Origin of the sequence: Streptomyces sp. NPDC051310, from assembly GCF_044455245.1 — a bacterium.
Classification (GTDB): domain Bacteria; phylum Actinomycetota; class Actinomycetes; order Streptomycetales; family Streptomycetaceae; genus Streptomyces.
Genome location: NZ_JBITEO010000005.1, coordinates 112243 through 167279 on the forward strand (window position 1 = coordinate 112243; position 55037 = coordinate 167279).

Annotated in this window: 56 protein-coding genes (2 of these 56 only partly in view); 25 read left to right on the top strand and 31 right to left on the bottom strand. The window is 74.1% G+C overall.

The window, feature by feature from the left end; all coding sequences use genetic code 11:
* The 3 genes from ACIA79_RS09565 to ACIA79_RS09575 form a co-directional block, all read left to right on the top strand.
* On the top strand, positions 1–1060 hold the 3' end of the coding sequence (locus ACIA79_RS09565) for a lysylphosphatidylglycerol synthase domain-containing protein (RefSeq protein WP_399427592.1). 1613 nt of this gene lie to the left of the window's left edge; 1060 of the gene's 2673 nt are visible here — the last part of the coding sequence; the start codon falls outside the window, past its left edge; the stop codon is at positions 1058–1060.
* A gap of 90 nt (positions 1061–1150) precedes the next feature.
* Entirely contained in the window at positions 1151–2734 is a 1584-nt protein-coding gene (locus ACIA79_RS09570) for an alpha/beta hydrolase (protein WP_399427593.1), read from the top strand.
* A gap of 146 nt (positions 2735–2880) precedes the next feature.
* On the top strand, positions 2881–4446 hold the full coding sequence (locus tag ACIA79_RS09575; protein WP_399427594.1) for an alpha/beta hydrolase: 1566 nt from the start codon (positions 2881–2883) through the stop codon (positions 4444–4446).
* Positions 4447–4654: 208 nt separating this feature from the next.
* Here ACIA79_RS09575 and moeZ read toward each other — a convergent pair whose 3' ends face one another.
* The 7 genes from moeZ to ACIA79_RS09610 all read right to left on the bottom strand — a co-directional run bounded on the left by moeZ (position 4655) and on the right by ACIA79_RS09610 (position 13263).
* Positions 4655–5833 carry an adenylyltransferase/sulfurtransferase MoeZ gene (gene moeZ / locus ACIA79_RS09580; RefSeq protein ID WP_399427595.1) on the bottom strand — a complete coding sequence of 393 codons (1179 nt, stop codon included), beginning with the start codon at positions 5831–5833 and terminating at the stop codon, positions 4655–4657.
* A 71-nt stretch (positions 5834–5904) separates the two neighbouring features.
* Positions 5905–6681: a spherulation-specific family 4 protein gene (locus ACIA79_RS09585; protein ID WP_399427596.1), complete on the bottom strand. Its 777-nt coding sequence runs from the start codon at positions 6679–6681 to the stop codon at positions 5905–5907.
* Positions 6669–7694, bottom strand: coding sequence for an NAD-dependent epimerase/dehydratase family protein (locus ACIA79_RS09590; RefSeq protein ID WP_399427597.1), 1026 nt, complete (start codon positions 7692–7694; stop codon positions 6669–6671). Before ACIA79_RS09590 ends, ACIA79_RS09585 begins: the two co-directional genes overlap by 13 nt.
* 164 nt (positions 7695–7858) lie before the next feature.
* Positions 7859–9061: a hypothetical protein gene (locus ACIA79_RS09595; protein ID WP_399427598.1), complete on the bottom strand. Its 1203-nt coding sequence runs from the start codon at positions 9059–9061 to the stop codon at positions 7859–7861.
* The gene (locus ACIA79_RS09600; protein WP_399427599.1) at positions 9054–10727 is read right to left on the bottom strand and encodes a DUF3492 domain-containing protein; all 1674 of its coding nucleotides are present in this window, start codon (positions 10725–10727) and stop codon (positions 9054–9056) included. Before ACIA79_RS09600 ends, ACIA79_RS09595 begins: the two co-directional genes overlap by 8 nt.
* Positions 10728–10951: 224 nt before the next feature.
* A complete protein-coding gene (locus tag ACIA79_RS09605) occupies positions 10952–12259 on the bottom strand; it encodes a DUF3152 domain-containing protein (RefSeq protein WP_399427600.1) in 1308 nt (435 codons plus the stop codon).
* Positions 12260–12267: 8 nt separating this feature from the next.
* Positions 12268–13263: an alpha/beta fold hydrolase gene (locus ACIA79_RS09610; RefSeq protein WP_399427601.1), complete on the bottom strand. Its 996-nt coding sequence runs from the start codon at positions 13261–13263 to the stop codon at positions 12268–12270.
* A 140-nt stretch (positions 13264–13403) separates the two neighbouring features.
* Here ACIA79_RS09610 and ACIA79_RS09615 point away from each other — a divergent pair, with 140 nt between their 5' ends.
* The 4 genes from ACIA79_RS09615 (at position 13404) to ACIA79_RS09630 (ending at position 15479) form a co-directional block, all read left to right on the top strand.
* Positions 13404–13634 carry a hypothetical protein gene (locus tag ACIA79_RS09615; RefSeq protein ID WP_399427602.1) on the top strand — a complete coding sequence of 77 codons (231 nt, stop codon included), beginning with the start codon at positions 13404–13406 and terminating at the stop codon, positions 13632–13634.
* A 227-nt stretch (positions 13635–13861) separates the two neighbouring features.
* Positions 13862–14524, top strand: a complete 663-nt coding sequence (locus ACIA79_RS09620) for a TetR/AcrR family transcriptional regulator (protein ID WP_031078532.1) — start codon at positions 13862–13864, stop codon at positions 14522–14524.
* A 291-nt stretch (positions 14525–14815) separates the two neighbouring features.
* A complete protein-coding gene (locus tag ACIA79_RS09625; RefSeq protein ID WP_399427603.1) occupies positions 14816–15043 on the top strand; it encodes a DUF3107 domain-containing protein in 228 nt (75 codons plus the stop codon).
* 166 nt (positions 15044–15209) lie between these two features.
* Positions 15210–15479, top strand: coding sequence for a hypothetical protein (locus ACIA79_RS09630; protein WP_399427604.1), 270 nt, complete (start codon positions 15210–15212; stop codon positions 15477–15479).
* Between the two features lie 29 nt (positions 15480–15508).
* Here the strand turns inward: ACIA79_RS09630 and ACIA79_RS09635 are convergent, their stop codons facing one another.
* Entirely contained in the window at positions 15509–16243 is a 735-nt protein-coding gene (locus ACIA79_RS09635; protein ID WP_399427605.1) for a ferritin-like fold-containing protein, read from the bottom strand.
* A 504-nt stretch (positions 16244–16747) separates the two neighbouring features.
* Between ACIA79_RS09635 and ACIA79_RS09640 the strand changes: the two genes are divergently transcribed.
* Both ACIA79_RS09640 and ACIA79_RS09645 read left to right on the top strand, forming a co-directional pair.
* Complete coding sequence (locus ACIA79_RS09640) at positions 16748–18826, top strand: DEAD/DEAH box helicase (RefSeq protein ID WP_399427606.1); 2079 nt, start codon at positions 16748–16750, stop codon at positions 18824–18826.
* Between the two features lie 135 nt (positions 18827–18961).
* A complete protein-coding gene (locus ACIA79_RS09645) occupies positions 18962–19864 on the top strand; it encodes an alpha/beta fold hydrolase (protein ID WP_399427607.1) in 903 nt (300 codons plus the stop codon).
* Here the strand turns inward: ACIA79_RS09645 and ACIA79_RS09650 are convergent.
* The gene (locus tag ACIA79_RS09650) at positions 19849–20775 is read right to left on the bottom strand and encodes an NYN domain-containing protein (protein WP_399427608.1); all 927 of its coding nucleotides are present in this window, start codon (positions 20773–20775) and stop codon (positions 19849–19851) included. The two genes, ACIA79_RS09645 and ACIA79_RS09650, sit on opposite strands and share 16 nt — an antisense overlap.
* Positions 20776–20907: 132 nt before the next feature.
* On the opposite strand from ACIA79_RS09650, the gene ACIA79_RS09655 reads away from it, so the two are divergent.
* Positions 20908–21060, top strand: coding sequence for a hypothetical protein (locus tag ACIA79_RS09655; RefSeq protein ID WP_199819824.1), 153 nt, complete (start codon positions 20908–20910; stop codon positions 21058–21060).
* Between the two features lie 105 nt (positions 21061–21165).
* Here the strand turns inward: ACIA79_RS09655 and ACIA79_RS09660 are convergent, their stop codons facing one another.
* The 3 genes from ACIA79_RS09660 to ACIA79_RS09670 all read right to left on the bottom strand — a co-directional run bounded on the left by ACIA79_RS09660 (position 21166) and on the right by ACIA79_RS09670 (position 23497).
* The gene (locus ACIA79_RS09660) at positions 21166–21771 is read right to left on the bottom strand and encodes a MarC family protein (RefSeq protein WP_399427609.1); all 606 of its coding nucleotides are present in this window, start codon (positions 21769–21771) and stop codon (positions 21166–21168) included.
* Positions 21772–21874: 103 nt separating this feature from the next.
* Positions 21875–22744 (bottom strand): PHP domain-containing protein, encoded by an 870-nt coding sequence (locus ACIA79_RS09665; protein WP_399427611.1) that lies wholly within the window; start codon positions 22742–22744, stop codon positions 21875–21877.
* A gap of 114 nt (positions 22745–22858) precedes the next feature.
* A complete protein-coding gene (locus tag ACIA79_RS09670; RefSeq protein WP_399427613.1) occupies positions 22859–23497 on the bottom strand; it encodes a DUF6758 family protein in 639 nt (212 codons plus the stop codon).
* 162 nt (positions 23498–23659) lie between these two features.
* Between ACIA79_RS09670 and ACIA79_RS09675 the strand changes: the two genes are divergently transcribed.
* On the top strand, positions 23660–24877 hold the full coding sequence (locus ACIA79_RS09675; protein WP_399427614.1) for an MFS transporter: 1218 nt from the start codon (positions 23660–23662) through the stop codon (positions 24875–24877).
* Positions 24878–24923: 46 nt separating this feature from the next.
* On the opposite strand, the gene ACIA79_RS09680 is transcribed toward ACIA79_RS09675, so the two are convergent.
* Positions 24924–25508, bottom strand: coding sequence for a suppressor of fused domain protein (locus ACIA79_RS09680; RefSeq protein ID WP_399427615.1), 585 nt, complete (start codon positions 25506–25508; stop codon positions 24924–24926).
* Positions 25509–25986: 478 nt separating this feature from the next.
* Between ACIA79_RS09680 and ACIA79_RS09685 the strand changes: the two genes are divergently transcribed.
* A complete protein-coding gene (locus tag ACIA79_RS09685; protein ID WP_031078515.1) occupies positions 25987–27114 on the top strand; it encodes a magnesium and cobalt transport protein CorA in 1128 nt (375 codons plus the stop codon).
* Between the two features lie 24 nt (positions 27115–27138).
* On the top strand, positions 27139–27648 hold the full coding sequence (locus tag ACIA79_RS09690; RefSeq protein ID WP_399427616.1) for a hypothetical protein: 510 nt from the start codon (positions 27139–27141) through the stop codon (positions 27646–27648).
* A gap of 30 nt (positions 27649–27678) precedes the next feature.
* Here the strand turns inward: ACIA79_RS09690 and ACIA79_RS09695 are convergent, their stop codons facing one another.
* Positions 27679–28455 (bottom strand): hypothetical protein, encoded by a 777-nt coding sequence (locus ACIA79_RS09695; RefSeq protein ID WP_399427617.1) that lies wholly within the window; start codon positions 28453–28455, stop codon positions 27679–27681.
* Positions 28456–28631: 176 nt separating this feature from the next.
* Between ACIA79_RS09695 and ACIA79_RS09700 the strand changes: the two genes are divergently transcribed.
* Genes ACIA79_RS09700 through ACIA79_RS09710 form a run of 3 tightly spaced genes read left to right on the top strand, consistent with a single transcriptional unit; the run spans position 28632 to position 31611 of the window.
* Positions 28632–29924 (top strand): magnesium transporter MgtE N-terminal domain-containing protein, encoded by a 1293-nt coding sequence (locus ACIA79_RS09700; RefSeq protein ID WP_399427618.1) that lies wholly within the window; start codon positions 28632–28634, stop codon positions 29922–29924.
* Entirely contained in the window at positions 29902–30435 is a 534-nt protein-coding gene (locus ACIA79_RS09705; RefSeq protein ID WP_399427619.1) for a DUF1003 domain-containing protein, read from the top strand. Before ACIA79_RS09700 ends, ACIA79_RS09705 begins: the two co-directional genes overlap by 23 nt.
* Positions 30436–30477: 42 nt before the next feature.
* Positions 30478–31611, top strand: coding sequence for an Mrp/NBP35 family ATP-binding protein (locus tag ACIA79_RS09710; RefSeq protein WP_399427620.1), 1134 nt, complete (start codon positions 30478–30480; stop codon positions 31609–31611).
* A gap of 90 nt (positions 31612–31701) precedes the next feature.
* Here the strand turns inward: ACIA79_RS09710 and ACIA79_RS09715 are convergent, their stop codons facing one another.
* From ACIA79_RS09715 to sigE, 5 genes are all read right to left on the bottom strand, one after another.
* Positions 31702–32373 (bottom strand): hypothetical protein, encoded by a 672-nt coding sequence (locus ACIA79_RS09715; RefSeq protein ID WP_399427621.1) that lies wholly within the window; start codon positions 32371–32373, stop codon positions 31702–31704.
* A gap of 79 nt (positions 32374–32452) precedes the next feature.
* Entirely contained in the window at positions 32453–32887 is a 435-nt protein-coding gene (locus ACIA79_RS09720) for a sec-independent translocase (protein WP_399427622.1), read from the bottom strand.
* A 105-nt stretch (positions 32888–32992) separates the two neighbouring features.
* Complete coding sequence (locus ACIA79_RS09725) at positions 32993–34582, bottom strand: trypsin-like peptidase domain-containing protein (protein ID WP_399427623.1); 1590 nt, start codon at positions 34580–34582, stop codon at positions 32993–32995.
* 96 nt (positions 34583–34678) lie between these two features.
* The gene (locus tag ACIA79_RS09730; RefSeq protein WP_399427624.1) at positions 34679–35488 is read right to left on the bottom strand and encodes an anti-sigma factor family protein; all 810 of its coding nucleotides are present in this window, start codon (positions 35486–35488) and stop codon (positions 34679–34681) included.
* Positions 35485–36282, bottom strand: coding sequence for an RNA polymerase sigma factor SigE (gene sigE / locus ACIA79_RS09735; protein WP_399427625.1), 798 nt, complete (start codon positions 36280–36282; stop codon positions 35485–35487). The genes ACIA79_RS09730 and sigE overlap by 4 nt, the downstream gene beginning before the upstream one ends.
* Before the next feature lie 135 nt (positions 36283–36417).
* Between sigE and ACIA79_RS09740 the strand changes: the two genes are divergently transcribed.
* The gene (locus tag ACIA79_RS09740; RefSeq protein ID WP_399427627.1) at positions 36418–37083 is read left to right on the top strand and encodes an O-methyltransferase; all 666 of its coding nucleotides are present in this window, start codon (positions 36418–36420) and stop codon (positions 37081–37083) included.
* 121 nt (positions 37084–37204) lie between these two features.
* Here the strand turns inward: ACIA79_RS09740 and ACIA79_RS09745 are convergent, their stop codons facing one another.
* Positions 37205–37372 carry a DUF3117 domain-containing protein gene (locus ACIA79_RS09745; protein ID WP_003966491.1) on the bottom strand — a complete coding sequence of 56 codons (168 nt, stop codon included), beginning with the start codon at positions 37370–37372 and terminating at the stop codon, positions 37205–37207.
* Positions 37373–37695: 323 nt separating this feature from the next.
* On the opposite strand from ACIA79_RS09745, the gene ACIA79_RS09750 reads away from it, so the two are divergent.
* On the top strand, positions 37696–38484 hold the full coding sequence (locus ACIA79_RS09750; protein ID WP_399427628.1) for an enoyl-CoA hydratase/isomerase family protein: 789 nt from the start codon (positions 37696–37698) through the stop codon (positions 38482–38484).
* Positions 38485–38512: 28 nt separating this feature from the next.
* Here ACIA79_RS09750 and ACIA79_RS09755 read toward each other — a convergent pair whose 3' ends face one another.
* Positions 38513–39103, bottom strand: a complete 591-nt coding sequence (locus ACIA79_RS09755; protein ID WP_399427629.1) for a DNA-3-methyladenine glycosylase I — start codon at positions 39101–39103, stop codon at positions 38513–38515.
* On the bottom strand, positions 39100–39480 hold the full coding sequence (locus tag ACIA79_RS09760) for a hypothetical protein (protein ID WP_399427630.1): 381 nt from the start codon (positions 39478–39480) through the stop codon (positions 39100–39102). Before ACIA79_RS09760 ends, ACIA79_RS09755 begins: the two co-directional genes overlap by 4 nt.
* Before the next feature lie 103 nt (positions 39481–39583).
* Between ACIA79_RS09760 and folP the strand changes: the two genes are divergently transcribed.
* Entirely contained in the window at positions 39584–40444 is an 861-nt protein-coding gene (gene folP, locus ACIA79_RS09765; protein ID WP_399427631.1) for a dihydropteroate synthase, read from the top strand.
* 122 nt (positions 40445–40566) lie between these two features.
* On the opposite strand, the gene ACIA79_RS09770 is transcribed toward folP, so the two are convergent.
* A complete protein-coding gene (locus ACIA79_RS09770; RefSeq protein WP_399427632.1) occupies positions 40567–41340 on the bottom strand; it encodes a TIGR00730 family Rossman fold protein in 774 nt (257 codons plus the stop codon).
* A gap of 77 nt (positions 41341–41417) precedes the next feature.
* The gene (gene dapE / locus ACIA79_RS09775; RefSeq protein WP_399427633.1) at positions 41418–42533 is read right to left on the bottom strand and encodes a succinyl-diaminopimelate desuccinylase; all 1116 of its coding nucleotides are present in this window, start codon (positions 42531–42533) and stop codon (positions 41418–41420) included.
* A 31-nt stretch (positions 42534–42564) separates the two neighbouring features.
* Between dapE and ACIA79_RS09780 the strand changes: the two genes are divergently transcribed.
* Positions 42565–43497, top strand: a complete 933-nt coding sequence (locus ACIA79_RS09780; RefSeq protein WP_399427834.1) for a hypothetical protein — start codon at positions 42565–42567, stop codon at positions 43495–43497.
* A 325-nt stretch (positions 43498–43822) separates the two neighbouring features.
* A complete protein-coding gene (locus tag ACIA79_RS09785; protein ID WP_399427634.1) occupies positions 43823–44263 on the top strand; it encodes an ATP-binding protein in 441 nt (146 codons plus the stop codon).
* A gap of 82 nt (positions 44264–44345) precedes the next feature.
* Here ACIA79_RS09785 and ACIA79_RS09790 read toward each other — a convergent pair whose 3' ends face one another.
* On the bottom strand, positions 44346–45440 hold the full coding sequence (locus tag ACIA79_RS09790; RefSeq protein WP_399427635.1) for a bifunctional succinyldiaminopimelate transaminase/glutamate-prephenate aminotransferase: 1095 nt from the start codon (positions 45438–45440) through the stop codon (positions 44346–44348).
* A 97-nt stretch (positions 45441–45537) separates the two neighbouring features.
* Positions 45538–45858, bottom strand: coding sequence for a ferredoxin (fdxA, locus tag ACIA79_RS09795; RefSeq protein WP_031078476.1), 321 nt, complete (start codon positions 45856–45858; stop codon positions 45538–45540).
* Between the two features lie 115 nt (positions 45859–45973).
* Between fdxA and ACIA79_RS09800 the strand changes: the two genes are divergently transcribed.
* Positions 45974–47032, top strand: coding sequence for a GNAT family N-acetyltransferase (locus tag ACIA79_RS09800; RefSeq protein ID WP_399427636.1), 1059 nt, complete (start codon positions 45974–45976; stop codon positions 47030–47032).
* Between the two features lie 5 nt (positions 47033–47037).
* On the top strand, positions 47038–47877 hold the full coding sequence (locus ACIA79_RS09805) for a tetratricopeptide repeat protein (protein ID WP_399427835.1): 840 nt from the start codon (positions 47038–47040) through the stop codon (positions 47875–47877).
* Between the two features lie 30 nt (positions 47878–47907).
* Here the strand turns inward: ACIA79_RS09805 and ACIA79_RS09810 are convergent, their stop codons facing one another.
* Both ACIA79_RS09810 and ACIA79_RS09815 read right to left on the bottom strand, forming a co-directional pair.
* Complete coding sequence (locus ACIA79_RS09810) at positions 47908–48651, bottom strand: PepSY domain-containing protein (protein WP_399427637.1); 744 nt, start codon at positions 48649–48651, stop codon at positions 47908–47910.
* A 60-nt stretch (positions 48652–48711) separates the two neighbouring features.
* Entirely contained in the window at positions 48712–49734 is a 1023-nt protein-coding gene (locus ACIA79_RS09815) for a LysR family transcriptional regulator (RefSeq protein ID WP_399427638.1), read from the bottom strand.
* A 63-nt stretch (positions 49735–49797) separates the two neighbouring features.
* On the opposite strand from ACIA79_RS09815, the gene ACIA79_RS09820 reads away from it, so the two are divergent.
* Entirely contained in the window at positions 49798–50748 is a 951-nt protein-coding gene (locus tag ACIA79_RS09820) for a serine hydrolase (protein WP_399427639.1), read from the top strand.
* Between the two features lie 84 nt (positions 50749–50832).
* Entirely contained in the window at positions 50833–51807 is a 975-nt protein-coding gene (locus tag ACIA79_RS09825; protein WP_399427640.1) for an MBL fold metallo-hydrolase, read from the top strand.
* Between the two features lie 155 nt (positions 51808–51962).
* On the opposite strand, the gene ACIA79_RS09830 is transcribed toward ACIA79_RS09825, so the two are convergent.
* The 3 genes from ACIA79_RS09830 to mshB all read right to left on the bottom strand — a co-directional run.
* Positions 51963–53936 (bottom strand): hypothetical protein, encoded by a 1974-nt coding sequence (locus tag ACIA79_RS09830; protein WP_399427641.1) that lies wholly within the window; start codon positions 53934–53936, stop codon positions 51963–51965.
* 164 nt (positions 53937–54100) lie between these two features.
* Positions 54101–54469 (bottom strand): DUF6113 family protein, encoded by a 369-nt coding sequence (locus tag ACIA79_RS09835; protein WP_399427642.1) that lies wholly within the window; start codon positions 54467–54469, stop codon positions 54101–54103.
* On the bottom strand, positions 54466–55037 hold the 3' portion of the coding sequence (gene mshB / locus ACIA79_RS09840) for an N-acetyl-1-D-myo-inositol-2-amino-2-deoxy-alpha-D-glucopyranoside deacetylase (protein WP_399427643.1). The gene runs 313 nt beyond the window's last position; the window shows 572 of its 885 coding nt (coding positions 314–885); its start codon lies off the right edge, out of view — the gene reads right to left on this strand; its stop codon occupies positions 54466–54468. Before mshB ends, ACIA79_RS09835 begins: the two co-directional genes overlap by 4 nt.

Sequence of the window (55037 nt, forward strand, 5' to 3'; positions counted from 1 at the left end):
GAAGCAGGCCGAGAAGCGGGCGCTGGACGAGGCCCTGGACGAGGCCCGCGAGGAGGACCTGCTGGCCCAGATCCGGCGGCAGGTGCTGCTGATCCGTCCGCAGGCGCCGGTGGAGCCGGTGCGGCTGGAGCGGATCCGGCCGCGCACCCTCATCAGCCTCATCGCCGGCGCGATCGCCGCGTACTTCCTGCTGTCGCAGATCGCCAGTACCCCGCTGTCGACGATCGCCCACGCGAGCTGGGGCTGGGTGGCCGTGGCCCTCCTGTTCTCCGCGCTGAGCTACGTGGCGGCGACGATGAGCCTGCTGGGCTTCGTACCGGAGCGCGTGTCGTTCGTGCGCACGGTGCTGGCGCAGGTGGCCGGCTCGTTCGTGAAGATCGTCGCGCCGGCGGCGGTGGGCGGTGTGGCGCTGAACACCCGCTTCCTCCAGCGCTCCGGCGTACGGCCCGGGCTGGCCGTGGCGAGCGTCGGGGCCTCGCAGCTCTTCGGCCTGGGCGCGCACATCCTGCTGCTCCTCGCCTTCGGCTATCTGACGGGCACGGAGAAGACGCAGGACTTCACCCCGTCGAGGACCGTCATCGCGGGCCTGCTGACGGTCGCCGTGCTGGTGCTGGTCGTCACGGCGATCCCGGCCCTGCGCAAGTTCGTCTCGACCCGGCTGCGCTCACTCTTCGCGGGTGTGGTGCCGCGCATGCTGGACGTGCTGCAGCGGCCGATGAAGCTGCTCACCGGCATCGGCGGGATGCTGCTGCTCACCGCGACCTTCGTGCTCTGCCTGGACGCCTCGATCCGGGCGTTCGACCAGGGGAACCAGCAGCTGAGCTACGCGAGCCTCGCCGTGGTGTTCCTGGCGGGCAACGCGCTCGGGTCGGCGGCGCCGACGCCGGGCGGTGTCGGCGCGGTGGAGGGCGCGCTCACGTTCGGTCTCGTGGGTGTGGGCGGGCTGCCGCTGGAGGTGGCGACGCCCGCGGTGCTGCTGTACCGGCTGCTGACGCTGTGGCTGCCGGTGCTGCCCGGGTGGCTCTCGTTCAACTTCCTCACCCGCAAGGGCGCCCTGTAGGCCCCGTTGCGGGTGGCCCGGCTCCCGGCCGGGCCACCCGCATGGACCGCCTCGCGGGCGGCGGGCGCGCGGCGGGCGCAGCATGGGTACATGCCGACGCCCAGCCGCACCCACCGGCGTACCGCAGTCCTCGCCGCGGCGGCGAGCGCGGCGACCGCCGTCGCCGTCCTGTTCGCCGCCGGCTGTTCCGGCGGCACGCGGGACGGCGACGAGGGCGGCCGGGACCGCGACCTCGCCGCCCAGGCGCTGGAGTGGTCCGAGTGCCGGGCACCCTCCGTCGGGGAGGGCAGCGGAACGGCCCCTTCCCCGCTGCCGGGCGGCGCCGTGTGGGAGTGCGCCTTCATGGACGTGCCCCGGGACTACGCGCAGCCGGACGGGGAGACCATCGAGCTGGCCCTGATCCGGGCCAAGGCGGCCGACCCGGCCCGCCGCATCGGCTCCCTGATCTTCAACTTCGGCGGCCCGGGAGGCTCCGGCATCACGGCCCTGCCGTCCTTCGCCAAGGACTACGAGCAGCTCCGCAGCCGCTACGACCTGGTGAGCTTCGATCCGCGCGGGGTCGGCCGCAGCGAGGGGGTGGAGTGCGAGGACGACCGGCAGCTCGACGCGTTCTTCGCGCTGGACTCCACGCCGGACGACGCCCGCGAGGAGCGGATCTGGGTCGACGCGCTGAAGCAGTACGCGGCCGCCTGCCAGGACCGGTCGGGCGCGATGCTCCCCCATGTGGGCACCGTCGAGGCGGCCCGGGACATGGACCTGATGCGGGCGGTCCTGGGCGACGACAAGCTCCACTACTTCGGCATCTCGTACGGCACGGAACTGGGCGGTGTCTACGCCCACCTGTTCCCGGAGCGGGTGGGCCACGCGGTCTTCGACGCCGTGGTCGACCCCACCGGGACCCCCGAGCAGGGCTCGCTCGCCCAGGCCCGCGGCTTCCAGCTGGCGCTGCGGAACTTCGCCGCGGACTGCGTGAAGCGCGGCGACGCGTGCAAGCTGCCGGGCAGCACCGTCCAGGAGATCGAGCAGTTCGTGATCGGGCTGCTGGCCGAGCTCGACAAACGGCCGATCACCGGCCTCGGCGACCGCAAGCTCACCCAGTCGCAGGCCACCAACGGCATCGCGCAGGCCCTGTACTCCAAGGAGTACTGGCCGTACCTGGAGCAGGGTCTGGACGAGGCGGACGGCGGCCAGGGCGGGCTGCTGCTGGCCCTGTCGGACTCGATGAACGGCCGCGACCAGAACGGCACCTACAGCAATCTGCAGGCGGCGAACGCGGCCATCAACTGCGTGGACGACAAGCAGCGGTACACGCCGGCGCAGGCCAAGGCGAAGCTGCCCGAGTTCCGCGAGGCGTCCCCGGTCTTCGGTGACTTCCTCGGCTGGGGTCTGATCGGCTGCTCGCAGTGGCCGGTGCCCGGCGCCTGGGACCATCCCGACGTGAGCGCCCCGGGCGCGGCGCCCATCGTCGTCATCGGCAACACCGGCGACCCCGCGACGCCGTACGCGGGCGCCCGGAAGATGGTGGAGGCGCTGGGCAAGGGCGTCGGTGTGGAGCTGACGTACCGGGGCGAGGGCCACGGCGCGTACAACGGCGGCGACGCGTGCGTGCGGCGCGCGGTCGACGCGTACCTCCTCCGCAACAAGGTCCCCGCGCCGGGCACGGTCTGCCCGTAGCATCCGCGCTGCCCTGAGCGCCCGCACAGCCGACGGGCCCGCCCCGGCTGCCGTCGGCCCGTGCGGCCCGTGCGGCCCGTAGCGCCCGCGCCGTTGTCGGTGCCGCCCGCTAGGGTGGCGAGCCGGTACGGATGCTGGGGGGACACATGTCCATACGGGTACGGGCGGGGGCCTGGGCGGCGGCCGCGGTGCTGCTCGCCGGGCCGGTCGCGGGCTGTGACGGCGGCGACAGCGGCGACCGTGCCGGTGGCGACGGCCGCAGCGGCCCGCCGGCCCGTACGGCTCCGGGGTCCCCGGCTTCCGCGCTGCCCGCCGCGCTCACCGGCCAGAAACCGCGGTGGCGCGGCTGCGAGGCGCCCGGGGGCGGGGAGGAGCCCGGTGCCGGGTGGCGTTGTGCGGCGGTGAAGGTGCCGCTGGACTACGGGAACCCGGGCGGCGGGACGATCTCCATCGCGCTGATCCGCAAGGAGGCGCGGGAGGAGGACCGCCGGATCGGCTCCTTGCTGTTCAACTTCGGCGGTCCCGGCGCTTCCGGCGTCGGCATACTGCCCCGCACGGGCGACGAGTACCACGCCCTCAACGCCCGGTACGACCTGGTCGGGTTCGACCCGCGCGGTGTCGGGCGCAGCGCCGGTGTCGTGTGCCGGGACGACGAGGAGCAGGCGGCCGCCGAGCGGAGCGTCGACCTCACGCCGGACACCCCGGCCGAGGAGACGGCGTTCATCCGGGACGGCGCCGCCTTCGGGGCCGGCTGCGCCACGCGCGCGGGCAAGCTCATCGCGCACGTCACGACGAGCAACACGGCCCGCGACCTGGATCTGATCCGGCACGTGCTGGGCGACGAGAAGCTGCACTACCTGGGCTTCTCCTACGGCACGCAGCTGGGCGCCACCTACGCCCACCTGTTCCCCGGGAACGTGGGGCGGGCGGTCCTGGACGCGGTGGTGGACCCGACGACCGACACGGCGGGCCACGCCCGCAACCAGACCACCGGCTTCCAGCGGGCGCTGAACAACTACTTCCGCAGCAGGGGCGAGGACCCCGCGGCGGGCACCGCGCGCGTGGCCCGGCTGCTGCAGCGGCTCGACCGCGAACCGCTGCCCTCCAGCAGCGGCCGGAAGGTCACGGAGAGCCTGGCCGTCACCGGTGTCGTCCAGACGCTGTACTCGCAGAGCATGTGGCCGCTCCTCACCCAGGCCCTCGACGAGGCGGAGGAGCAGCGCACCGGCGACACGCTGCTGCGGCTGGCGGACATGTACAACAACCGCGACGACAGCGGCCACTACGGCACCGAGCACCACTCGCAGCGGGCGATCTCCTGCGCGGACAGCAGCGAGCGGCCCACGGTCGCCGACGCCGAGGCGCTGGTGCCCGAGCTGCGGCGGATATCCCCGGTGTTCGGCCCGTTCCTGGCGTGGGACACGGCCGCCTGGTGTGCGTCCTGGCCGGTGGAGGGCGAGGCGGCCGCGTGGGACGCCGGCGCCCCGGGTGCCGCTCCGATCCTGGTCGTGGGGACCACCGGGGACTCGGCCACGCCGTACGAGGGCGCGCAGCGGATGGCGGACGCGCTCGGCAAGGGCGTCGGCGTCCTGGTCACCAACAAGGGCGAGGGGCACGGGGCGTACGGCACGTCGGCGTGCGTGACCCGCACGGTCGACGACTACCTGCTGGAGGGCAAGGTGCCGGCCGGGGGCACGACCTGCTCCTCCTGAGCCCCGGCACACGGCCGGCGGGCGACACCGACACACGAGCCGGCACACGACTCGGCGGGCGACCCGCCGCACGGCCGGCGCACGACCCGGCGTGGGCGACCCGGGCGCACGGCGAAGGGCCGGACCTCACCGGGCCCGGCCCCCGCACCGTCGATCGGCGCCCGTCGAGCGGCGCACCGTACGGGACGAGCCCGTACGGAGACCTCGTCTAGTAGACCGGCTTCTGCGGCTCGATCTGGTTGACCCAGCCGATGACGCCGCCGCCGACGTGCACCGCGTCCGAGAAGCCGGCGGACTTCAGCACCGCCAGGACTTCCGCACTGCGGACACCCGTCTTGCAATGCAGGACGATCCGCTTGTCCTGCGGCAGGTCCTGGAGGGCGTTGCCCATCAGGAACTCGTTCTTCGGGATCAGGCGGGCGCCCGGGATGGAGACGATCTCGTACTCGTTCGGCTCGCGGACGTCGATGATGTCGATCTTCTCGCCCTCGTCGATCCACTCCTTGAGCTGCTTGGGAGTGATCGTCGCGCCCAGCGCCGCCTCCTGGGCCTCCTCGGACACGACGCCGCAGAAGGCCTCGTAGTCGATGAGCTCGGTGACGGTCGGGTTCTCGCCGCAGACCGCGCAGTCCGGGTCCTTGCGGACCTTGACCTGGCGGTACTGCATCTCCAGGGCGTCGTAGATCATCAGGCGGCCGACCAGCGGCTCGCCCACGCCTGCCAGGACCTTGATCGCCTCGGTGACCTGGATGGAACCGATGGACGCGCACAGCACGCCCAGCACGCCGCCCTCGGCGCAGGAGGGGACCATGCCCGGCGGCGGGGGCTCCGGGTAGAGGCAGCGGTAGCAGGGGCCGTACTCGGACCAGAAGACCGACGCCTGGCCGTCGAAGCGGTAGATCGAGCCCCAGACGTACGGCTTGTTCAGCAGGACGCACGCGTCGTTGACGAGGTACCGCGTGGCGAAGTTGTCCGTACCGTCGACGATCAGGTCGTACTGGCTGAAGATGTCCATCACGTTGTCGGCCTCGAGCCGCTCTTCGTGGAGGATCACGTTCACGTACGGGTTGATGCCGAGGACGCTGTCCCGCGCCGACGCGGCCTTCGAGCGGCCGATGTCGGACTGGCTGTGGATGATCTGGCGCTGCAGGTTCGACTCGTCGACCTCGTCGAACTCCACGATGCCGAGCGTCCCCACGCCGGCCGCGGCCAGGTACATCAGCGCGGGGGAGCCGAGGCCGCCCGCGCCCACACAGAGCACCTTGGCGTTCTTCAGCCGCTTCTGCCCGTCCATCCCGACGTCCGGGATGATCAGGTGGCGGGAGTACCTGCGGACCTCGTCTACGGTGAGCTCGGCAGCCGGCTCGACCAGGGGTGGCAGCGACACGGAGACCTCATCAATACAGCTGGTCGGTAGTCAGTACGGTTTCTGCTTCCGTAACAGTGCCACGGCCCTTCTCATTCCGAGACACGTGGTCCGATACGCGAGACAATTTCGTCCCAGTAACCGGGCAGTGCCGCGAAAGGGTCGGTTCGTCCCCCGCGGTCGCCGGACCGGTCACCGGTGCGGTCGGTGAAGAAGATCGTCCCGGCGCCCTGCCACCGGGCGATGCGCACCGCCTCGTCGAGGTGGGTGCGGGGCACCCCGTGGACGAGGTGCACGAACCGCTCCGGCGGATGGTCCGCGGTCCACTCCGCCACCTGCGACCAGCGGTAGTCGGCCCAGGACCCGAGGAAGGTCACCATCTGGTCGGCGACGCCGGCGTAGCCGGGGTGCGGGTGGACCCCGTGCCCCAGGACCAGGTGGCCGCCGTCGGCATGCTCCAGGACCACATCCAGCGTGGCCGTGGTGCGCCGTACGGCGGGGAGGTCGGCCGCGCCCGAGGGGCAGTGGTCCAGCAGGAAGCCGTCCACGCGGTACCAGTCGGCGAACCGCTGCGCGTCGCCGACGAGGTCGCCGAAGGGCCGGGACCCGTGCCCGAGGTCGAGGTGGCCGAGCACCTTCACGCCCGCGTTGCGCAGCCGGCCCGCCGCTGCCAGGCAGTGCGGGTCGGGCCGGGTCCCGGGGCCGTCCGCGACGTTGAGGACGGCCCAGTGCAGCGGGGCGCCGGGACGGGTCAGCTCGCCCCATTCGGTGGGCGCCAGCAGCGGGTGGGCGTAGCCGGGGATGCCGATGCCGAGCTCCGCCGCCCCGGTCGCCGACAGGCGCGTGCCCGTGCTGGTCAGATGCGACATGCGGCCTCCATCCAGATGTCGGCGAGGGACTCCTCCAGGTTGATGCGGGGCCGCCAGCCGAGCCGGTCGCGGGCGGTGCGGACGTCCGCCTGCTGCCAGCTCCCGCAGCCGTCGGGGTACGGCAGGGGCGCGCCGACCGGCCCCTCCGGCACGCTCTCTCCGCGCTGGGCGCCGATGGCGGGGCTTCCCAGGACGTGTCCGGCGAGCGCGGGCCCGCCGAGCGGGGAGGGGCCGCCGCCGGGGACCGGCCGGCCGGGCGGCGTGTCGAGCTCGTGCAGGGCGCCCGCGTAGCCCGCGACTCTGGCGAGGACGGCCGCGGCGTCCCGGAGGCGCACCGCGCGGCCCGTGCCGATGTTGACGATGCCCTGCGCGGCGGAGAGGGAGGCGGCGTGCACGGCCCGGGCGACGTCCCGGACGTCGACGAAGTCGCGGTGCACGCCGAGGCCGCCCAGCTTCAGCTCCCCGTCGCCGGACTGCATCGCGCGGCGCATAGCCTCCGCGAGCCGGCCGAGCGGCGAGCCGGCCGGGGTGCCGGGCCCGACAGGCGAGAAGACGCGCAGGACGACGGCGTCGAGGCCGGAGCCGAGGACCAGCTCGGAGGCGGCCAGCTTCGACACGCCGTACGGGCCTCCGGGGCGCGGGACCGCGTCCTCGGCGGTGGACGAACCCGGCTGGGACGGCCCGTACTCGGAGGCGCAGCCGACCTGGACCAGGCGCGCCCCGCAGCCGCTGCGGCGCAGCGCCTCGCACACGGTGGCCACGGCGACGGTGTTGTGCCGGGTCAGTTCCCGGGCTCCTCCGCGGGTGGTCCCGGCGCAGTTGATGACGACCCCGGGGTGGACGGCGTCCAGGAAGCGGGTGAGCGCGCCCGGGCTGCCGCCGGCGAGGTCGAAGCGCACGTCGGCGTCGTCGCCGCGCCCGAGCGCGGTGAGGTGCACGGCCGGGTCGGCGAGCAGCCGGTCGGCGACGAAACGGCCGAGGAACCCGTTGGCACCGAGCAGCAGCACCCTCATCGCGCGGTCCCTTCGTGCCGACCGGGCGTTGCTGGGGTTCGGTACGTCATCTCTGTTCTCTCCTAGGTGGTGGTGCCGGTGAGGGCTGTGGGTGCGGCGTCCGTGCGGCCTGGGCCCACGGGCGGCCGCCGGCCGGTGGCGGAACCGGCCGGGTATCCCGGGTGTCAGGGCGCCGCGTGGGCGGAGGCCCGGGCGAGGACGACGGCGGCCCGCGCGAGCAGGGCGAGCGCCGCCGCTCCGCAGCCGAGCGCCGGTACGGCGCCGGTCCCCCAGGCCGTGACGGCCGCCTCGACGGGCCGGGCGAGGAACGCGCAGCCGGGCACCCGCCCGGCGAGCACGGCGGCCAGGGCGAACGCTTCGACGGCGCACGCGCCGAGCAGTCCGGTGGCGGCCGGCCCGGGGAAGCCGTGGACGGTGAGCAGCCGGGCGGCGAAGAGCAGGACCCCGAGGGCCACGCCGGACATGACGCCCCCGGCGGCCCATGCGTCGCCGGGCCCGCCGGGTGCGGCGGCCTCCAGGGCCGGCCCGGCGAGCAGCAGCAGCGCCGTCAGGGCCGCCGTGTACAGGGCGGTGGTCAGGCCGAGCAGCGGACGCGCGGCGGCGGCGAAGTCGTGCAGGCCACGGCTGGCCGCGAGGCGGCGGCGCGCCCGTACGGCGAAGAAGCGGGCGCACCAGGCGGCGGGGGCCACCGCGAACGCCAGCGCCACCGGCGCCGCGACCGCCGGGGGCCACGGCTCGGCCGGCCCGCCGGCGATCAGCGCGGCCAGCAGGCCGTCGCCGAACAGGGCGTACGCGATCAGCAAGCCGGTCCCTACGCGCAGGGCGGGCGCCGTGCGGCCGCGGGCCCGCAGCGGTCCGCGCCGCAGGGAGGCGGAGAGCGCTGCGGCGAAGGCGACGGCGCCCGTCGACGCGACCAGGGCGCGCGGCGTTCCGTCCGTCGCCGCCGCGCCCGCCAGGGCGGTCACGCACACGAGGCCGGGCAGCAGCGGGAGCAGCAGCTGCCCGCGCCCCTCCCCCGCCGGGGGCACGGGGGACACCGCGCGTACGGCGTCCGCCGCGGCCGGCGTGCCGGACGGCCGCCCGGGCGGACCGGACGGCGCCGCGGCCCCACCGGGCGGCACGCGGTCCCGCCCCTCGCCGTCCCGGCGCGCGTCGTCCCGGCGTTCGCCGTCCGGCCCCTCGCCGTCGTGCGGCACGCGTGCGTAGAGCTCCTCCGCGAGCGAGAAGACGTCGCGGTGCCGGAAGCGGGCGGCGGTACGGTCGGTGATGCCGTACGCCTCCAGGCCCGCGGCGATCTCCAGTGGGTCGACGGCCCGCTCGCACAGCGTCCGGTGCCGCTGGAGCAGGGCCCTGACGGGGTCAGCCACGGCCGCCTCCCGCGTGGGCTCCCACCGGCCGTGCGGGGGTGCGGTCCGCCGGATGCCCGGCCCACGCCGGCGTGGTGCCGCGCCCCGTGGGCCGGGACGTCCAGTGGCCGGCGAGGAACGCCTCGGCCGGGTGGGCGAAGGGCACCGGGTCGCCGGCCGCGTTCACCGCCTCGGCGTCGCGGCACACCGGGGCCTGCGAGAGCAGCTCCAGGTAGATGCCGCGGAAGGCCGCCAGGTTCTGCTCCACGGTGAACAGTTCGAGCGCCCGGGCACGCGCGGCGGCGCCCAGGCGCGCCCGGCGCTCGGGGTCGCGCAGCAGCGCCAGGCAGGCGTCGGCGAGCGCCCGCGGATTGCGCGGGGGTACGACCAGTCCCGTGCCGCCGATGACCTCGACGACCGCGCCCACGTCGGTGGAGACGGTCGCCCGGCCGCAGAGCATGGCTTCCACGAGCCCGACGGGAAAACCTTCGACCACGCTGGAGAGCACGCTCACGCCGCCCGCGGCGTACGCCTCCGCCAGGGTGCCGAGCGTCTCGAACGACACCGGCGGGTCGGCGGGGTCGGCGGGCAGGAGGCGCGCGGCCAGCTCCTCGCAGTGGGCCAGGTACGCCGCCGCGTCGTGCCGGCGTCCGGGTGCGGTGATCACCCGCAGCCGCGCCGCGGGTTCCTGCGCGTGCACCTCGGCGAAGGCGTGCACCAGCGTGACCAGATCCTTGGCGGGCTCGGCGCGGCCGACCCAGACCAGGGTGTGCGGGTCGCCCGCGCTCCCGGCCCCGTCCGCGGCCTCGCCCACCGCGGCGAAGCGGTCGGCGTCCATGCCCGGGTAGACGGTGCGCAGCCTGGCGGGATCGGCGCCGCACTTCTCCTGCCAGCGGCGGGCGTGCGTGTTGCCGGGGGTGATGACGGCGGCCTGCCGGTACACCTCGGCGGCGAGGAGCCGGTGGAAGGCCGCGAGCAGGGTGCGCACGGGAGGGTTGCCGCGGCTGGCGAGGTAGTGGGCGCGCAGCTGCACGCCGTACTCGGTGACCAGCAGGGGAACCCCGAAGAAGCGTTTGGCCAGCAGGCCCGGCAGGGCCGCCGTGCCGCCCGACGCGGCGTGGCAGAGGTCGGCCGCGCCGAGCCCGTCCCGCTCGCCGTACCAGTCGAGCGAGAGCGGGCGCAGGGCGCGCTCCAGCCGGCTCGTGACGTCGAGGAGGTCGGACACGGTGGCGCCGTGCACGCTCCGGCGTGCGCCGGGGGCGCGGCACGCCGACTCCAGGGCGCGCACGGCGGTCTCGGAGCGCAGTGCCGCGTACAGCCCGCCGCGCTCGCGGGCGAGGTCGGCCAGGCCGTACAGCGCCTCGGCGAACGCGTGGCGCGCGGCCGGGCCCTCGTCGGCGGAGCACACCGCCGCGGCGAGCTGCCGGACGTGGGCGGCGAACCGGCGGCGGTCGCGCCGTCCGTGGCTGCGGCCGTCGTCCGCGGGCTCCCGGAGGGCCGCGGTCCGCACGGAGGTGACCTGCGGCGGGAGGGGGAGCCGGCCGCCTTCCCGGTCGTGGGCGCCGCGGCTGAGGGCGTAGACGTCGAACGTGTGCGGCGCGAGGCCGCGTACGAGCCGGTCGCACCAGACCCTGGATTCACCCGACGCATACGGATAGCCGTCTTCGGTGAGCAGTCCGATCCGCACGAGCTACACCCCCGATCTTCCTTGTGTCCGGCCGCCGTTGGTTCCGGCGGCTCGCGGCTGGAAGAACGTAAGCGGATATGCCGGTGGCGCGATGGACGGTTGTCCGTCGCGCCACCGGAAGGGGTGAATGCACGTAACTTTCCCGTACCCGACGCGTTTCGTCGCGCTACGGGAGGGGCCCGGCACGGGCCGTCAGGACCCGCCTCCCCGGGCGGGGGCCGGGGTCAGGAGTCCCCGGGGAAGACCCACGGGTTGGGGCGGCACTTGATGCCGTCGACCTCGAGCGACTTGGTCTGCTGCTGCATGACCGGCGCGAGCGCGCCCGGCGTGCGGCAGGTGACGTGGTTGTGGCCCAGCCGGTGCCCGATCTCGTGGTTGATCAGCATCTGCCGGTAGGCGTGCATGGCCTTGGCGCCGAACGTCTCCGAGCCCTGCGCCCACCGGTAGGCGTTGATCATCACGCGCTCCGTCGCGGCGGAGTCGCAGGAGACGTTGTCGACCGTCGTGTCCAGGCCGGACTTGGCGCACCAGACGCCGGTGGTGCCGGGGCTGGCGAGCGTGACCACGAACTCCGGTTCGCCGGTCGAGATCCGCTCGAAGGTCATCGCCCCGCCGTGCGCCCAGCTGCGGTCGTCGTTGAGGGTCTTCTGGACCGCCTCGGCGAACAGCTTCGCGTCGAGTCCCAGGCCCTTCTCGACGTCGACCCGGTAGCGCACCTTGCGGCCCTTGCCGGGTGCCCGGTCCAGGCCGGGCACGGCCTCGAACTCCCCGGCACCCTTCAGCCCCGGGTCCATCGGGAACTGCCGGGCCATCAGCTGCTCGTACGTCACCGGGGCGGCCGGGGCCTGCGGGCCCGGCGGCGCCACCTGGGGAGGCGGCACGGCGCGCTCGTCGGAGCGGGACGCGGAGCCGTCCCCGGTCCGCTCGGCGGCCTGGCCCGCGGCCCGGCCGGCGGAGAGGTCCGGGCCGACGTCGGTGACCTGCCCGGCCACGACGACGGCGAGGACCGTGGTGACGGCGGCGGCCGCGATGCCGGTGAAGGTGAGGCCCTTGCCGGGCTTCCCGTTCTTCTTCTCCTTGGCCACGGCCTCGTCGGCGCTCCGCGGCCCGCCATCGCCCCGGAGGCCCGGGCCGGGGGCGGCCGCGGCCCGGTGCGGGGCGTCCTCGGCCGGGGCCGCGCCGAACGCCTCGAGGTACTCGCGGCGCGGTCCCGGTATCCGCGCCCCGGCTCCCACGCCGGTCCGGGCACCCGCCGCCGCGGGCGTACGGGGTGCGCCGCGCCAGTCGCCGTAGCGGCCGGTTTCCTGGTGCTCGGGGTGTCCGCCCCGCACCGTCTGCCGCTCGCCGGGGTACGGCGTGCCGTGCTGGGGAGTGTCGTGCTCCGTCGGCGCCGGCGGCGAGGCCGGCGGACCGGCGCCCTTGCGGCGGCGGCCGCTGCCGGGCTGCCCCGGCCGCTCCGCCGGTGCCGCGGGGGCGGCGGTGGCCTCGCCCACGGCCGTCGCGGCGGGGCCCTTGCGACGATGTCGTCCCACGCCCCGGATCAGCTCCCGCCGTTGTCGTCGTTGCCGTCGTCGTTGTCGTTGCCGTTGTCGTCGATCAGTTCCCGTACGGCCTGCGCGACCGTCTCGGGGTACTCCATCATCGCAACGTGGCCCGCGTCCGGAAGCGTCAGCAGCCGCGAGTCGCGGAACGAGGCGGCGGCCTTGCGGGCCATACGGTACGAGACGAGCTGGTCGCGCCCGCCGTACACCAGCAGCGTCGGCGCGAGCACGCGCTCCGCCTGCCGCCACAGGTTGTGCTGCCCGCCCACCGTATAGGCGTCGACGATGCCGCGCGCCGAGCGGGCCATGGCGTCCCAGAAGTACGGCAGCGCCAGGCGCCGCTCCATCTCCTCCACCGCGTTGCGCAGGCCCTCGTCGGTGACACGGCCCGGGTCCCCGTAACAGAGGGACATCACGCCGCGGACGCGCTGCTCGGCCGTCCAGTCGCGGGTCAGCCGGGAGAAGAGGGGAGCGACGCCCGGGAGCGCGAGCAGCGCGGTGGGCCAGGCGCCCCGCTGGGGCCGCAGCTCGGGCAGCGCGGGTGAGACGAGCGTGAGGGTGCGCACGAGGTCGGGGCGGACGGCGGCGACCCGGGTGGCGACGGATCCGCCCAGCGAGTTGCCGATGAGGTGCACGGGCCCGCGCCCGCCGGCGTCGAGCAGCCGGATCACGGTCCGGGCGTGCGCGGTGAGGGAGTAGTTGCCGTCGTCGGGCGGCGGGGAGTCGCCAAAGCCCGGCAGGTCGACCGCCTCGCCGTCCACGAGGTCGGCGAGCAGCGGCATCAGCGCGGACCAGTTCTGCGAGGAGCCGCCCAGGCCGTGCACGTACAGCGCGGGCGCCAGCCCGGGGCGGTTCCCTGGGCGTGAGCGGACGGTCAGCGCCAGACCGGGCAGCGCGACGGTGCGGAGCCGCTCGCCCTCCGCGACCCGCACGGTGCTCACCCGCGGCGCCATGGCGCCGGCGGCGAGGGTTTCCGGCAGCTCGGTCGAAGACATGCGCCAATGTTACGAGACGATCACGCCGCGATTGATGTGTTCGCCGTCACAGATCGTATAGCGCTGGGGATGGGTACCTCCTAGGCTCATAGAGAGGGCATTTCGCCCAGGCCCCCGCCCGCCCACGTGAAAGGGAGCCCATGACCGTCGACCCGACCGACTTCGAGACCTTCGACGAGGCCGCCGACGAGACCGCACCGGCCGGCGCGGTCGGCGCGGAGACACCGGAGGCCGACGCCGCGGAGCAGCACACCGAACTGCGGCCACGGGAGGACGACCCGCTGACCCATATCGACCCGGCCGTCGCGAACCCCGCCGATGCGGCGGAGCAGACTCGCGTGGTGGACCTGGACGAGGACGACTACCGCTGACCCCCTTAAGGGGGCGGACCGCCCGGACCGGACCGCCGGACGGAACCCGGCGCTTCACCGGTTTGTCGCTTTGACGCGCCTGAATATTGAAGATGCACCTACCGGGGAGCTACCACGGGCGTCCGGTACGTGAAATTCTGCGTTCGCGACGCGCACACCCGGGTTACCCAAAAGTACGATGGCGGGCGCGGCGCACAGCGCCACACGGATCGATTTTGGGAGGCGGCGTGACAGCCATCGAGCAGACAGAGGCGGCGCGCCCGAGGGGCACACGCCTGCCGCGCCGAGCCCGACGCAACCAGCTCCTGGGCGCGGCCCAGGAGGTCTTCGTCGCCCAGGGGTACCACGCGGCCGCGATGGACGACATCGCCGAGCGCGCGGGCGTCAGCAAGCCGGTGCTCTATCAGCACTTCCCCGGGAAGCTGGAGCTGTACCTGGCGCTGCTGGACCAGCACTGCGAGTCGCTGCTGCAGGCGGTCCGCACGGCTCTGGCCTCGACGAGCGAGAACAAGCAGCGGGTCGCCGCCACGATGGACGCGTACTTCGCGTACGTCGAGGACGAGGGCGGCGCCTTCCGGCTCGTGTTCGAGTCGGACCTGACGAACGAGCCGGCCGTGCGCGAGCGCGTCGAGCGGGTCAGCCTGCAGTGCGCCGAGGCGATCTCGGACGTGATCGCCGAGGACACCGGGCTGTCCAAGGACGAGTCCATGCTCCTGGCGGTGGGCCTGGGCGGCGTCTCGCAGGTGGTCGCGCGGTACTGGCTGTCGAGCGAGTCCCCGATCCCGCGCGACAAGGCGGTGCAGTTGCTGACGTCGCTGGCGTGGCGGGGCATCGCCGGGTTCCCGCTGCACGGCGCCGAGCCGCAGGGGCCGGAGTCCCCGGCGTCGTAGTCCCGTCGCGGCGCCGGGCGCGGTCCGGCGTGGTGGTCCCGGCACGGCGCCGGGCGCGGTCCGGCGTGGTGGTCCCGGCACGGCGCGAGGTGCGGTCCGCGTCGTAGTCCCGTCGCCGCGCGAGGCGCGGTCCGGCGCCGGAGTGCGCCGGAGTGCGCCGGAGTGCGCCGGGGCCGGGTGTTCGCTGTTGGCGTGTACCGCCGGGCCCTGTGGCGTCCCCTCGCCGGGCTAATGTGTGCGGGGTACGGCGCGGCTCACCGCGCATGGCTGACCGTTCGGAGGGACATAGCCGTGGAGGTCAAGATCGGCGTGCAGCACGCGCCCCGGGAGATCGTTCTGGAGAGCGGGCAGTCCGCCGAGGCCGTCGAGGCCGCGGTGGCCGACGCGCTGGCGGGCAAGGCACAGCTGCTGAGCCTGACGGACGACAAGGGCCGCAAGGTCCTGGTGCCGGCGGACCGGATCGCCTACGTGGAGATCGGCGAGCCGGCGACGCGCCGGGTGGGTTTCGGCGCGCTCTGAAGCGCAGGAGGAAGGCCCGGCGGGTGCGTCCCGCCGGGCCTTCGTCATGTGCGCGGGCCGGGGGCCGGTGCGCCGGGCCGGCCTGCCAGGGTTGTTTTGCACGCTGATCGGGTAGTACGGGCTACGACCGTTTTGCCCGCCCCGCCCTTTCGCGAGGTGATCAGCTGTGCTCCTGGAAGCTCTCGGCTCCGTCCTGCTCGGACTCGCTCTCTCCTGGGCTGCCCTCCAGCGGCTGGCCGACCGGCTTCCACCACGGCGCACGGTCCTGATCACCGGCACCCTCGGCGCCCTGTTCGGCGCGCTGATCACGCACGGGGCCCTCGGCCCGGGCCACGCGCTGGGCACCCTGGTGGGCGCCCTCGCGGTGGACGCGGTACTGCTGTCGCTGCTGCTGCGCCCGGGGCGCGGGCGGCTGCGCCGCTCAGCCGCGGCGTAGCGGCGCGGTGCGCCCCGCCACGCCGCCCGTCAGGCCGCCAGGCCGAGCGCGGCCATGCGCTTGGTGTGCGCCTTGGTGATACGGGAGAACATCTCGCCGACCGCCGCCAGGTCGAAGCCGTCCGCGACCCCGCCGACCAGCATCGTCGACAGCGCGTCGCGCTCCGCCACCACCCGCTGGGCCTGGGACAGCGCCTCGCCCATCAGACGGCGTGCCCACAGCGCGAGCCGGCCGCCCACCCGCGGGTCCGCCTCGATCGCGGCGCGCACCTTCTCGACGGCGAAGTTGCCGTGCCCGGTGTCGTCCAGCACCGCCAGGACCAGGGCGCGCGTGTCCGAGTCCAGCCGGGCGGCCACCTCGCGGTAGAAGTCGCTGGCGATCGAGTCGCCGACGTACGCCTTGACCAGGCCCTCCAGCCAGTCGGACGGCGCCGTCTGGCGGTGGAAGTCGTCCAGCGCCTTCGCGAACGGCTCCATCGCGGCGGTGGGGTCGACGTCGATCGCCCGCAGGCGGTCACGGAGCCGCTCGAAGTGGTGGAACTCGGCGGACGCCATCTTCGCCAGCTCCGCCTTGTCCGCGAGCGTCGGCGCGAGCTTCGCGTCCTCGGCGAGCCGCTCGAAGGCCGCCAGCTCCCCGTAGGCGAGCGCGCCGAGCAGGTCCACGACCGCCGCGCGGTACTGGGGCTCGGCGGAGGCGCCGGCCCAGTCCAGGGCGGCGATCCCGGTCGGTTCTTCGGCGGCAGTGGCGTTGTCAGGCGTCTCCATGAAGCGCACAATAGCCCGCTCGCCCCGCACCGTAAGGACGAGCCCGTCCCCCGGCCGGCGGAGCCCCGGGGAGTGTGACCTGCCCCTCGTTATGAATTGGCCCAACACGCCTGCGGGAATCCGGGGTACAGTGGTATTGCGCCTGCTGAGTATTCAGTGATGTTCGTACACATACTCGGTGGGCCATCTCATGAATGAGGATGCCCGGTCGGTGGCCCGATCGGCTCCGACCCGACAGCCCTCCGTGCGCACACGCGACACATGAGGGGCCCTCAGCGGTATGACGCTCGAGCGACGGCAGTGGTCCCGCGCCACCCGGCAGCGGCCATCACGGCCCGCGGCCGGCCGTAACCGGCACGGTAAGACCCCCAGCGTTCGCCTCATGCCGCGTCTCACAGAAGAGGCAGCACCCTGACTACGACTTTCCGAGAGCTCGGGATCCTTCCCGAGACCGCCGAAGCCCTCGAAGCCGTCGGCATCACGTCCCCGTTCCCCATCCAGGAGATGACCCTCCCGGTCGCCCTCTCCGGCACCGACGTCATCGGCCAGGCCAAGACCGGCACCGGCAAGACCCTCGGTTTCGGCCTGCCGCTGCTGGAGCGCGTCACCGTCCCCGCGGACGTCGAGGCGGGCCGGGCCACGCCCGGGCAGCTGACCGACGCCCCGCAGGCGCTCGTGGTCGTCCCCACCCGCGAGCTGTGCACCCAGGTCACCAACGACCTGCTCACCGCCGGCAAGGTCCGCAACGTCCGCGTCCTCGCGATCTACGGCGGCCGCGCGTACGAGCCCCAGGTCGAGGCGCTGAAGAAGGGCGTCGACGTGATCGTCGGCACCCCCGGCCGCCTCCTGGACCTCGCGGGCCAGCGCAAGCTGGACCTGTCCAAGGTCAAGGCCCTCGTCCTCGACGAGGCCGACGAGATGCTCGACCTGGGCTTCCTGCCCGACGTCGAGAAGATCATCAACATGCTTCCGGCGAAGCGCCAGACCATGCTGTTCTCGGCGACCATGCCGGGCGCGGTCATCGGCCTGGCCCGCCGCTACATGTCGCAGCCCACGCACATCCGCGCCACCGCGCCGGACGACGAGGGCGCGACCGTCGCGAACATCGCGCAGTACGTGTACCGCGCGCACTCCATGGACAAGCCCGAGATGGTCTCGCGCATTCTGCAGGCCAACGGCCGCGGGCTCGCGATGATCTTCTGCCGTACGAAGCGGACGGCCGCCGACATCGCCGAGCAGCTGGAGCGGCGCGGTTTCGCCTCCGGCGCGGTCCACGGCGACCTCGGCCAGGGCGCCCGCGAGCAGGCGCTGCGCGCCTTCCGCAACGGCAAGGTGGACGTCCTCGTGTGCACCGACGTCGCCGCCCGCGGCATCGACGTCGAGGGCGTCACGCACGTGATCAACTACCAGTCGCCCGAGGACGAGAAGACCTTCCTCCACCGCGTGGGCCGCACGGGCCGCGCCGGTAAGAAGGGCATCGCCGTCACGCTGGTCGACTGGGACGACATCCCGCGCTGGCAGCTGATCAACAAGGCGCTGGGCCTGGACTTCCACGACCCGGTCGAGACGTACTCGACGTCCCCGCACCTCTACGCGGAGCTGGACATCCCGGAGGGCACGAAGGGCGTCCTGCCGCGTGCCGAGCGGACCCGCGCGGGTCTGGACGCGGAAGAGGTCGAGGACCTCGGCGAGACCGGCGGCCGCGGCCGCTCGTCGCGTCCCTCGCGCCCGTCCCGTCCGGAGCGCACGGAGGAGGAGCGCCCGGCGCGGACGCGCACCCCGCGCCAGCGCCGCCGCACGCGGGGCGGTGCCCCGCTGGACCCGTCGGCCGTCGAGGCGTCCGCCGCCGCGGCGCCTGCCGTCGAGGAGGCCCCGGAGGCGGAGGCGGCACCCCGCACCCTCCGCCGCCGTCGCCGCACCCGCTCGGGCGCCGCGTCGGCCACGGCCACCGCCACGCCGGTGACGGCCGAGCCTGTCGTCGCGGAGCCCGTCGCCGTCGAGCCCGTCGCCGCGGAGCCCGTGGCCGCGGAGCCCGTGGCGGAGGAGGCGTCCACGCCGCGCCGCCGCACCCGCAAGAAGGCCGACCCGGCTCCGGCCGCCGAGGCCCCGGTCACCGAGGCAGCCGCTCCGGCCGCCGAGGCGACCGAGGTGACCGAGACCAAGCCGCGCCGCACGCGCAAGAAGGCCACAGCGGCCCCCGCCGAAGCCGCTCCGGCCGCCGAGGTCGCCGCTCCGGCCGCCGAGGCGACCGAGGCAAAGCCGCGCCGCACGCGCAAGAAGGCCACCGCGGCCCCCGCCGAAGCCGCTCCGGCCGCCGAGGTCGCCGCTCCGGCCGCCGAGGTCGCCGCTCCGGCCGCCGAGGCGACCGAGGCAAAGCCGCGCCGCACGCGCAAGAAGGCCACCGCGGCCCCCGCCGAAGCCGCTCCGGCCGCCGAGGCGGCCCTGGCGCCCGAGGCGGAGGCGCCCGCGCCGCGCCGCCGCACGCGGAAGACCGCCGAGCCGGCCCCCGAGGCCGCCGAGGCGGAGCCGAAGCCGCGCCGCCGCCGCACGACGAAGGCCGCGGCGGCCCGGCCCGAGAGCTGACCCCCGGCCACGACGGCCCCCGTTCCTCCCGAGGAGCGGGGGCCGTCGCCGTGCCCGGCACCCCGCGGTCCACCGGCGGCGCGGGCAGGAGGGGCGCGCCGGTCGGGGCACGCGTGCCACCGGTAGCCTCGGGGCATGAGCCGGCCGCCCACCTTCACTCCGCCGCCCTGCGCCCGCGTGTACCGCCTCGGCACCGCACGCGGCGCGTTCGCCGTACTCGACGCCCGCCCCGGTGAGGGTGCCGCGGTGAAGGGCACCGCCCTGCTGCTGCCGGGGTACACCGGCAGCAAGGAGGACTTCATCGCGATGCTCCAGCCGCTCGCCGACGCCGGGTACCGGACCGTCGCCGTCGACGGCCGGGGACAGTACGAGACCGACGGCTCGGAGGACGAAGAGGCGTACGCGCAGGGCGAGTTGGCGCGGGACGTGCTCGCGCAGGCGGAGGCCGTCGCGGAGGGCGGGAAGCCCGTGCACCTGCTCGGGCACTCCCTCGGCGGGCAGATCGCCCGCGCCGCGGTGCTCCTCGACGCCGCGCCCTTCGCCTCGCTCACCCTCATGTCCTCGGGCCCCGCCGAGGTGGTGCCGGCCCAGCAGGAGAAGGTCAAGCTGCTGAGCGACGCCCTGCGGGTGATGGACATGGCGCAGGTGTGGGACGCCATGCGCGCGCTCGACCCCCCGGAGGAGGCCGACGACGCGCGCGGCGACCGCGAGGACCTGCGGCAGCGCTGGCTGCGCCACCAGCCCGCCCAGCTCCTGGCGACCGGTCGTCAGCTGACCGTGGAGCCGGACCGGGTGGAGGAGCTCGCCGCCGTGCGCCCGCCGCTCCCCCTGCACGTGGTGTCCGGCGAGCGCGACGACACCTGGCCCGTTCCGCTGCTGGACGCCATGGCCGTACGGCTCGGCGCGCACCGCACCGTCATCGGCGGGGCGGAGCACTCCCCGAACACCGACCGGCCGCTGGAGACGGCGCGGGCCGTGGCCGCGTTCTGGGACGGGCAGGGGCGGACACCGCCCGAGGCGGCTCAGAAGCGCGACTGAAGCTGCTGCCAGAAGCCGTCCCGCAGGGCACGCCGCAGAATGGCGTGCCCGCGCAGGGACCGGCTCAGCCGGCGCTCCGCCTCCATCAGCAGGTCCTGGTCCACCGGGCCGGGGAGGTAGGGGTGGCCGGGAAGCAGCTCGGCCATCGTCGCCGGCCCCCGCTCCGCCAGCCACGCCGCCGCGATCTGGCCGCCGAGGAGGCGTACCTCGTCGCGCGAGGGCGGCGGCTCGCCCTCGTTCTCGTACGTCGTCACCGGTCGCCGGGTGACGTACGGCCGGCAGAAGTCGAGGTCGAAGACGCGCCGGCTGTCGACCTCCCAGAGCAGCGGCTCCGCCTGGTTGCGGCCGTCCGCCGCCTCGATGCCCCACAGGTGGACGCGCGCGCCGTAGCCCTGCGCCGCCTCCACCGCCGAGACCAGGTCCTCGTCGCCGCCGACCAGCGCCGCGTCGCTGATCGCCCGGTGCCGGGCGAGTGACTCCAGGTCGGAGCGGATGAGGGAGTCGACGCCCTTCTGCTGGTTGTTGGCGTTGAGGTTGCCGAGCCGGACCTTGACGTCCGGCAGCTCGGCGATGACCTGCTGTTCGGGGGTGTGGATGCGGCGCCGCGCGCCGTCGTACCAGTACACCCGCAGCAACCGGCTGTCGGCGAAGATCGTGCGGGCCTTGTCGATGAAGGCCTCGATCAGGCCCTCCGCGTCGAGGTCGAAGGCGCGCCGGTCCTCGGTGCCCGCCACCAGCAACCCGGCCGCAGCATAGACGTAACCGGCGTCGACGAAGATGGCGTGGGTCGAGGGCGTCTTCGCCACCTCGGCCAGCATGCGCTGGAGGAGCTCATTGGTGCGCTCCAGGCGGGTACCGAGCTCGCTCAGCGTCTCCGGGTCGTGGACACCGGCGTTCATGGGGGCGTTCATACCGGCTTCATTGTCCGACGGCGGGGCCCGGCCCGCCAGTACTTAGGCACTCGAAAATTTTCCTTAGCGTAGGGAATGTTTAAGGTGCGCAGGTCGTTGCACCCGTATGTAGGACGACGAAGGGAGAAGCCCGTGCGCTTTGAGATCATGCGACTCGACGATGTCGACGGCAACGCCGTGGACAGCACCGTCGTGGACGCCGCCTCCGTCACCCGGATGGTTCAGCAGGCTGCCGCGATCGGGCAGCGCATCTACATCCGCCCGGCCGGCACGACGGCGTCGTAAGCGCCTGGGCGTGACCCGCACACCGACCGCGCCCCCGCACGGAACACGTCCGTGCGGGGGCGCGGCCGTACGCGGGGACACCGCGCCGGCGGGCCACGCGGGGTGTCAGGCGGCCTGGATCGTCTGCGTCACACCGTTGATGATCTGCTGCACGGCGATCGCCGACAGCATCATCCCGGCGAGCCGGGTCACCAGCACCACGCCGCCGTCCTTGATCACCCGGATGATCACCAGCGAGTAGCGCATGGTCAGCCACAGCACCACGTGCATGGCGACGATCGCGCACCACACCGAGACCTGCCGCCCGACGCTGTCGGCGTGCTGCACGGCCAGGATCACGGACACGATGGCGCCCGGCCCGGCGAGCAGCGGCATGCCGAGCGGTACGAGGGCGACGTTGACGTCCTTCGTCTGCTGGGGCTCGTCCGTCTTGCCGGTGAGCAGGTCGAGCGCGATGAGCAGCAGGAGCAGACCGCCCGCGATCATCAGGGCGGGTACGGAGACGTGCAGGTAGTCCAGGATCTGCTGGCCCAGGATGCCGAAGACGGTGATCACGCCGAAGGCGACGGCGACGGCCTGCCAGGCCATCCGGCGCTGGGTCTTGCCGGGGCGGCCGGAGGTCAGGGCGAGGAAGATCGGCGTGATCCCGGGGGGATCCATGATGACAAAAAGGGTGAGGAAGAGGGAGCCGAAGACGGCAGCGTCGAACACAGTGAGGGCCTTGCGGAAGAGGGTCGTACAGAAAGGGGGGAAGGAGCGGGCGCAGGGCGGATCGCGGGGCGCCGCGGACATCACCGCGGCGGCGCTGCCTGCGTTACGGGCGTCCGCCCGTGCCCGGCACCGGGAACGCGCCGGTGGCGCGGCGCGTGATCTCGCCGTAGATCTCCGGGTCGGTCGTGTACTCGCCGAGCCGGCAGGTCTTGCGGCTGCCGTGGTAGTCGCTGGAGCCGGTGGTCAGCAGCCCGAGGTCGGCGGCGAGGCCGCGCAGCCGCGCGCGTGCGGGTTCGTCGTGGTCCATGTGGTCGACCTCGATGCCGTCGAGGCCGTGCGCGGCGAGCTCCGCGAGGACGCCCTCGGACACGGTGCGCCCGCGCTTGACGGCGAGCGGGTGCGCGAGAACGGTGACCCCGCCGGCCGCCTTGACCAGGCGGACCGCGGTGTACGGGTCCAGCTCGTGCTTCTCGACGTACGCCCGGCCGCCGTCGGCGAGCCACTCGGGCGTGAAGGCGTCGGACACGCTCGCCACCACGCCGAGCTCGACGAGCGCCTCGGCTATGTGCGGGCGCCCGACGGAGCCGTCCCCGGCGATGGCCGCGACGCGCTCCCACGTGACGGGCACGCCCAGCTCCCGGAGCCTGCCCACCATCGCCCGGGCACGCGGCACCCGGTCGTCGCGGACGAGCTCCCGCTCACGGGCCAGCTCGGGCTCGTCCGGGTCGAAGAGGTACGCGAGCATGTGGACGCCGACGCCGTCGACCCGGCAGGAGAGCTCGGCGCCGGTGACGAGGGTGAGTGCGCGGTCGAGACCCGCGAGTGCGGCGGCCGCCTCGGCGTGGCCGCGGGTGGTGTCGTGGTCCGTCAGCGCGACGACGTCCAGGCCGGCCGCGGCGGCGGAGCGCATGAGCTCGGCCGGGGTGTCCGTCCCGTCCGAAGCCGTGGAGTGGGTGTGCAGGTCGATGCGCACGCGTGACTCCGGGGCTCGGGGACGGACAGGGGACGCTCCAGGATAACCGCCGCCGGGCCACCGGCCCGCCGCGCCGCGACGGCCCGGGACCCGCCCGGCCCCGCTCCCCCGGCCTCAGCTCAGGAGGCGGGGGGTGAGCGCGCCGCAGGGCAGGAGTTCGACCTCCGCGCCGGCCTCGCGGACGTCCGTCAGGACGAGCTCGTCGTAGAGCAGCATCCCGGACTGCTCCGGCCAGACGATCGCCCACAGCCACAGGCCGCGCGCCTCGCCCGCGAAGACGGCGCGGTCGTCGGGTGCGTCGGTGACATGCCAGAGGGGGGTAGGGCGGCCGGCCGCGTGGACCTTGGCCTGCGGGGGCTTGTCGCCGCAGATGTGCGGCCCGGGGTCGGGCCCGTCGATCCCGGCGTACCGCGCCCCGAGGCCGACGCCGAGCTCCTCGGCGACGAGCAGCAGCTCACCGGTGCCGCCGAGCGGGGCCGGGCCCGAGCAGGCCACGACGGTGGCACGGCCGCCGCTGCGGTCGTCGCCCGCGTAGGTGACACCGGTGAAGAGCCAGTCGAGCGGGAGCGGCCACGGCATCCAGACGGGAACCTGGGCCCGGCGCGTGACCACGCCGAGCGCCTCCACACTGGGCGGGAGCACGGGCTGCAGCGGCTGCACGGGACCGTGCACGGCGCACTGCCAGGAGTCGGAGAAGAGACCGGGCGCCCGGACCCGGCCTCCACACCTCGGGCAACTGGGTTCGCCCCTCATAGCGTTCAACGGTCCTACCCGTCCGGCGCCGCGTCAAGGACGATCACCCTTCCGGTGTGCCGCCCCTCACCGCCCACAAGTAGATGTAGTTTGCATCCGTTAGGTTGGCTAATTTATTGTGTGTATACGGCAACCATCATGCGGAGCGAAAGGACACCACCCATGCGCTCAGAGGATCCCTTCGACGAAGGGGCGCGCGGCATCCTGCGCCAGCCGCGGGCCGTCTGGGCCACCGCCGGCGCGTCCGTCGTCGCCTTCATGGGCATCGGCCTCGTCGACCCGATCCTGCCGTCGATCGCGCAGGGCCTCGACGCCACACCGAGCCAGGTCTCGCTGCTGTTCACCTCGTACTTCCTGATCACCGCCGTCGCGATGCTGCTCACGGGGTTCGTCTCCAGCCGTGTCGGCGGCCGCCGCACGCTCCTCGCCGGGCTCGCGCTCGTGATCGTCTTCGCCGCCCTGTCCGGGACGTCCGGCTCGGTCGGCGAGCTGGTCGGCTTCCGGGCCGGCTGGGGGCTCGGCAACGCCCTGTTCGTCTCCACCTCGCTGGCCGTGATCGTCGGCGCGGCGGCCGGCGGGAGCGCGGCGGCGATCCTGCTGTACGAGTCGGCGCTCGGCCTCGGCATGGCCTGCGGACCGCTGCTCGGGGCCGTGCTCGGGGACGCCAGCTGGCGCTACCCCTTCTTCGGCACGGCCGCGCTGATGGCGGTCGGCTTCCTCTGCATCGCCGCGTTCCTGACCGAGCAGCCCCGGCCCGCCCGCCGGACGGCGCTGCTCGACCCGCTGAAGGCGCTCGGCCACGGCGGGCTCGCCTCGGCCGCGGCCGCCGCGTTCTTCTACAACTACGCCTTCTTCACGGTCCTGGCGTTCACGCCGTTCGTGCTGGACATGACGCCGTACCGGTCCGGCGCGGTCTTCTTCGCCTGGGGCGTGCTGCTCGCCGTGTTCTCCGTGCTGGTCGCGCCGCGGCTGCAGGAGCGGTTCGGGTCGCTGAAGGTGCTCGGGACCTCACTGATGCTGCTCGCCGCCGACGTCGTCGTCCTCGGGTACGGCGACCGCACCACGGCGATCGTCTGCACGATCCTGTCCGGCGCCTTCATCGGCATGAACAACACCGTCTTCACCGAACTGGCCCTCGGCGTGTCGGACGCGCCGCGACCGGTCGCCAGCGCCGGGTACAACTTCGTGCGCTGGTTCGCGGCCGCGGCGGCGCCCTGGCTCGCGCCGCGGATCGAGGAGTGGAGCGACGTGCGCATGCCGTTCGCGGTCGCGGGTCTCGCGGCCCTCACCGGCGCGCTCGTCGTCCTCGTACGGCGGCGCTCGCTCACCCGTGCGGCGGAGGAGCACCTGCGGCCGCAGCCGGTGCCCGCCGGCGGCTGACCGGCACCGCGCCGGCCGGCGGCGGCGCGGTGCCAACGGGTGCCGCTCAGTCCAGGGTTACGGACCTGCGCAGCGGATCGCGCAGGTCCGTACCGGCGTTCAGCCACCGCTCCTGGAGCGCCTGCGCGCCGTGAACCCGCTTCCACGCGGCCTCGTTGGGTGTCATCGGCAGCAGTGGCAGGAACCGCACCGGATCCCTCGGCGCGTCCAGCTCCAGGTCCTCGACGAGCCCGCCGGACTCCGCGACCAGCACGGAGCTGAACGGCGCGCCCGGCCACAGCGGTTCACCCACGTCCAGGGACGCACCCGGCGCCACCACCACACCCTCCACCTGCGGCGAGGCGGCGAGGACGGCGAGCGGGCGCAGCACCTTGTCGGTGTCGGCGAGTCCCGCCCGCACGGTGAGGACGAGCTCCGCGCGCGGGCCCTTGACCGGGTCGGCGAGCACCGCCGTGGGGTCGGCCATCGGCTGGGCCGACATGCCGAGCGTGGCGTACCGCACCACATCGGCCTCGGTGAAGCGGAGCACTTCGATGCGGTCCGTGCCGAGGAAGGTCACCGCGGCACGCGCGTCGGGCTCGCCGAGGGCCGTGCGCAGCCGGGCCTCGACCAGTGCAAGAACTTCTTCCATCCAGCGAGCATAAGACGCGTATGGAATGGGCAAAGAAAGGGATTGACCCTCAGTCGGCTGATAGTCTTGGCCGCTGGTCGGGAATGCGTGTCTGCGGGCACGTCCCAGCAGCAGCTGGGGGACGCGTTCCAGTCCCGACGACACGTCATCCCCCACGGGGGACCGGCCGGAGGAGGTGGGGCTGCGGTGGATCGAAGTCGATCGTGCAGTACCAACCGTTCTCCCGTCCGCGGCCTTTCTCTGTGAGCTGAGGCACGCCCGCCGCTCCGTGCACATGGCGACGCGCACGACGGAAGAGCACCCGTTTTTGCCTGTCTGTAGCGAACGCCGTCACCGCGAGCGATCCGCGGTGCCGCCCGCTTTGCGGACGTGCGCTCCCCCGGAGCTCCACTGGGAGTGTTCCCGTCACACGTCCCCATTCCGGGCTGCGCCGGCATCTCCGCGCCTCGCCGACGGCCTCTCCGTGAAGGAGCCAGCCATGTCGATGATCCGTGACCTGCGCGCAGCGGTACGCCCCTCGCTGCGCAAGCGCACCGGCGCCCCGTACAACGCGTACAACTCCTACGACGCGACCCGCGACCCCTCGGCGTCGAGCGCCGTCGTCGACTGCGCCGTCTACCGCGACGGCCGCCGCCTGAAGGACGAGGCGTGTCTGACGCCGCGTGAGGCCATGCAGCAGGTCCGCGAGGGCGGCGGCTTCGCGTGGATCGGGCTGCACGAGCCGACGGAGGCCGAATTCGCCGGTATCGCCGCCGAGTTCGGGCTGCACCCGCTCGCCGTGGAGGACGCGGTCCACGCCCACCAGCGGCCGAAGCTGGAGCGGTACGACGACACCCTGTTCACCGTCTTCAAGACGATCCACTACGTGGACCACGCCGAGCTCACCGCCACCAGCGAGGTCGTGGAGACCGGCGAGGTGATGTGCTTCACCGGACGGGACTTCGTGATCACCGTCCGGCACGGCGGCCAGGGGTCCCTGCGCAACCTGCGGCACCGCATGGAGGGCGAGCCGGAGCTCCTGGAGAAGGGCCCGTCGGCCGTGCTGCACGCCATCGCCGACCACGTGGTGGACGGCTACATCGCGGTGGCCGACGCCGTGGAGATCGACATCGACCAGATCGAGATCGACGTCTTCTCGCCGCCGACGAAGGGCTCCACCCGGGGCACCGACACCGGACGGATCTACCAGCTCAAGCGCGAGGTGCTGGAGTTCAAGCGGGCGGTCTCGCCGCTGCTGCGCCCGATGCAGCTGCTGAGCGAGCGGCCGATGCGGCTGGTGGACCCCGACATCCAGAAGTACTTCCGGGACGTCGCCGACCACCTGGCCCGCGTCCAGGAGCAGGTCGTCGGCTTCGACGAGCTGCTGAACTCGATCCTCCAGGCGAACCTGGCGCAGGCGACGGTCGCGCAGAACGAGGACATGCGCAAGATCACCTCGTGGGCGGCGATCATCGCCGTGCCGACGGCGGTGTGCGGGGTGTACGGCATGAATTTCGACTACATGCCGGAGCTGCGCTGGAAGTACGGCTACCCGCTGGTGCTGGTCGGGATCTCGGTCATCTGCTTCGCGATCCACCGCACCCTCAAGCGCAACGGCTGGCTGTAGCGCGGAAGGTTCTAAGCTGCGGGCATGACTTCGGAAACGCTGCTCGACCAGGCCCTCGTCGAGGAGGCCACCAAGAAGTCCGGCCTCATCTGGGTACGGGGCGAGGGCCCGGCCCGTGCTGTGTGGCACGTGTGGCACGACGGCGCGGCGCACGTCCTGGGCGACGGTCCCGGCGAGCAGCCGCTGCCGGGGCTCATGGACGGCGCCACCGCCGAGGTGACCGTGCGCAGCAAGGACAAGGGCGGACGGGTCGTCGCCTGGACCGCCGCGGTGAGCGAGCTGGCGCCCGGCTCGGAGGCGTGGCAGGCCGCGGCCGACGAGCTGAAGGGCAAGCGGCTGAACGCCCCGGACGCCGAGACGATGACGGAGCGCTGGGCGCGCGAGTGCCGGCTGCTGCGGCTGGACCCGCGGGGCGTGACGACGGCCCACCCGGACGGCTCCCTGGCGGCGGTCCCGCTGCCCACCCCGGTCACCACGCGCCGGCCCGTCCCGGCGGCGCTCCCGCGCCTGCTCCTCAAGCGCCGCAAGCGCTGACCACGCGCTCCGGGCGCGGGTGCGGCGGGGTCAGTCGCTGGTGCGGGGGAGCTGGCGGCCGTAGTCGACCGTCTCCTCCTTCGCGGGGGCCCGCAGCGCGAAGTCCTGGTTCCAGTCGGACAGGACCACCACGCCCGCACCCCCGCCGCGGGCGAACTGCACGGGGTACGGGGTGCCCTCCAGGGAGACGTCCAGCGTGCCGCCCTCACCCTGTGCGCCGCCCGCGACCTTGATCGTGCGGATGCCGCCGACCTTGTCGCGGTCGCCCTTGACCACCTCGCCGTGGAGCTCCAGCAAGCCGTCCAGCAGCACGTTCTTCTCGGTGAAGCCGCGCAGCTGCTTGTAGGAGGGGTCGTCCTGCGGGACGACGACGTACTTGTCGTCGAGCTTGTCCGCCGCCGTCAGGTCCGACTCGGCGGGCTCGTCGCCCCCGGCGTTCTCCGCATGGGTCCAGAAGTCCGCGTCGGCCTTCAGGTACAGGGCGTCGCCGACGCGCAGCAGCTCGAACGTGCTGGTCCTGGTGACGACCGAACCGATCGCCCCGGTCTCGTTGAGCCGCATGTTCAGCTTGTACGTGCCGCCCTTGCTGACGAGCGTCCCGGACAGCCGTACCGCCTTCGCGGTGTCCGCGGCGCCCTGCGCCTTGGCCTCGATCTCGGTGGCGGACAGCTTGCCCACCCCGTTGGTCCCTTCGTCCGGATCCTCACCGCACGCGGTGAGCACCGCGGTCAGCCCGGCGCAGAGTGCGACGGGAAGGGATGCCCGGACTGCCCGGCGGGCACGCGAAGCCGGGGGGAGAGCGGTCACCTGCGCACTGCCTCTCGTCTGCCTGTGGGAGATCGTGAGACCGCAGCGTACCCGTGCCGTCTGCGCCGTTCGCCAGAGAGCCGGACGGACGCCCTGCCTGGGCGACCCGCACCAGGACGGGCTAGCCTGAATCGGCACGAACCCTGTGTTTTCCGGCGGACGAGGAGGTGTGCGGCATGGTGGCAGGCGCACCCCGCGTCTTCGTCTCGCACCTCGCCGGCGTCCTCGTCTTCGACCCCAACGGCGACCAGGTCGGCCGCGTCCGCGACCTCGTCGCGATGCTGCGCGTCGGGCGCCGGCCGCCCCGCCTGCTGGGCCTGGTCGTCGAGGTGATCGGCCGGCGCCGGATCTTCCTGCCCATGACGCGGGTGACCGGCATCGAGTCCGGCCAGGTCATCACCACCGGGGTGCTGAACGTGCGCCGCTTCGAGCAGCGCCCCACCGAGCGCCTGGTCCTCGGCGAGCTGCTCGACCGCCGGGTCCGGCTGGTCGAGGACGGCTCGGAGGTGACCGTCCTGGACGTCTCCGTCCAGCAGCTCCCGGCCCGCCGCGAATGGGAGATCGACAAGGTCTTCGTCCGGCGGGGCGGCGGCGGGGCGCTGCGCCGCAAGGGCGAGACGCTGACCGTCGAGTGGTCCGCCGTCACCGGCTTCTCGCTGGAGGAGCACGGGCAGGGCGCGGAGAGCCTGGTCGCCACCTTCGAGCGGATGCGCGCGGCCGACCTCGCCAACGTGCTGCACCACCTCTCCCCCAAGCGGCGCTCCGAGGTCGCCGCCGCCCTCGACGACGACCGTCTCGCCGACGTGCTGGAGGAGCTGCCCGAGGACGACCAGGTCGAGATCCTCGGCAAGCTCAAGGAGGAGCGGGCCGCGGACGTCCTGGAGGCGATGGACCCGGACGACGCCGCCGACCTGCTGTCCGAGCTGCCCGAGGAGGACAAGGAGCGGCTGCTGACGCTGATGCGGCCCGACGACGCCGCCGACGTGCGCCGGCTCATGGCGTACGAGGAACGCACCGCGGGCGGTCTGATGACCACGGAGCCGATCGTGCTGCGCCCCGACGCGACCGTCGCCGACGCGCTCGCGCGCGTGCGCCGGCAGGACCTGTCCCCCGCGCTCGCTGCGCAGGTGTACGTGTGCCGGCCGCCGGACGAGACGCCGACCGGGAAGTTCCTGGGCACGGTGCACTTCCAGCGGCTGCTGCGGGATCCGCCGTTCACCCTCGTGTCGGCGATCGTGGACACCGACCTGGCGCCGCTCACCCCGGACACCCCGCTGCCCGCGGTGACGAGCTACCTCGCCGCCTACAACCTGGTGGCCGCCCCGGTCGTGGACGACAGCGGGTCCCTGCTCGGCGCGGTCACCGTCGACGACGTCCTGGACCACCTGCTGCCCGAGGACTGGCGGGAGACCGAGTTCGAGCACGAGCCGGGCGGGGAGGTCGCGCATGGCGCTCGACCGGCAGGGTGAGCGCCCGGCGCCCCGCATCCGGCTGGACCAGCCGCGCATCCGGCGGCCGCGGCTGCTGCCGGAGTACGACCCCGAGGCGTTCGGGCGGCTGTCGGAGCGGATCGCCCGCTTCATCGGGACCGGCCGGTTCCTCGTCTGGATGACCGCGGTCGTCATCGTGTGGGTGCTGTGGAACGTCTCCGCGCCCGACCGGCTGCGGTTCGACGAGTACCCGTTCATCTTCCTGACGCTGATGCTCTCCCTGCAGGCGTCGTACGCCGCTCCGCTGATCCTGCTCGCGCAGAACCGGCAGGCCGACCGGGACCGGGTCACGCAGGAGCAGGACCGCAAGCAGAACGAGCGCTCGATCGCCGACACCGAGTACCTGACCAGGGAGATCGCCGCACTGCGCATGGGCCTCGGAGAGGTCGCCACGCGCGACTGGATCCGCTCCGAGCTGGAGGACCTGGTCCGCGGGATCGCCGAACGGCAGGACCCGGCGGCGCGCGGAAGTGACGAACCCGACCGCTGAGAGGCTTTCCGGCGGCCGGGTGCGGCGCCGTACCATCTCCATATGGTTACGGAAGACGCGGTGCGCGAAGCACTGGCGACGGTGAACGACCCCGAGATCAACCGGCCGATCACCGAACTCGGCATGGTCAAGTCGGTGGTGATCGGGGCGGACGGCGCGGTCGCCGTCACCGTGTATCTGACGGTCTCCGGCTGTCCGATGCGCGAGACGATCATCGCGCGCGTGAGCGAGGCCGTGTCGCGGGTCGAGGGTGTCACCGGCGTCGACGTCACGCTCGACGTGATGAGCGACGAGCAGCGCAAGGAGCTCGCGGCCGCGCTGCGCGGCACCACCGCCGAGCGCGAGGTGCCGTTCGCCAAGCCCGGCTCGCTGACCCGCGTCTACGCGGTGGCGTCCGGCAAGGGCGGCGTCGGCAAGTCCTCCGTGACCGTGAACCTGGCCGCGGCGATGGCCGCCGACGGGCTGAAGGTCGGGGTCGTGGACGCGGACATCTACGGGCACAGCGTGCCGCGCATGCTCGGTGCGGACGGCCGCCCCACCCAGGTCGAGAACATGATCATGCCGCCGTCGGCGAACGGCGTGAAGGTCATCTCCATCGGCATGTTCACCCCCGGCAACGCGCCGGTGGTCTGGCGCGGCCCGATGCTGCACCGCGCGCTCCAGCAGTTCCTCGCGGACGTGTACTGGGGCGACCTGGACGTCCTGCTGCTCGACCTGCCCCCGGGCACCGGCGACATCGCGATCTCCGTCGCGCAGCTCGTCCCCAACGCCGAGATCCTGGTCGTCACCACACCGCAGCAGGCGGCGGCCGAGGTCGCCGAGCGCGCCGGCTCCATCGCCGTGCAGACCCACCAGAAGATCGTGGGCGTCGTCGAGAACATGTCGGGCCTGCCGTGCCCGCACTGCGACGAGATGGTCGACGTCTTCGGCACCGGCGGGGGCCAGAAGGTCGCCGACGGCCTGACCCGCACCACAGGCGCCACCGTGCCGGTGCTGGGCCAGATCCCGATCGACGTGCGGCTGCGCGAGGGCGGCGACGAGGGCAAGCCGGTCGTCCTGAGCGACCCGGACTCGCCGGCGGGCGCCGCGCTGCGCACCATCGCGGGCAAGCTGGGCGGCCGCCAGCGCGGTCTGTCGGGCATGTCGCTGGGCATCACCCCGCGCAACAAGTTCTGAGCGCACCCGCGGCGAAGGGGCGGCCCTCGGGCCGCCCCTTCGCCGTGCACGGCATGCGTGCGGGCCCTTTCCGCGACCGGCCCTGCGGGCCTAGGCGTACGCCGCGATGTCCTGCACGACCGCGAAGCCCAGCCCGTACGCGCTCATGCCCCGCCCGTACGCGCCCAGGTGGACGCCCGCGCGGGTCGTGCCGGCCAGCACCCAGCCGAACTCGGACTCGCGGTAGTGGAACGGCATCGGCACCCCGTCGACCGGCAGCGACAGCGTCGTCCAGTCCCGGCCGCTCAGGTCGTCGGCCAGCACGAAGGCGGCCTCCGTCTGCTGGTCCAGCCAGTCGTCCCGCAGCGTGTGGTCCAGCTGGGGCGGCCAGGTGTACGCGAGGAGCCCCGAGCCGGCCAGCCAGGCGGCGGAGGAGACCGTGGTGGCGTCCAGCACGCCCGTGCCGTCGCCGCTGCGCCGTACGGGGCTCGCGGCGACCGTGACGACGACCGCGAAGCGCTCCCGCTCGGCGGGGGCGCCGATCGCCTCGGGCCGTATCGCCGGCTCGTCGCCGTGGCCGGTGGAACCGTGCTGGACGGTGCCGTCCGCGGAGGTGCCGACCTGCATCAGCCAGCGCGGGCCGGTGAACGCCTCGTCAAGTCCGTACCACGGGAAGGGCGCGCGCAGGTAGCCGTCGACCGTGCGCCGGGCCTTGGGCACCCCCTCGGCGGATCTGGCACCGGGCGCAGCACCCTGCGCCCCTACCCGACTTGTCGTCTCCATCTGTCCGGCCGCCTCCTCGATACGTGGACAGAGGGAGAGCTTAGCCACCTCGCGGGGCGCGGATCGGGAAGACCTGCGGTCAGGTGGCGTCGGCGTCGAACGGGGGACGCTCGCCCTGCTCGGGCAGGTCCCGCTTCTTCAGCAGGTCCGGTCCGCCCGCGGGGCCGCCGGCGGGCGCCGGGACGGAGGAGTCGCCGCGGTCGTTGACCGCGCCGGCCACCTCGTTGATCTCCTTCTTGAGATCGAAGCCGGTACGGATCTCCCTGAGGTCCTCGTTCTCGGCGAGCTGCTTGCGGATGAACGTCTTGGGGTTCAGGTCCTCGAAGTCGAAGTCCTTGAACTCGGGGCCGAGCTCGCTGCGGATGTCCTGCTTCGCGTTCTCCGAGAACGCGCGGATCTTGCGGATGAAGCGGGCCGCGTCCTGGATGACCTTCGGCAGCTTGTCCGGGCCGAAAATGAGCACGGCAAGGACCACGAGCGCCACGAGCTCGAATGCGCCTATGTCGTTGAACACCTTGCCGCTCCTTCTCGGGGTCCGGTTGCCAGGGCCCGGGGCCCGCTCCACGGTACCTGGCCCGGCCGACGGGACGGTACCGGGCGATGACCGCCGGGCGGCGGTTCAGTCACCGGTGGACGAACCCAGGGTCAGCGTCTTCGTCAGTTCCTTGCCGCCGCGCTGCAGGGTCAGCTCCAGCCGGTCGCCGGGGCGGTGGGCGCGGATCTTGACGATGAGCTCCTCACCGCTGTGCACCCGCCGGCCGTCGACCTCGGTGATGACGTCACCGGGCCGGACGCCCGCCTTGGCGGCGGGGCCGCCGGCGATGACGGAGGCGCTGCCGTCCTGGGCCTTCTCGCCCACCCGGGCGCCGTCGCCGCTGTACTTCATGTCGAGGCTCACCCCGATGACCGGGTGGGTGGCCTTGCCGGTGTTGATCAGCTCCTCGGCGACGCGCTTGCCCTGGTTGATGGGGATGGCGAAGCCGAGCCCTATCGACCCGGCCTGTCCGCCCTCGGGGCCGGAACCGCTGTCGGCGGCGCGGATGGCGCTGTTGATGCCGATGACGCGGGCGTGGGAGTCGACCAGCGGGCCGCCCGAGTTGCCGGGGTTGATCGGGGCGTCGGTCTGGAGCGCGTCGACATAGCTGACGTCGCTGCCGTCGCCCTTCCGGCCGCCCGCGGTGATGGGCCTCTCCTTGGCGCTGATGATGCCGGAGGTCACGGTGTTCTGGAGGTCGAAGGGCGCGCCGATGGCCACGACGGGGTCGCCGACGCGGACGTTGTCGGAGTTGCCGAGCGGCAGCGGCTTGAGGTTGGACACGCCGGTGACCTGGACGACGGCGAGGTCGTACCCGCTGTCCTTGCCGATGAGCCGGGCGGCGGCCGTCTCGCCGCTGCTGAAGGTGATGGTGATGTCGCCGGAGGTACCGGCGGGGTCCACCACGTGGTTGTTTGTCAGGATGTGGCCGCGCTCGTCCAGGACGAAGCCGGTGCCGGTGCCCTGCTCGCCGCCGCCGCTCACGTGGAGCGTGACGACGCTGGGCAGGGCGCTGGCGGCGATCCCGGCCACGCTGTCGGGCGCGCGGCCGGTGTCCTCGCGGCCGGCCTGCGGCAGTTCGACGGTGGTGAGCCCGCCGTTGCGCTCGATGTACGCGCCGACGCCGCCGCCGAGCACACCGGTGAGCAGGGCGAGCAGCAGCGCCCCGACCAGCCACGCTCCTCGGCGCGGGGCCGTGCGGGCAGGTGGCGCACCGGCGCTCGTCAGCGGCTGGGGCCGCCCGCCGGAGCTGCTCCAGGGGTCGTACTGGATCCACTGCGAGGGCTGCGGCGTGCCGTACGCCGGGGGCGCGGCGGGCACCGCGGTGCCGTGCGGCGGGGTGGCGACCGGCCGCTGCACGGGCGGCGCGGGCGCCCAGGGCCCGGGCTCGCCGTAGGGCGGCGTGCGGTACTCGTCGGGCGCGTGCAGCGGCGGGGCGGCGGGCGCGGGGCCCGCGGCCGCGGGTGCCGGCTCGGTGGGGCGGGGTACGGGCTCCGCGGAACCCGCCGCGGCCGGGGCCTGCGGTTCCGCCGGAGCGCCGGCCGGCGCGGGCTTCGTCAGGGACAGCGGCGGCGCGGGGTGCGGGACCGTGGGCGCGGTGGCCGCCGCCCGGGCAGGGCGGGCCGGACGGCTCCACCATGTGGGCTGAGAACCGGTGGGCTTCCCGTCGTTCATGTGCTCCCCGCTACCGCGCTGCTGACCCGTCCGCGCCCCCTCGGGCGCCCTGCGCATGGATTCAACCAGGTCCGGCCGGCCTTGCGCAGGGTCCTGTCAGCGCCGGGCGATCAGCGGCAGCACGCCGGGCGACGGGGCCGGTGCGGTGGCGCCGGCGGTGGCCGCCGGCGTCAGCCCCGGCGCGGGGGCGAGGTGGAGCAGCGGCGTCAGCGGTGCGGCGGCGTTGCTCAGTGCCGCCGCCGGGAGAAAGGGGTGGGCTCCCGACTGCCGCCCCTGCGAGGCCCGAACGGCGGGGAGCGGAGCGGTGGTGCCGTTGCCGGCGCCGGTGCCGCGGCGGCGCTCGGCCGCGGCGTTCGCCGACTGGCCGGGGGTCCGCAGCGGGGTGACGTTGTTGCTGCCTTCGCCGCGGGCGTCGGGCGTGGCCGCCGTCGGCAGCGCGCCGCCCAGGGCGATCGCCGCGAACGACACCGCGCTGGCGGCGGCGAAGGCGAACCGCCGTCCGCGCCACGGCGAGCGGTCCGCCGGGCGCCCCACCTCGTGGATGCGGAAGCCGGGGCCGCCGGGCAGCACGAAGCCGTCGGCGCTCATCTCGAAGACGCCGTCGGCGAAGGGTCTGGACCCGAAGGGCCCGCCCCTCCCCCGGCCGTCGTCGTCATCGCCGTCGAGAGCACCCCCGGGCAACCCCTGGAGGCGTGCGAGCAGCCCCTCGGAGGGCGGCGGTGGGGCGGCCTGGGCGAAGACGCTCTTCACCCGGCGCTGGGCGTCGGCCTCGGCCTTGCACTTGGCACAGGTGGCCAGGTGCGCGAGGACGCGCTCACGGGCGTCGTGACCGAGCTCGCCGTCGACCAGCGCGGCGAGCCGGTCGCCCAGGTGCTGCTCGGCGGGGGTCGGACTGATGCCACTCACGCCGTTCCGCCCTCCCCTCCGACGGCCACGAACGTGCGCTGTTCGGCGCGCGCCTCGGGCGACCGGTGCTTGAGCGCCTTGCGCAGGTGGGAGCGGCCGCGGTGGATGCGGCTGCGGACGGTGCCGAGCTTCACGCCGAGGGTCGCGGCGATCTCCTCGTACGACAGTCCCTCGATGTCGCAGAGCACGACCGCGGCACGGAACTCCGGCGCGAGGGTGTCCAGCGCCTGCTGGACGTCGGCGTCGAAGTGCGTGTCGTGGAAGACCTGCTGGGGGGACGGCTCACGGCTGGGCAGCCGCTCCGCCGCGTCGTCGCCGAGCGCGTCGAACCGGATCCGCTGCTTGCGGCGGACCATGTCCAGGAAGAGGTTGGTGGTGATCCGGTGCAGCCAGCCCTCGAACGTACCCGGGGTGTACGTCGACAGGGAGCGGAAGACGCGGACGAAGACCTCCTGCGTGAGGTCCTCGGCGTCGTGCTGGTTGCCGGTCAGGCGGTACGCGAGGCGGTAGACGCGGCCGCTGTGGGTGCTGACGATCTCCTCCCAGGAAGGGGGAGCCCACGCCTGCGATTCCGCATCCGAGGCGAAGGTCGCGGTGGCGGGTGCGGAGTCGTCGGAGGTGCGGGTTCGGGTCCCTCCCACGCCGGCAAGGCTGTGGGGGCGGTCAGCAGTGTCGGTCACGGATTTCGGCTCACCCGCCGACCTGAGGAAGCGCCGCAGCACTCCTCTCCGATCCACAGGCGCAGCCGCACCTCCCCTGTCGGCTCTGGTGGTGTCCAGTGGAGCCCCTACCATAGCCACCTCGCCCGTTAGCTCCGGATAAGAATCTTTACGTGAATTTGGGACCGTCTCCCGTGTCTTGGTCCCTCTGCCTCCCCCAACGCACAGTCCCATCTGCGGGTTCCCGGCCCCGAGCGGATACAGTCACCGTTGCGCCAACTACGGGGACAGGAGAGGGTCATTACCGCCAACCGGCAGACGAGCTGGGCGTTCGCCGACGCCTTTGTCGCCGAGGACGAAGCGCTGCGCTGGGCCCGTGAGCGGGCCCGGGAGGCAGGGCTGCCCTCGGTGTCGCCAGGCACCGGCGCCGCGCTGCGTCTGCTGGCGGCCACGGCGGACGCCAAGGCGGTGGCGGAGATCGGGACCGGGACCGGGGTGTCCGGCATCTACCTGCTGCACGGCATGCGCCCGGACGGCGTCCTGACGACGGTGGACCCCGAGCCGGACCGGCAGCAGTTCGCCCGGCAGGCGTTCCGGGCGGCGGGCTTCGCCGGCAACCGGGCGCGCTTCATCCCGGGCCGGGCCCTGGACGTGCTGCCCCGGCTGGCGGACGGCGGGTACGACCTCGTCTTCTGCGACGGCGACCGTACGGAGTGCCTGGAGTACCTCGCTGAATCGTTGCGTCTGCTGCGTCCCGGCGGGCTGGTCTGCTTCGAGGGCGTCTTCGCGGACGGCCGCACCGTCGACTCGGGGGCGCAGCCGGCCGAGGTGCAGCGGCTGCGCGAGCTGCTGCGGACCGTACGGGAGAGCCAGGAGTTGCTGCCGTCGCTGCTGCCGGTGGGCGACGGCCTGCTGTGCGCGGTCCGGCGGGGCTGACCCGCCGCCGCCCTCCGGCCGGTCCCGCGCGGCCGGCCCGGGGCCGGAACGCACCACAGCCCCGGCCCGGCCGAAGCCGTTTCCGGGGCTGTGGGGAAAACCGTGGGCAGTGCGCGTCAGCTCAGCCGACGACCTTCTTCAGCGCGTCGCCGAGCGCGTCGGCCTCGTCCGGGGTCAGCTCGACGACAAGTCGACCGCCGCCTTCGAGCGGAACGCGCATGACGATGCCCCGCCCCTCCTTGGTCACCTCGAGCGGGCCGTCGCCCGTCCGCGGCTTCATGGCCGCCATGCTCGTTCCCCTTCCTGAAACCAGCTCATCGTCGCCGACGGCCCTCTGGCATGGGCACGCATCACCGGCATCGAACACATTGCTTCCAGGTCATTATCCCGCATGGCGGGACCCGATGACCAACATCGGACGGCATCGCTTGCGCAACGCGCTCTCGCAAAACCGCATATTTCGGCGGTCCGCCTGCGATACTTCGCCGCCGCAGCTCGCACCGGGCCCGGAGTTTCTTTGACGCAGGTCACATGCGGGGGCGTGCCGGGACACGATGATCTCCGCCATGCTGGGCGGAACACCACCGTCAACGACCGAGGGGACCACCTGCCATGGCCGACACCGTGCTGTACGAGCTGAGCGACGGGCTCGCGACGATCACGCTCAACCGGCCGGAGGCCATGAACGCACTGAACATCGAGGCCAAGGTGGCGCTGCGGGACGCGCTGCACGCGGCCGCCGAGGACACGGCGGTGCGGGCGGTGCTGCTGACCGCGACGGGCCGGGCCTTCTGCGTGGGCCAGGACCTCAAGGAGCACATCTCGCTGCTGGCCGACGGCTCGGGCGCGACGATGAGCACCGTGCGGGAGCACTACAACCCCATCGTCCGGGCGATCACCGGCATGGCGAAGCCGGTGGTGGCGGGGGTGAACGGGGTGGCCGCGGGCGCCGGCTTCGGCTTCGCGCTGGCGGCCGACTACCGGGTCGTGGCCGACACGGCGTCGTTCAACACCTCCTTCGCCGGGGTGGCGCTGACCGCCGACTCGGGCATCTCCTGGACGCTGCCCCGCGTGGTCGGCCCGGGCCGCGCCGCGGACCTGCTGCTCTTCCCGCGCTCCGTCAAGGCGCAGGAGGCGTACGAGCTGGGCATCGCGAACAAGCTGGTCGCGGCGGCGGACGTGGCCGCGGAGGCGCAGGCGGTCGCCCGCACGCTGGCCGCGGGCCCGACGGTCGCGTACGCGGCGCTGAAGGAGTCCCTCGCGTACGGCGCGTCGCACACGCTCGACGAGGCGCTGGCGAAGGAGGACGAGCTCCAGACGAAGGCGGGCGCGTCGGAGGACCACACCATCGCGGTCCAGGCCTTCCTCGCCAAGGAGAAGCCGGCGTACCTGGGCCGCTAGCGCATACGGCTGTCCCGGCGGGCTGGACTCAGACGGCTGCCCCGCCGCGGGCGGCGCAGCCGGCGAGGTGGTCGTCGACCAGCCCGCAGGCCTGCATCAGCGCGTACGCCGTCGTGGGCCCGATGAAGCGCAGCCCCCGCTTCTTCAGGGCCTTCGACAGCGCGGTGGACTCGTCCGTCACGGCCGGTACATCGGCGATCGTGCGGGGCACCGGCCGGCCGGCCGGGTCGGGGGCGTGCGACCAGATCAGCGTGTCCAGCTCGCCGGGGGCCCAGTCCGCCAGGACGCGCGCGTTGGCGAGGCACGCGTCGATCTTGGCGCGGTTGCGGATGATGCCCTCGTCGGCGAGGAGCCGCTCGCGGTCCGCGTCGGTGAAGGCGGCGACCTGCGCGATGCGGAAGCCGGCGAAGGCGCGGCGGAAGCCTTCACGGCGGCGCAGGATCGTGATCCAAGACAGGCCCGACTGGAACGCCTCCAGGCAGAGCCGTTCGAAGAGCGCGTCGTCGCCGCGGACGGGACGGCCCCACTCCTCGTCGTGGTACGCGACGTAGTCCGGCGTGGACACGCCCCACGGGCAGCGCGGTTTCCCGTCCGGGCCGGGCACGGCCTCCCCGGTCACTGCTCCCGCCCCCGGTCCTCGTCCTCGCCGGCCGGGCGGTCCGGCTCCTTGTCGAACAGGTCCGCCCCGCCCACCGCCGTCGCCTGCGCCCCGGCCAGCGCCGCCTCCAGCTCCGCGATCCGCGCGTCCCGCTCGGCGAGCTCCGCGCCGAGCCGGCCGAGCACGTCGTCCACGTCCGCCATCCGGTACCCGCGCGGGGCGACCGGCAGCCGCAGCGCGTCGACGTCGGCGCGGCCGACCGGCCGGGTCAGCGGCAGCGGGTCCACCAGCTGCTCGGGCGCCGCCTCGGGAAGGACGTCGCTCTCGCCGCCGCCGACCACCGCGAGGGTGACCGCGGCGATCACCACGACCATCGCGATCATCAAGAACCAGAACACAGGGCTGCCTCTCCCGGGAAGCGGAAAACGGTCTGGCCCCGATCGTGCCATGTGCCACCGGCGGCTAAGGTCGCAGGCGACCGAACGCGAGGAGGACAACGGGATGCTGCGCCTGGGACAGCGTGAATTCGACGCGCACGAGCCGGTGATCATGGCGATCGTGAACCGGACCCCGGATTCCTTCTACGACCGGGGCGCCACGTTCCGCGACGAGCCGGCGCTCGCCCGGGTCGAGCAGGCCGTGGCGGAGGGCGCCGCCATCATCGACATCGGCGGGGTGAAGGCCGGCCCCGGCGAGGAGGTGACCGCCGAGGAGGAGGCCCGCCGCACGGTGGGTTTCGTCGCCGAGGTGCGCCGGCGCCACCCGGACGTGGTGATCAGCGTCGACACCTGGCGGCACGAGGTCGGCGAGGCGGTCTGCGAGGCCGGCGCGGACCTGCTGAACGACGCGTGGGGCGGGGTGGACCCGAAGCTGGCGGAGGTCGCCGCGCGCCACGGCGTGGGCCTGGTCTGCACGCACGCGGGCGGCGCGGAGCCGCGTACCCGGCCGCACCGGGTCGAGTACGACGACGTGATGGCCGACATCCTGCGCGTGACGGTGGGTCTGGCGGAACGGGCCCTGGAACTCGGGGTGCGGCGGGACGCCATCCTCATCGACCCCGGCCACGACTTCGGCAAGAACACCCGGCACAGCCTGGAGGCGACGCGCCGTCTGGGCGAGATGACGGCCACCGGCTGGCCGGTGCTGGTGTCGCTGTCGAACAAGGACTTCGTCGGCGAGACGCTCGACAAGCCCGTCAAGGAGCGCGTCCTCGGCACGCTCGCGACCACGGCGGTGTCGGCGTGGCTGGGCGCGCAGGTCTACCGCGTGCACGAGGTGGCGGAGACCAGGCAGGTCCTCGACATGGTCGCGTCCATCGCCGGCCGGCGCCCGCCGGCGGTCGCCCGCCGGGGCCTGGCCTAGGCACTGCGCCGCGCCGGCGGTCGCCCGCCGGGGGCTGGCCCGGACACCGCCCGCGACGGCCCGTCCGCCCGGCGGCGCGCCGCGGGCGGGGGCCGGTGCCCGCGCCCGCGGCGGCGGGAGGGTCAGCGCGGGTGCTCGCTGCCCGTCTCCTTGGTGACGAGCGCGACCGCCTCGTCCACGTCGTCCGTCACGTGGAAGAGCAGCAGGTCGCGTTCCGACGCCTTGCCCTGCGCGATGACCGTGTTGCGCAGCCAGTCGACCAGGCCCGACCAGTACTCCGTACCGAAGAGCACGATCGGGAAGCGGGTCACCTTGCGCGTCTGGACGAGGGTCAGGGCCTCGAAGAGCTCGTCCAGCGTGCCGAGGCCGCCCGGGAGGACGACGAAGCCCTGCGCGTACTTCACGAACATCGTCTTGCGGACGAAGAAGTAGCGGAAGTTGACGCCGATGTCGACGTGCGGGTTCAGCCCCTGTTCGAAGGGGAGCTCGATGCCCAGGCCCACCGAGATGCCCTTGGCCTCCCGCGCGCCCTTGTTCGCGGCCTCCATCGCACCCGGGCCGCCGCCCGTGATCACCGCGAAGCCCGCCTCCACCAGCGCCTTGCCGATCCTGACGCCCGCCTCGTACTCCGGCGTGCCGACCGGGGTGCGGGCCGAGCCGAAGACGCTGATCGCGCTGGGCAGTTCGGCGAGCGCGCCGAAGCCCTCCACGAACTCGGACTGGATGCGCATCACCCGCCACGGGTCGGTGTGCACCCACTCGGAGTCGCCCGCCGTGTCCAGCAGCCGCTGATCGGTGGTGCCGGGCTGCACCTGCTCCCGGCGCCGCAGCACCGGCCCCAGCCGCTGTTCCGCGAGCGCCCGCAGTCCTTCGGCCTCGGCCTCGGGGTTGCCCATGATCTGCTCCCTCCGCTGAACATCGTTTCCCGCTCAGGGTAGGGCGACGCGCATGACGAATGGCGAAATTACGGTGGTCAGGCAGTGAGCCAGTCGTACAGCCGCCGTTCGCAGTGGGTGATCCGGTCGACGGCCACGTGCTCGTCCCGCTTGTGCGCGTAGAGCGCGTCGCCGGGGCCGTAATTGACCGCAGGCACGCCGAGGGCGCTGAACCGGGACACGTCCGTCCAGCCGAACTTCGGCTGCGCGGTGCCGCCCACCGCCTCCATGAAGGCCGCCGCGGCCGGGTGCGACAGGCCGGGCAGGGCCGCGCCGCTGTGGTCGTCCACCACGATCTCGTCGACGCCGCAGTCCGCGAAGACCTCCCGCACGTGCGCCTCGGCCTCCTCCGGGGAGCGGTCGGGCGCGTAGCGGAAGTTGACCACGACGGTGCAGGCGTCGGGGATGACGTTCGTGGCGACGCCGCCCTCGATGCCGACGGCGTTGAGCCCCTCCCGGTACTCCAGCCCGTCGATCACCGCGCGCCGCGGTTCGTACGCGGCGAGCCGGGCGAGGACCGGCGCGGCGGCGTGGATGGCGTTGGACCCCATCCAGCTGCGCGCCGAGTGGGCCCGCTCGCCCCTGGTCCGCAGGTGGACCCGCAGGGTGCCCTGGCAGCCGCCCTCGACCTGGCCGTCGGACGGCTCCAGCAGCACCGCGAAGTCGCCCTCCAGCCACTCGGGGTGCGCCTCGGCCACGTGCCCGAGCCCGTTCAGGTGGGCGGCGACCTCCTCGTTGTCGTAGAAGACGAACGTCAGGTCGCGGTTGGGCTCCGGCACGGTCGCGGCGATGCGCAGCTGGACGGCGACGCCCGACTTCATGTCCGAGGTGCCGCAGCCCCACAGGATCCCGTTCCCGTCGAGGCGGGAGGGGACGTTGTCCGCGATCGGCACGGTGTCGATGTGTCCCGCCAGCACGACCCGCTCGGCCCGTCCCAGCCGCGTCCGGGCGACGACGTTGTTGCCGTACCGGTCGACGGTGAGGTGCGGAAGGGCCCGCAGGGCCTGCTCGATGGCGTCGGCGAGGGGTTTCTCGGTGCCGCTGACCGAGGGGAAGTCGACGAGTGCGGCGGTCAGTGCCGGACCGTCCAGGGTCAGGTCCAGCACCGGGTCGGCGGAGGGGTCGAGTACGCGGTCGGGCATGGTCTCGGACATGATGCCGAGCCTATCCCGGGCCTCCAGTACGGTGGGCTGCGTGTCCGAGTCCAGCCGACCCCGCAGCCTCAGGATCGTCACCGCGCTCGCCGTGCTGCTGGCGCTGATCGCGTACGTGGTCGTGCAGTACGTGACGGGCGGCAAGGGCGCCCCGCGCTGCACGGTGGGCAGCGGGAGCAACACCTACCGGTTCACTCCGGAGCAGGCGGCGAACGCCGCCACGATCTCGGCCGTCGGCACCACCCGGGGGATGCCGGAGCGGGCGGTGACCATCGCGCTGGCGACGGCCCTGCAGGAGTCGGCCCTGCGCAACATCCGGCACGGCGACCGCGACTCCGTCGGCCTGTTCCAGCAGCGACCCTCGCAGGGCTGGGGCACCCAGGAGCAGATCCTCGACCCGGTCTTCTCCGCGAGCCGGTTCTACGAGCGCCTCGCCGAGGTCCCCGGATACTCCCGCCTGCCGCTGACCGTCGCCGCGCAGCGCGTGCAGCGCAGCGGTTACCCGCAGGCGTACGCGAAGCACGAGCCGGACGCCGCGCTGCTCGCCGCGGCGCTGACGGGCCGCTCCGCGGCCTCGCTGACCTGCACCTGGGGTATCGGTGTCCGCAAGGCGGGCGATCCGGCGAAGGTGCGCGCCGAGCTGGTGCGGTCGTTCGGGGCGGACGTGCTGCCGCGGGGCGGTGCGCCCGCCGCCGGCGCGGCCGCGCGGGAGCTCGCCGTGCCGGTGGCGGCGGCGGTGGAGTCGGCGGGCCCGCAGGGCGGGGGCACGGGCGGTGCCTCGCAGCGGGGCTGGGAGCTGGCGCAGTGGGCGGTGGCGCAGGCGGACGCGCTCGGGCTCGCCGAGGTGGCGTACGCGGGCCGCGTGTGGAGCGCCGAACGGTCGGCCGAGGGATGGCGGACCGAGGAGTCCCGCGAGCCGGGCCGGGCACGCGCCGGCGAGGTCCGGATCCGGGTCGCACAGTAGCGCCGGTATTCACTCTTCCGAATGAGCCGCTCCGCTTTTCGCGGCCTCTTCAGGTCCCCTTTCAACCGGCCACGAACCGGTTTTCCGTGACGGTTCCCTTTCCCGTGCGATCACTGGGGAGTGACGGTTCTCCCGCCGCGCCGCGCGGGCGAACGCCACGGCTTGTTTGCCCGTTTTTGCGTGAAGCAGATAATGCGATGCATTACCAACTCTTTACCTTGGGTCACCGCAACCTTCCCGGGCCTCCGAGCGGTTGTCACAGCGTCCGATCGTCGGACAGGCACCACAGCCCACAGACAACGACCCCTCCCGTCGAAGGAGCACCATGTCCCTCCCCCTGACCCGTCGGATCGCCCGTGCCGCGCTGCTGATCGCAGCGGGCGCAGCTCCCGTGGTCGGTGCGGCCGGCTCCGCAAGCGCCGTGGAACTGCCCAAGGCCCCCGACCTCGCCGGCGTGTCCAGCCTCGACACCGCCGCGGTGACCGGGACCGTCGACGGCGCCACCCGCAGCGCCACCGGCCTGGCCGGTGAGGCCGGCGGCGGGGCGGTGACGCAGGCCGTGCCCGCCGTGGGCGACACCGTCACCAGCACGGGGACGACCGCCTCCCCCACCGCCCGGCAGGCCGTGGGTGAGGCCGCGGGCACTGCCGGCGACCTCGTCGGCGGCGCCGCGGCCGCCGCCCCGGCCGACGCCCTCGGCGGCGTCCCGCTGCCGGCGGCCGACCAGCTGCCGGTCGGCAAGACCCTGCCGGCGCTCGGCCGCTGACCCGCGCGCACCGGCACACGCGAAGGGCCCGGGAAGCAGGTGCTTCCCGGGCCCTTCGCGTCGCTGTCGGCCGGCGGGCCGCTCAGCCCAGCCGCTTCACCGCGGCCTCGACCCGCTCGTCGGTGGCCGTGAACGCCACCCGTACGAACCGCTCCCCCGCCTCGCCGTAGAAGTCCCCCGGCGCCACCAGGATCCCCAGCTCCGCCAGGTCGGCGACGGTCCGCCAGCACGGCTCGTCGCGCGTCGCCCACAGGTACAGGCTCGCCTCGCTGTGCTCGATGCGGAAGCCGTGCGACTCCAGCGCCGCCCGCAGCGCCGCGCGCCGCGCCGCGTACCGGGCCCGCTGCTCGGCCACGTGGGCGTCGTCGCCGAGCGCCGCGACCGTCGCCGCCTGCACCGGCGCGGGCGTCATCATGCCGCCGTGCTTGCGGATCTGCAGCAGCTCGCCGAGCACGGCCGCGTCACCCGCGACGAACGCGGCGCGGTAGCCGGCCAGGTTCGAGCGCTTGGACAGCGAGTGGACGGCGACGATCCCCTCGTACGAACCGCCGCTGACCTCGGGGTGCAGGACGGAGACGGGGTCCGCCTCCCAGCCCAGTTCGAGGTAGCACTCGTCGCTGAGGACCAGCACGCCGTGCTCCCGCGCCCAGGCCACGATCCGGATCAGCTCGTCCTTGGGGAGGACCTTGCCGGTGGGGTTGGACGGCGAGTTGAGCCACAGCAGCTTCAGCCCGGCCGGGTCCAGCTCGGTGGGGTCGTCGTACACGACCGGGGTCGCGCCGCACAGCCGCGCCCCGACCTCGTACGTCGGGTAGGCCAGGCGCGGGTAGGCGACCGTGTCCCCGGGGCCCAGGCCCAGCTGGGTGGGCAGCCAGGCCACCAGCTCCTTGGACCCGACCACCGGCAGGACCTCGGTGTGGGCGATCCCGCGCGCCCCCAGGCGCCGTTCGCACCAGCCGGTGAGCGCGTCACGCAGCGCGGCGGTGCCCCACACCGTCGGATAGCCCGGCGAGTCGGCCGCGTCGACCAGGGCACGCCGGATCAGCTCGGGGACCGGGTCCACCGGCGTACCGACGGACAGGTCCACGATCCCGTCCGGGTGCGCGGCGGCCGTCCGCTTGTACGGCTCCAGCTTGTCCCAGGGGAAGACGGGCAGGCGCGAAGAGACGGGGGACACGGTGCGGGCTCTCTTTCTCTACTGCGGCGGGGCGCCGGGTACGCAAACGCGTCGGTCCCGTACAGCGGCGGGGCCGTACGGGACCGAGGGCGCGCCGTCAGCCGTTCTGCGGCGGAAGCGCGGCGATGAACGGGTGGTCGCGCTCGATCAGGCCGAGCTTCGAGGCACCACCCGGCGAACCCAGGTCGTCGAAGAACTCGACGTTCGCCTTGTAGTAGTCCTTCCACTCCTCGGGAGTGTCGTCCTCGTAGAAGATCGCCTCGACCGGGCAGACCGGCTCACAAGCACCACAGTCGACGCATTCGTCCGGGTGGATGTACAAGGACCGCTGGCCCTCGTAGATGCAGTCGACGGGGCACTCCTCGATGCACGCCTTGTCCTTCACGTCGACACAAGGCTGTGCGATGACGTAGGTCACGCTGTCGTTCCTCCTTGGTAGGGCTCTGGCTTGCGCGGGAGCGCGGCGTCGTCGATGCCCGCACCTAGTATCTCCGTTCTTGGTAACGATCCGAACAAGAGGGGCGGAGAGAGCTGTGGAATTCGCTGCCGGCGGACGCCTGGAGATCCGCATTACGCCTTCCGACGTGGGCAAACGCGTCTCCGTCCGTCGGTTGAGCGACTCCGGGACGGAGCGTGGGACGTTCACCGACACGGTGGGTGTTCTCACATCATGGGACAAGGGTGTGCTGCTGATCACACGACGTACCGGGGAGTCCGTCCGAATCCCGGAATCGTCGCTGGTCGCGGGCAAGGTGGTGCCCGCCGCCCCGGCCCGCCGGCGCGGGCCCGCCGCGGACTTCGCGGAGCTGGCGCCCGTGATGGCGCGGGCCTGGCCGCCGGTGGAGAGCGAGCCGCTCGGCCAGTGGACGCTGCGGGCCGCGGTCGCGGCGGCGCCGGACGACGAGGGCACCCCGCACGGCCCGGCGGGCGGGCGCCGCACGGGATTCACCCGGCGGGCCAACTCGGCGCTGCCGCTGGGCGATCCCGGCATGCCGCTGGACGCGGCGCTCGCCCGGGTGCGCGACTGGTACGGACAGCGGGGCCTGCCCGCGTACATCCAGACGGCTACCGGGGGCGAGGCCACGCAGGAACGCTTGTGCGCGGCGCTGGAGGAGCGGGGCTGGCGGCGCGAGGTGACGGCGGAGGTACGGGTCGGGGCGCTGGCGCCGGTGGCGGACCGCGACGCCGGGGACGTGGTCGTGGCGCGCGCCTTCGACGAGGCGTGGCTGCGGCGGTACAACCGCTCCGCGCGGCCCGGTCCCGAGGTGCGCGCGGTGCTGGGCGGCGGGCCGTCGGTGTGGTTCGCCTCCGTGCCGAGCACCGGGCGGGTCCCCGCCGCGATCGGGCGGTGCGTGGTCGACGGGCGGTGGGCCGGCTTCATGGCGGTCGAGGTGGACCCGGCGTACCGGCGCCAGGGGCTGGCCACGGCGGTCATGGCCGCGCTGGCGCGGCGCGCCCTCGACGAGGGGGCGTCCGCCGCGTGGCTGCAGGTGGAGGCGGACAACGGCGGCGCCCGCGCCCTGTACGACGGGATGGGTTTCGCACTCCATCACCTCTACCACCACTTCCGCGCCCCCGGATCGGGTACGTGAGCGGTATGCAGCACATGACCGAGTGGCGGCGCCGGTTCGCCGAGGAGGCCCGCGAGGAGCGGCCCGACCTCGCCTCGCTGTGCCTGCTGGTGGGCGCGGAGGCCGACCCGGAGCTGGGCGAGGCGGGGATGGACGCGGCGGAGATCGAGCTGGACCGGCTGGCCGGCCTGGTGCCGTACGGCCCGAAGAGCCCGCGCGCCTGGGCGGCCGCGCTCGCCGGTCTGCTCGGTGAGCGGTGCGGCTTCCACGGCACGCCCGGCGACTACCAGCGGCTGGAGTCCTCGCTGCTGCCCGAGGTGCTGCGACGGCGCCGGGGGCTGCCCATCCTGCTGTCCGTCGTGTGGATCGAGGTCGCCCGCCGAGCGGGCGCGCCCGTGTACGGGGTGGCGCTGCCCGGCCACTTCGTCGTCGGTTTCGGCGACCCGGCGGGAGACCCGGACGAGCAGGTGCTGGTGGACCCGTTCGACCGGGGGCGGCCGCTGACCGGCACGGACGTGGAGCTGCTGGTGGCGGGGGCGACCGGGGAGCAGCTGCGGCCGTCGATGCTGAGGCCCGCCGACCCGCTCGACATCGTGCTGCGGATCCTGAACAACATCCGCGCCTGGGCCGCGGCCCGTCCCGAGTGCTCGCACATCGCCCTGTGGGCGGTCGACCTGTCCCTGCTGCTGCCCGCGCACCCGGCGCGGCTGCGCTACGAGCGCGCCCAGCTGCTCATCCAGCGGGGCGACTTCCTCACGGGGGCGGTGGAGATGGACGCGTACGCGGAGGTCGTGGACGCCGTCGAGCCGGTGGCGGCGGCGCAGGTCCGGGAGCTGGCGCGGGCGGCCCGGGCGATGCTGAACTGACGCCGTTCCGGCGGGTCCCCGCGGGGCCCGTCAGTCGCGGTCGACGTGCTCGCGCAGGATCTTGCCGCTGACCGCGTCGATCTCGAACGTGGTCTTGTACCAGTCCTCCGGGGTGACGACGTCGACCGACCAGATGAGGGTGCCCGCGTCGTCCTCGTCCAGTTCGACCGCGGTGACGGTGCCCTTCTTCTTGCCGGTGGCGGTTCCGGCCGCCTGCTGGGGCGTCTGCTTCGCCCGGTCGAGCCGGGCGGTGAGCTCCCGCTTGTCGTCGGCGTCCTGGTCGGGGTCGATCCGCGACTGCGCCGCCCGGCCGGTGGCGGCGTCCACCAGGACCGTACGGACGGTGCCGTCGGGGGTGGCGACCCCGGCGGTCCACACGGGCGTGCCGGGGGTGGGGCTGCCGGGGCTCGGGCTTCCGGGGGTCGGGGTGACCGGGCTCGGGTCGAACGGGTTCGGCGTGCCGGGGCGCGGGCTCCCGGTCTCCCGGTCGGTGCCCGCGCGCTCCAGCCCGATCCTGGCGAGCCGGCCCTGTGGGACCTCCGCGAGCGCCGTGGCGGCGGCCTTGTCCCAGGGGACCTCGGCCGCCGGCACGAGGGCCTTGCGGTCGGCCTGGTCCCGGGTGAACGGCGGGCTCGGCGTCGCGTGCGCGGCGGCGACGGCCCCGGCCCGGGCCGCCTCGTCGTTCCCGCAGGCGGTGACCAGCGCCGCCGAGCCGGCGAGGGCGCACACGGCGGCGACGGCACGGATACGGAGGGGTCGGGTCGTAGCGCTCATGTCGCCACCCGTACCGCCTGGCCCCGGCGGCCAAGCGGTCCGGCCGCAGAGCCAACCCGATCAGCCGTACACCACCGACCAGGGCCGCGGAGGCAGCGCGTCCGTGCCGCGACCGGCACCGCCACCGGCCCCGTCACCGCCGCCGGCCCCGTCACCGCCACCGTCATCGGTGTCGCCGCGGAAGACCGAGCCGGCCGTGTCGCGGGCCAGCACCTGTGCGGCGAGCTCCGCGAAGCGCCGGGCCGCCGGGTGCCCGCCGCGCGCCGGCCACACCGGCGCCACCCGCCGGACGAGCGGCCGTCCCGCCAGCGGACGCCACGCCACGCGCGGCTCCTTGCGGGCGATCGGCCCCTGGTCGAAGGCCACCCCGTACCCGGCCAGCACCAGACCGATGAGGAACTCCGGGTTCCGGGCGTGCCGTACCCGCCCGGGCTCGAACCCCGCCCGCCGGCAGGTTTCGAGGGTCTCGTCGTACCAGCCGGGAGCCGTCGCCCGGGGGAACAGCACCAGGTCGTGCCCGGCCAGATCGGCGAGCGCCACCTCGGGGAGGCGGGCGAGCGGCGAGGTGCGGGGCAGGACGACGCCCAGTTCCAGCCGTACCTCCGGCCCGGTGGCCAGGTCGGTGACGTCCACCGGCCGGTGGACCAGGCCGACGTCGAGCCCGCCCGCGGCGAGGGCCCGCACCTGCTCGCCGGTCGTCACCTCCTGGAGGTCCACGCGCAGCCCCGGCGCGTGCCGCGCGCAGGCGGCGAGCAGCGCGTGCAGCACCGGGGCGGGCGTCTCCGGCGGTACGCCGGCCCGGAGCGTACCGAGGTCGCCCTCCGCGGCGCGCCGCACGAGCACCCGCAGGCGCTCCTCCCGGGCCAGCAGCTCGCGCGCCTCGTCGAGCAGCACCGCGCCGGCGGGCGTGAGCTCCACCTGGCGGCGCGAGCGGTCGAACAGCTCGGTGCCGAGGTCCTTCTCCAGCCGGCGCACGGCCTGGCTGAGCGGGGGCTGGGCCATGCCGAGCAGGTCGGCGGCGCGACTGAAGTGCAGCTCCTCCGCCACGACGACGAAGAGGCGCAGGTGGCGCAAGAGATCCACGGGCCGACTCTACGAGCCGGCCGCGCGGCGGGACGCGGCCGCCCCCGCGGATACCGTGGCGGGATGAGGGAGCGGCTGAGGGCGGAGTTCACCGCGGCGGGCGCGCAGGGACGTCTGCACGCGGTGGAGGTCGGCGGGAACGACTCGGACGGCGGGGGCGACGGCGGACCGGGCCTGGGCCTGGACGCGGACGAGCCGGTCGTCATCGCGTCGGTGTTCAAGGTGCTGCTGGTGCTGGAGTTCGCCCGGCAGGTGGCGGCGGGGCAGCTCGATCCGCGGGAGCGGGTGCTGGTGCGCGCCGAGCACCGGCTGGGCGGATGGGGCACGGCGGGCTGTGCGGACGACGTCGAACTGTCGCTGCGCGACCTGGCGTTCTTCGCCCTGTCGGTGAGCGACAACACCGCGGCCGACCTGCTGCTGGAGCGGGTCGGACCGGACACGCTCCGGCTGCTCGCCGGGGAGCTCGGCCTGCCGCGCACCCGGATCGTCGGCGGTCCGCGGCAGTCGCTGGAGACGATGCTCGCCGAGGTGGGGGCGCGCGACGAGGCGGAGTTCGCGGCCGTCTACCCGACGCTGGACGCCGCGCAGGTGAGCCGGCTGAGCGTGCTGGACCCCGCCCGTACGAACGCGAGCACCCCGCGCGAGATCACCCGGCTGCTGAGCCTGCTCTGGCGCGATGAGGCGGGCCCCGCCGAAGCGTGCTCGTTCGTCCGGGGGCTGATGGCGCGCCAGGTGTTCCGGCACCGGCTGGTGTCCGGGTTCCCCGACGACGTGGTGGTGGCGGCGAAGACCGGCACGCTGCCGGGACTGCACATCGAGGCGGGGGTGGTGACCTACCCGGACGGGGGCCGGTACGCGGTCGCGGTGTTCGCCCGGACACCGGACCTCACCACCGGGCGCACGGCGACGGACGCGGCGATCGGACGGGCGGCACGGTTGGCGGTGGAGGCCCTGCGCACCGGGTCCGCCACAGCGGGCATCACCGCGTCCGCCACGGGGTTGTACGGCTCCTGAGCTGGGCTGATACCGGTTCCGATATCGGTCGGCGACAGCCCTGGTCTTGGACGGCGCGCCGTCCGGCCTGCTTGCCTGCACCGCATGACGCACACGGATTTCGCTCGTCGCACGATGCTGCGCGGCGCGGCCGCGGCCGCCGCCACGGCCACCGCCGCCGCCACGGCCCGCTCCTCCCCGGCCGCGGCGGCGCCCCGGACCGTACGGGCCGGCGCGGCGTCGCGGCGCTGGCTGGGCACGTCCGGCTGGCGCATCGACGCCGCCGGCCGCACCATCCTCTTCGACCCCTACATCACCCGCTTCCCGACCGGCCTCTTCACGCCCGGCGGCTTCAGCGACTCCACGGAACTGACCACCGACGAGGGCCTGGTGGACCGGCACGCGGGCCGCCCCGCCCTGATCCTGGTGAGCCACAGCCACTGGGACCACTTCAACGACGTGCCGTACCTGGCCCGTTCGACGGGAGCGCGGGTCGTCGGCACCGAGACGACGTACCACCTGCTGTGCGCGCTGGGGGTGGATCCCCGGCAGATCTCGGTGGTCAAGGGCGGTGAGGTGCTGGACTTCGACGGCTGCACGGTCGAGGTCGTCGCGAGCCTGCACAGCCGCAACTCCCGCCACGCGTACCTCTTCCCCCGCACCCTGAACGCCGCCCCGGCCGAGGTGCCGAGGACGGTGGCCGACCTCCCCGAGGGCGACACCCTCGCCTTCCAGCTGACCGTCGGCGGCGGCCCGTCGGTGTTCCTGATGGGCGCGAGCGACTTCGCCGAACGCGCCGCCGACGGGCTGCGCCCCGACATCGCGATGGTCGCGGTGCCCTCCAGCACCTCCACGCACCGCTACGCCCCGCGCCTGATGCACGCCCTGGGCCGGCCGCCGGTGGTGGTCCCGGTCCACTGGGACAACTTCGAGCTGCCGCTGGCGTCACCGGTCCGGCGCGACCCCGCGGCGCTCCTGGAACCGCTCCTCGACCAGGTCCGCGCGTCCTCCCCGGCCTCGCGGATCGTGGTCCCGGACTACCGCACGCAGTACGGCGCCGACATGCGCGCCCTGCGCTGAGCCCGTGGGCCGGGGGCCGGGGACGAGCGGGGGCCGGGGGCCGAGAAGGGCAGGGCGGCGCCGTCCCCGGCGGGCCGCGCACACGCGAAGGCCCCCGGCCGGCGCCCGGAGTGGTCCGGGGCCGGCCGGGGGCCGGAGAGCGTCCGTTCCCAGGGCTATCCCTGGGGGTCGAGCTCGATCGTCTCCGTGCGCTCCGCGGGGGTCTTGCCGAGCAGGGCCGACTGCAGGGCGTGCGCCACGTCGGCGGACGAGACCTGGTGCTTTTGGCCGTCGCCCTTGGTGATCATGACGCCGTCGAAGACGCCGTCCAGCAGTTCGTCGATCGCTTTCCTGTCGTAGACCTCGACCAGGCGGCCGTTGACCGGCTTCATGGACAGGATCTTCGGCAGCGACCTGGCCGGGCCGAACTGGATCTGCTTGCCGCCGGCCTTGATGGTGACCAGGCCGGACATCGCGGGCTGGGCGAACTCCTTCATCGCCCGGTCCAGTTCGGCCTCGGTGATCGTCGGCTGCTTGGTGGTGACCGGCAGTTCGACCACGTTCTGGCGGCCGGTCTCCACGTGCGCGCGGTACGCGTCGCGGACCGAGATCATCGAGCGCCCGACGTCGAGGGCCTGGCCCGCCTTGCCGGGGACGGCGACGGCCCGGTTGGGCTCGAACCTGATCGTGCCCTCGGTGGCCGAGCCGGAGGTGCCCGCGAGGTCCGCCAGGGCGACCCCGAGCTTCTCCTCGTCGACCGGGAACACCGGCTGGGCGACGCGTTCGGCCCCGAAGAGGGAGCCGATCACCGACACCGGGTTGTAGTCGCTGCCCGCGGCCGCGCGGACGGTCTCCTGGCTGTCCAGGGACAGGCCGGCCTTGTCCGGGGCCAGCTGCTCCTTCTTGCCGCCCACGGAGAGCTGCAGCGGCTCGGAGGCGCGCTCGCCGAAGGCGGCCTCGAGCTTCTGGACCGCCTCCTCCTTGGTGCCGCCGCCGACGTCGACACCGAGGACCGTGGTGCCCTTGGGGACCTCGGAGTGGTTCAGCAGCAGGCCCGCGCCGTACGCCACGCCCGCCAGGGCGAACACGGCGGCACCGAGCAGGACCAGCTTCGAGCGGCCCTTCTTCTTCGCGGCGGGCGCCGACTGCGCGGCCGGGGCCGGTGCGGGGGCGGGCTCCGGCCGGTCCGCCGCCGGGTACGGGGCGAGCGGCTCGTGCTCGCCGTGCGCGGCGGCCTGGGCCGGTCCCGTCACCGGGAACGGCGAGGGGGACGGCGTCCGGTGGTCCGCGGGCACCACCGGGATGCCGCTGGTGAGCGTGTCACCGGAGACGTGCCCGCCCGGCGGCGGAACGGCGCGTCCGGGCGCCGGGGTGCGGGCCGGGGCCTGCGCGTACCCGGGCTCGTACCCGGACCTGTCCGGCCCGGGGCCGGGCCTGCCCTCCGGTCCGGGCCCGCGGCCCGGCTCGGGGGCCGGCTTCTGCGGGGTCAGTACGGCGGTGTCGTCCGACATGCGCGGCACGGCGCCCATGGTGCCGGTCGCCGGTCCGGTGGTCGGCCCGCTGGGGGCGGCCGGGCCGGCTCCGTACCCGGGCGCGTCCGCCATCGACGCCAGGTCCTCCAGCGAGCTGCGGGGACGCGGCGCCGCGCCCGCGGGCGCGGGCGGCGTCTGCGCGGCCGGGGCGGGGGAGGGCGCGGGCGCCGGCGGCTTGCGCGGGGCGAACCAGTCGCTCGTCGGCTTCTCCTGCGCAGGCGGCCCGGACTGCGCGCCCGGCGCGGACTGCGCGGCCGGCCGGCCCGGCGCCGGCTGCTCGGGCCGGCCCGGCTCCGCCGCCGGCTGCGCGGACGGTGCCGCGTCCTCCTCCGGCGCGGGCGCCGTGTCGGTGGTCCCGCCGCCGTTCATCGGCTTGCGCATGACGACCGGCGGGATCGGCCGCGAACCCGGGATGTTGATCCGGATGCGCGTGGTCAGTGTGGTCTCGGTCCTGGGCTCGTCCGGCTCCGCGGCGGCCCGGGCCGACTCCTCCGGAGCGTCCTGCGTCGGGTGCAGCGACGGGTACTGGCGCGTTCCGTACGGCGGTGTACCGGAGGGGTACGCGGCTCCGCCGCGCCCCTGGGGGCCGGAGGACGAACTGTCAGTTTCACGACTCAAAGCAGGTTCTCCCGGTTGGCTCCGCCGCCCGCACTCACACCCGCGGGCGCCCGGCGGCGCGCACCACCATACTGGCCGCCGCCGGAACGTACCCGGTGCCCGGGGGAACGGCAACGGTCATTCCGGCCGAAGTCCGGGCGGTACGGGCACCTCCAGGGCGGTTCTCAGGTGCCACGCCGGCCCGGCGGACCGCCCGGCGGGGGCGTCCGGATCGCCGTGGCGCAGATCACAGCGACAGCCATGCCGCCGAGCAGGTAGACCAGCTCGACGATGCCGCCGGCGAAGACGCCGTCGCCCTCGGGGCGGCCGAGGCTGAGCACCACGACCGCGACGAGCCAGCCGGCCGCAGCCGCGCCCACGCCGACCGTGGTGCCGGTGAGCCGCAGACCGCCGTAGAACAGGCCCGCGGTGCCCGCCAGCGCCAGCAGCAACCCGCCCGGGACCCAGCCGCTTTGGACGAGCGAGCCCGCGGCACCGACCACCGCCCCGAGCACCAGCAGACCGGTGTACGACAGGGCACGTGCGGCGCTCACGAGGCCACCCCCGCGAAGAGGTCGTGCTCGCGCTCGCCCGGCCGCGCGCCGGAACGGCCCTGCGCCAACTGGTAGTACTCCGTGGTGAAGAGCGGCTGCCCGAGCTCGTTCGACAGGGCGAAGAACGCACCGTCCACGGTGATCTGGGTGGCGTGCGCCCGCATCGCGGCCGCCTTCCGCTCGGCGTAGGGGGTGCCGTCGATCTCGGTCGTGACGAGCGCGTCGTCGACGACCCCGGGAACGTCCCCCACCGCGGCGGACCGCGCGAAGACCCCCGCGGCCCGCAGGCGGGCGAAGCCCTCCTCGGCGACCGTGCGCGGCACCCGGTTCCAGTAGACCTTGGCGATCTCGTACGGGTCGCCGAGGTCTCTGCGGTAGGCGCGCTCCGCGGCGAGTTCGGCGGCGCGCACGGCGACCCGGTGGGCCTGGATGTGGTCGGGGTGGCCGTAACCGCCGTCCGGGTCGTAGGTGATGAGCACCTGCGGCCGCACGGACCGGATCACCTCGACGAGGTACGGCGCGGCCTCGTCCACCTCCGTGTGCCAGAAGGCACCCTCGCGGTGGTTCT

What these genes read in the sequence shown, in the direction of transcription:
- ACIA79_RS09610 (WP_399427601.1), bottom strand. Translation starts at nt 13,263, where the DNA reads ATGTCTTCGACCGAGCTGCCGGAAACCCTCGCCGCCGGCGCCATGGCG.
- ACIA79_RS09615 (WP_399427602.1), top strand. Translation starts at nt 13,404, where the DNA reads ATGACCGTCGACCCGACCGACTTCGAGACCTTCGACGAGGCCGCCGAC.
- sigE (WP_399427625.1), bottom strand. Translation starts at nt 36,282, where the DNA reads ATGGTAGGGGCTCCACTGGACACCACCAGAGCCGACAGGGGAGGTGCG.
- ACIA79_RS09635 (WP_399427605.1), bottom strand. Translation starts at nt 16,243, where the DNA reads ATGGAGACGCCTGACAACGCCACTGCCGCCGAAGAACCGACCGGGATC.
- folP (WP_399427631.1), top strand. Translation starts at nt 39,584, where the DNA reads ATGCTGCGCCTGGGACAGCGTGAATTCGACGCGCACGAGCCGGTGATC.
- ACIA79_RS09770 (WP_399427632.1), bottom strand. Translation starts at nt 41,340, where the DNA reads ATGGGCAACCCCGAGGCCGAGGCCGAAGGACTGCGGGCGCTCGCGGAA.
- ACIA79_RS09785 (WP_399427634.1), top strand. Translation starts at nt 43,823, where the DNA reads ATGTCCCTCCCCCTGACCCGTCGGATCGCCCGTGCCGCGCTGCTGATC.
- ACIA79_RS09585 (WP_399427596.1), bottom strand. Translation starts at nt 6,681, where the DNA reads ATGTCGCATCTGACCAGCACGGGCACGCGCCTGTCGGCGACCGGGGCG.
- ACIA79_RS09645 (WP_399427607.1), top strand. Translation starts at nt 18,962, where the DNA reads ATGAGCCGGCCGCCCACCTTCACTCCGCCGCCCTGCGCCCGCGTGTAC.
- ACIA79_RS09820 (WP_399427639.1), top strand. Translation starts at nt 49,798, where the DNA reads ATGAGGGAGCGGCTGAGGGCGGAGTTCACCGCGGCGGGCGCGCAGGGA.
- ACIA79_RS09670 (WP_399427613.1), bottom strand. Translation starts at nt 23,497, where the DNA reads ATGAGGGGCGAACCCAGTTGCCCGAGGTGTGGAGGCCGGGTCCGGGCG.
- ACIA79_RS09685 (WP_031078515.1), top strand. Translation starts at nt 25,987, where the DNA reads ATGTCGATGATCCGTGACCTGCGCGCAGCGGTACGCCCCTCGCTGCGC.
- ACIA79_RS09640 (WP_399427606.1), top strand. Translation starts at nt 16,748, where the DNA reads ATGACCCTCCCGGTCGCCCTCTCCGGCACCGACGTCATCGGCCAGGCC.
- ACIA79_RS09590 (WP_399427597.1), bottom strand. Translation starts at nt 7,694, where the DNA reads ATGAGGGTGCTGCTGCTCGGTGCCAACGGGTTCCTCGGCCGTTTCGTC.
- ACIA79_RS09810 (WP_399427637.1), bottom strand. Translation starts at nt 48,651, where the DNA reads ATGAGCGCTACGACCCGACCCCTCCGTATCCGTGCCGTCGCCGCCGTG.
- ACIA79_RS09650 (WP_399427608.1), bottom strand. Translation starts at nt 20,775, where the DNA reads ATGAACGCCCCCATGAACGCCGGTGTCCACGACCCGGAGACGCTGAGC.
- ACIA79_RS09715 (WP_399427621.1), bottom strand. Translation starts at nt 32,373, where the DNA reads ATGGAGACGACAAGTCGGGTAGGGGCGCAGGGTGCTGCGCCCGGTGCC.
- dapE (WP_399427633.1), bottom strand. Translation starts at nt 42,533, where the DNA reads ATGTCCGAGACCATGCCCGACCGCGTACTCGACCCCTCCGCCGACCCG.
- ACIA79_RS09805 (WP_399427835.1), top strand. Translation starts at nt 47,038, where the DNA reads ATGCAGCACATGACCGAGTGGCGGCGCCGGTTCGCCGAGGAGGCCCGC.
- ACIA79_RS09675 (WP_399427614.1), top strand. Translation starts at nt 23,660, where the DNA reads ATGCGCTCAGAGGATCCCTTCGACGAAGGGGCGCGCGGCATCCTGCGC.
- ACIA79_RS09690 (WP_399427616.1), top strand. Translation starts at nt 27,139, where the DNA reads ATGACTTCGGAAACGCTGCTCGACCAGGCCCTCGTCGAGGAGGCCACC.
- ACIA79_RS09575 (WP_399427594.1), top strand. Translation starts at nt 2,881, where the DNA reads ATGTCCATACGGGTACGGGCGGGGGCCTGGGCGGCGGCCGCGGTGCTG.
- ACIA79_RS09745 (WP_003966491.1), bottom strand. Translation starts at nt 37,372, where the DNA reads ATGGCGGCCATGAAGCCGCGGACGGGCGACGGCCCGCTCGAGGTGACC.
- ACIA79_RS09725 (WP_399427623.1), bottom strand. Translation starts at nt 34,582, where the DNA reads ATGAACGACGGGAAGCCCACCGGTTCTCAGCCCACATGGTGGAGCCGT.
- ACIA79_RS09700 (WP_399427618.1), top strand. Translation starts at nt 28,632, where the DNA reads ATGGTGGCAGGCGCACCCCGCGTCTTCGTCTCGCACCTCGCCGGCGTC.
- ACIA79_RS09710 (WP_399427620.1), top strand. Translation starts at nt 30,478, where the DNA reads ATGGTTACGGAAGACGCGGTGCGCGAAGCACTGGCGACGGTGAACGAC.
- ACIA79_RS09680 (WP_399427615.1), bottom strand. Translation starts at nt 25,508, where the DNA reads ATGGAAGAAGTTCTTGCACTGGTCGAGGCCCGGCTGCGCACGGCCCTC.
- ACIA79_RS09570 (WP_399427593.1), top strand. Translation starts at nt 1,151, where the DNA reads ATGCCGACGCCCAGCCGCACCCACCGGCGTACCGCAGTCCTCGCCGCG.
- ACIA79_RS09750 (WP_399427628.1), top strand. Translation starts at nt 37,696, where the DNA reads ATGGCCGACACCGTGCTGTACGAGCTGAGCGACGGGCTCGCGACGATC.
- ACIA79_RS09705 (WP_399427619.1), top strand. Translation starts at nt 29,902, where the DNA reads ATGGCGCTCGACCGGCAGGGTGAGCGCCCGGCGCCCCGCATCCGGCTG.
- ACIA79_RS09825 (WP_399427640.1), top strand. Translation starts at nt 50,833, where the DNA reads ATGACGCACACGGATTTCGCTCGTCGCACGATGCTGCGCGGCGCGGCC.